Genomic DNA, 42,876 nt, shown 5'->3' with positions numbered 1-42,876 from the left:
CCAGCAGGCCCCACAGCGCGGTCAGGCTCGCCGTCACGACCTTGCTCGTGATCGACCAGGCCGCCAGTGTCCGGGCGACGCGCCGGGGATCGGTGCGGTCGAGCCGGTAGGTGGCGAACACGGGAGTGAACACGCCCATACACGTGACCAGACCGAACTGGACGGCGATGACGAGCACGATCCCGGCCGTGCCGGGGCAGACAAAGGCCAGCCCGAGTGACCAGCAGGCGCGCGCCGTGCCGGCGACGACCAGCACCCGGTGCGGTCCGTATCGCGCGGCCAGCGGTCGCGCCAGGCGAGAACCGACCAGGCCGCCGACGCAGGGCGCGCCGAACGCGAGGCCGTACTGCCAGGGCTCGAACCCGAGGTCACCGACCATGAGGACGGCGAGCAGCGGCGACGTCGCCATGATCAACCCGTTGACCATGATCGTGTTGACGAACAGCGGTCGCAGCGCGGGATGGGCCAGGATGTACCGCCACCCCTCGGCCAGGTCGTGGGCTCTCAACCGGCGCGCGTCGGATCGTGCTGGGCCTGGCTCACGACCTCCCATGGCACGGATACCCATCGCCGAAAGCAGGTAGCTGACGGCATCGGCCATCACGGTCGTCACCGGGCCGAACAGTCCGATCATGGCTCCACCGAGCGGCGGCCCGAGCACGGTGGCCGTCCAGGTCGTGGACTCCAGCCGGGCGTTCGCGACGAGCAGGTCCGGTCCCCGCACGAGATCCTTCAGGCAGGCGCCACTGGCCGCCACAAAGGCGATATCGGCGGCCGCGACGATCACCGACACGACCAGGAGCTGGGCGAAGCTGAGGGAGCCCACCGCGAACGCCACCGGGACGCTCAGCACCGCGGCGAACCGAGTCAGGTCCATCGCCACCATCACCGGCCGCTTGCGCCGGAACTCCACCCATGGACCCAGCGGCACGGCCACCGCCGCCCCCACCGCCAGCCCCGCCGCCGCGAGTTCCGCGACCCCGATCGGCCCCACGTGCAGCACCAGGATCGCGATCAACGGAAACGCGTCGAACGCGAGCCGCGTGCCCACCGTGCTGACCGTGAACGCCGCCCAGAGCCACCCGAACTGCCGACCCAGCGGCCGTCCAGCCCACACACCCACTCGCCCTCCGAGGCATTCGCACAACGTGACGTTGACCGYGGACATCAAAGCGGGTACCTGAAAGCCAGATCAAACAACCATCATGCCGGCGAGCCACAACCACACGTTGTACGAATAGTGTCGACAGGCATGGACCTCGAGGCCGTGCGCACATTCGTCGCCGCCGCGGACACGGGCCAGTTCCAGGAGGCCGCCGCCGACCTGTCGGTCACGCAGCAGGCCGTCTCCAAGCGCGTCGCCGCGCTGGAGCGGGACCTCGCCGTGCGGCTGTTCACCCGCACGGCGCGCGGGGTCCAGCTCACCATCGACGGGCAGGCGTTCCTGCCCCACGCCCGCGATCTCCTCCGCGCCGAGGAGCGGGCGGCCTCCTCCGTGCGACCCGGCCGCCGCGCGCTGCGCGTCGACGTGATCAGTCGGCGGGTCGCGCCGGCGGCACTGCTGCGCGACTTCCACCGCGCGCACCCCGACATGGAGCTCGACGTCGTGACCCTGTTCGACGCCGACGCCGCCATCGCCGCGGTCCATTCGGGAACGATCGACGTGTCGTTCCGCGCGGTCACGGTGCCAGCGCCGCGGCTCCCGGAGGGGATCAGGACGGCTCGGGTTCTCGACGAGCCCCACGAGCTGCTCACCGGGCCGCGCCACGAGCTGGCCGCCGCCCGCGCGGTCACGCCCGCCCAGCTGGTCGGGCACCGGATCTGGATACCCGGCATCGCCCCCGGAACCGAATGGGCCACCTACTACGACGACCTCGCCGCCGCCTTCGGCCTCACCATCGACGCGATCGGCCCCAACTTCGGCACCGAGCACCTCCTGGACGTGCTCGCGGACTCCTCGACACTGGCCAGCCTCATCGGCCAGCAGACCCGGTTCCTCTGGCCCGACTACTACGACCTGCGCCGCATCCCCCTGCACGATCCGACGCCGGTCTATCCGCATTCGCTGATCTGGCATCACGAGAACCCGCATCCCGCACTTACCACATTCCGCGGCTATTTCCGCTCCCGGTCCACCGGTCTCGAGCGCCACGACGCCGGAACCTGGTCGCCGACGTGGGCGGCACGGCGGGCGACGTCGTGACAGCGCCGTCACCTCGCCCGGCGTTTCCGGCGTCGTAGCGAGGCGCCCGGGGCGGTGATCGGTCTCCGCTAGCGGCCGCTCCACGGACGAAGCCATTCCACCGACGAAGCCGTTCCACGGGCCAAGCCGTTCCACGGGCCAAGCCGTTCCACGGAAATGCGTTTCTGAACGCCCGAAGCACCCGCCCCGCCACACTTCACGTACAGGGCACCACCATCCGGTGCCTGGACGCACGTACCCGAGAGGCGAGGTCATGGCGCTTGGCAACGCGAAACCGACGTTCACCTGCGACAGCTGCGGCCGACGCAGGAGCGGCGCCAGCACCACGTCCGTGACCGGCCGACGGCTGTGCGCCGAGTGCGATGACCAGCTGACCGGCGCCGCGGCCGGGGTGATGGCCAGCCAGGGCCGGGTCGGTGAGGCCATCGCCACCGCCGGCTGGTTCACCGCCCTCCGCGCCCACCGCCGTTCCCGTCCCTCCCCCGGCGACAGCGCCTAGCGCCGCCCGCGTGAACGATCGCCCCACCGCCCGCGCCAACAGGTCAAGCGACCAGAGCGAACGCCCGCGGCGGCCGGCGCCAGCGGGTCAACAACCAGTCGGACGCCACGCGTCACCGGCGGCGCGCTACATCTGACTGATCTCCAGAATTCGCGCCGCGACGGTCCAACGTCGCCCGGCGCTGGACCGCGCCGACGGCTGGCCCACGGCTACTGACCGAGGGCTACTGACCCGCGGCTACTGACCGGCGCCACGCAAAGGGCCAGCGCTCCAGCGGTCGACATCGGCGAGGCTGCGCAGGCGGACGATCGGGAGCTCGGGACGCCGCTCGCGCAGGGCCGCGATTCGTCGCGGGCTCTTGTGATGGGTCGACCAGGCCCAGCGCACGATGTGCTCGCGATCGGTGAAGATCGTGCGCAGCGGCGGCTCGATGTTGCCGTTCCAGAGGACCTCACGGCGCAGCCGGCGGCGCAGGGTGCGGCGGATGACCTGGCGCATGACCGTTCGGCGGGGCAGGTCGAGCCAGATCATCAGGTCGGCACGGTCGGCGAGCAGGTCGCGCGCGTCCCGGTACTGCCATTCCGTCACCCACGCGGGCCCACCGCTGAACGTCTCGACGTCCGCCAGGAACGACTCCCGCCGCGTCCAGCCGGGACCGTGGAACAACCCGTCGATGTCGACATGTGGGATCCCCAGCGTCTCTCCCACCCGCCGGGCCAGCGTCGTCTTCCCCGACCCCGACGTCCCCGCCACCACCACCCGCCGCGGCCGCCCTGGCAATGGATCCGTGTCCGCCAACATCACCACTTCGCCGAGGATAGCGATCGTCGCGACCGGGACGGCGAACCGGTGAGGACCCGTGAGTGGCCGCTCCGGGCCGGACCGGCCTGGCTAGGGCTTGCGGCCGACGCCGCAGTGGCCGTCGACCGGGGCTGGCAGGGCGCCGTCCGGGGTGGGGGCCGGCCGCCAGTGGGTGTGCGGCACGAGGCCMGGGTCCACGAGCTCCAGGCCCTCGAAGCGCTCGGCGAACCGTTCCGGCGTGCGCAGGATGTAGGGAAGCGCGCCCGACTCGTTGTAGTCGTCCTGCGCCTCGTYGAAACCGCTGTCGCCAGCCGGATGGGTGCCGTCATAACTGGCCAGGTAGCTGCCTGAGGGCAACGCGTCCAGGTACTGCTTCACGATGGACCGCAGCTCATTGTCGTCCGCGATGTGCCCGAGGACGCCCATCAGCATGAGAGCGACCGGCCTGGTGAAATCCAGGGTGCCGGACGCGGCGGCGAGGACGCGGGCCGGGTCACGCAGATCGGCGTCGATGTAGTCGGTGACGCCCTCGGGGGTGGTCGCCAGCAGCGCGCGGGCGTGCGCCAGCACCAACGGGTCGTTGTCGACATACACGATCCGGCATTCCCGGGCGACGCGCTGGGCGACCTCGTGTGTGTTGTCCGCGGTGGGCAGGCCCGTGCCGATGTCGAGGAACTGCCGGATCCCGGCCTCGCCGGCCAGATAACTCACCGAGCGGACCAGGRACCCACGGGAGGCGCGCGCGAGGTCCGCGATGYCGGGGAACACCTGGAGGTATTCCTCGCCCGCGACCCGGTCGACCGGATAACAGTCCTTGCCKCCGAGCCAGTAGTTCCAGATGCGCGCCGAGTGCGGCACGGACGCGTCGATCGAGTCGGACAGGGCGACGGTCTGGCCCGAACCCCGCGGGTTGGACACCGACTGTTCTTCGACCATGCGTGCGGTCTCCGCGTGGTATGGGGCGGACAGTTCGGTCACCCTATCGCGGACCGTGCCGGAGCTACCACCCCCCGCAGCCCGAACATCCCACCTGGCGGAGCGTCCCGATACTGTCCGCCAGCAAAGGGACGCTCCGCCGGGAAACGATCAGTCGGGGTCGTAGGCGAGGTTGGGGCGCAGCCAGCGCTCCACCTCGGCGACGTCCTTGCCCTGGCGGGCGGCGTAGTCCCTGACCTGCTCGCGGGAGATGCGGCCGACCGTGAAGTAGCGGGCCTCGGGGTTCGCGAAGATGAGGCCGCTGACGGCCGCCGCCGGGGTCATGGCGTAGGACGACGTCAGTTCCATGCCGAGGCTCTCGGCGCCGAGGATGTCGAACAGGGCGCGCTTCTCGGTGTGGTCGGGACAGGCGGGGTAGCCGAGGGCGGGGCGGATGCCGCGGAACCGCTCGGCGTGCAGGTCGGCCAGCTCAGGGGCCGCGTCGGGCTCGAACCAGGCGCGGCGCGCCTCGAGGTGGATGTACTCGGCGAACGCCTCGGCGAGGCGGTCGGCGAGCGACTTGGCCATGATCGACCGGTAGTCGTCCTGGGCCGCCTCGAAACCGGCGGACAGCTGCTCGGCGCCCTGGATCGAGACGGCGAAGGCGCCCATGTGGTCTCCCCCGCCGGCCGGAGCCACGTAGTCGGCCAGGCAGCGGTTCGCCCGGCCGGCCGGCTTCTCGGTCTGCTGGCGCAGCATCGGGAAGCGGACCTCGCCGCCGGCCGCGTCGAGGACGATGTCGTCGACGTCGGCGTGGGCCGGCCAGAAGCCATAGACGCCGTGGGCGGTGAAGGACCCGTCGGCGATGATCTGGTCGAGCAGGGCGTTCGCCTCGTCGAACAGCTCGCGCGCGACGGGTTCGTCCAGGATCGCCGGGTAGGTGCCCTTCAGCTCCCAGGCGAGGAAGAAGAACCGCCAGTCGATGAACTCGCGCAGCGCCGCGATGGTGGGCGTCACCGTCCGTGTCCCGGTGAACGCCGGTGTCGGGAGGCCCTCGAAGCTGACCGGCTCGCGGTTCGCCCTGGCCGCCGCGAGCGAGAGCAGCGGACGCTGCTGGCGGTTCTCGTGCTGCTCGCGCAGTGTCGCCTGCTCCTCGCGGTTGCGCTTGTCCAGCGCCGTGGCCCGGTCGGAGTCCAGCAGGTCCGAGACGACCCCGACGACCCGGGACGCGTCGAGCACGTGCACCGTCGTCCCCTCGTACGCGGGGGCGATGCGCACCGCGGTGTGCTGGCGTGACGTCGTCGCGCCGCCGATCAGCAGCGGCAGCTTCAGCCCACGCCGCTCCATCTCGGCCGCGACGCTGACCATCTCGTCCAGCGACGGGGTGATCAGCCCGGACAGGCCGATCGCGTCGGCGCCCTCCGCGACGGCCGTGTCGAGGATCTTCGCCGCGGGCACCATCACCCCGAGGTCGATGACCTCGTAGTTGTTGCAGCCGAGCACCACGCCGACGATGTTCTTGCCGATGTCGTGGACGTCGCCCTTGACGGTCGCCATCACGACCTTGCCGGCGCCGCGGCCCGGCTCGACGCGGCCCTCGGCGATCGCCTTCTCCTTCTCGGCCTCCATGTACGGCTCGAGGTAGGCGACGGACCGCTTCATCACCCGGGCGGACTTGACGACCTGCGGCAGGAACATCTTGCCCGCGCCGAACAGGTCGCCGACGACCTTCATGCCGTCCATCAGCGGGCCCTCGATGACCTCGAGCGGCCGCTCGACCTGCTGCCGGGCCTCCTCGGTGTCGGCCTCGATGAAGTCCACGATGCCGTGGACCAGGGCATGCGAGAGCCGCTCGCGCACCGGCGCCTCGCGCCAGGACAGGTCGGCGCCACGGCGCGGCCCGGTGACGCCGCCGCCGGACGCGCGCAGCTCCTCGGCGTACGTCACGAGCCKGTCGGTGGCGTCCTCGCGGCGGTCGAACAGCACGTCCTCGACGAGCTCGAGCAGGTCGGCCGGGATGTCCTGGTAGACGGTCAGCTGGCCGGCGTTGACGATGCCCATGTCCAGCCCGGCCCGCACGGCGTGCAGCAGGAACGCGGAGTGCATCGCCTCGCGGACGACGTCGTTGCCGCGGAACGAGAACGACAGGTTGGAGATGCCGCCGCTGGTCCTGACGCCCGGGCAGCGCTCCTTGATGATCGGCAGGGCGTCGATGAACGCCTTGGCGTAGCCGTTGTGCTCGGCGATGCCGGTCGCGACGGCGAGCACGGCCGGGTCGAAGATGATGTCCTCGGCCGGGAAGCCGACCTCGGGGGACGTCAGCAGCTTGTAGGCCCGCTCGCAGATCTCGACCTTGCGCTCGGTGCTGTCCGCCTGCCCCTGCTCGTCGAAGGCCATGACGACGACGCCCGCGCCGTAGGAGCGGATCAGCCGGGCGTGCTCCAGGAAGGGCTCCTCGCCCTCCTTGAGGCTGATCGAGTTGACCACGCCCTTGCCCTGCACGCAGCGCAGCCCGGCCTCGAGCACGGTCCACTTGGAGCTGTCGATCATGATCGGGATGCGGGCGACCTCGGGTTCGGTCGCGATCAGGTTGAGGAACGTCGTCATGGCCTGCTCGCCGTCGAGCAGGTCGGCGTCCATGTTGACGTCGAGGATGTTCGCCCCGCCGCGGACCTGCTCGAGGGCGACGTCGACGGCGCCCTGCTGGTTGTCGGCCTCGATGAGGCGGCGGAACCTGGCCGAGCCGGTGACGTTCGTCCGCTCGCCGATCATGACGAAGCCGGTGTCGGGGCCGATCTCGAACGTCTCCAGGCCGCTGAACCGGGTGCGCTCCGGCGGCGCGGCCACCGGCCGCGGCGCGACGCCGTGGACGGCCGCGGCCACCGCGGCGATGTGCCCCGGCGTCGTGCCGCAGCACCCGCCGACGATGTTGACGAGGCCCGAGGTCGCGAACTCGCCGAGCAGCCGCCCGGCCTCGTCGGGGGTCTGGTCGTAGCCGCCGAACGCGTTCGGCAGGCCGGCGTTCGGGTAGCTGGCGACGTGCGCGCCCGCGATACGGGCGAGCTCGGCGACGTAGGGGCGCATCTCGGCGGCGCCGAGCGAGCAGTTCAGCCCGACGACGAGCGGGTTCGCGTGCGCGATGGACGTCCAGAACGCGTCGACGGTCTGGCCGGACAGCGTCCGCCCGGACATGTCGACGATCGTGACGGAGATCCACAGCGGCAGCTCGGGCGCGGTCTCCTGCGCGGCGGCGATCGCGGCCTTCGCGTTGAGCGTGTCGAAGATCGTCTCGATGAGAAGCAGGTCGACGCCACCCTCGGCGAGCGCGGCGATCTGCTCGGCGTAGGAGGCCTTGACCTCGTCGAAGGTGACGGCCCGGTAGGCGGGCTCGTCGACGCGCGGCGACAGCGACAGCGTGACGTTGAGCGGGCCGATGGAGCCGGCGACGAACCGGGGACTGCCGGTCTCGGCGGCGACCTCGTCGGCGGCCTCGCGGGCGAGCCGCGCGCCGGCCAGGTTCATCTCCCGGACCAGCGACTGCAGGGCGTAGTCGCCCTGGCCGACGCTGGTGGCGGTGAACGTGTTGGTGGTGACGATGTCCGCGCCCGCGGCCAGGTACTGGCGGTGCACGTCCTTGATGACGTCCGGGCGGGTGAGGTTGAGCAGGTCCGGRTCACCGGTGACGTCGCGCGGGTGGTCGGCGGGGACGAAGCCGCCGAGCCGGTAGTCGGCCGGGGTGAGGCCCACCCCTTGCAGCATCGTGCCGTAGGCACCGTCCAGGATGACGACCCGCTGGGCGAGCCGGTCCTTCAGCGCCTGGATCCGTCGCGCCCGCTCGTGCTCGCGGACCTCGTTGACGACGGCGACCACCTGACCACCTCCCGCATAAGTTGTGGGAGGCGCCCTTTGGGGATGGTGGAACCAGCCGAGCGTGGCGGCCCACCCTGGTACCCGACAGGTAGCCCAGCATCGGTGGCCCGTTGCAGCGCCTCTCGACCTGTCTACGACCTTACTAAGCCGGTCCGGCGGATGGCACCGAGGTACGCCCCTCGTGACGCTCCGTCGCAGGTGCCGGTGGCCGCCGGCGCCGGCGCCGGCGCCGGCCGACGGGCCTCCACCAAGCGGACACCCACGTGAACAGGCGGAAAACGTCTCTCGATCTCCGATGAGTGGCTGGTCTCACATCAGTCTTTGCTGGGACTAAACCAGTTGACGAGCGGATTTGTCCTCGACAACGCTCTCTTAAGTCCGCCTTCAGGTGGGAGCTGACTGCGCCTGCCCGTCGTCGAGCTCCAAGGAGGTCCAGTGGCCGTCGCGACCAACGACGCCCAAGGTCCGGCCCAACCCAGGCCGCGGCGGGAACGAGACCAGGCGCCGGGCCATGAGCCGGAAGGGCCGCCAGACCCGGAGCCGCGGGTAGAACCGGCCCGTGCCGTCGCGGCGGGCAACGGCCTGCCGCACTGGTGGCAGGAGGTCCTCGGCATCGCGCTCCTCTACGGCGCGTACACGGGCGTGCGGGGCCTCAAGAGCGACGACCTGGCCAGCGCGGACCACCTCGGCCGGGAGCTGCTGCGCCTGGAGAACGTCTGGCACCTCAACCCCGAGCACACCCTGAACAACGTGCTGGCGCAGGTGCCGGCGCTGGCGGTGCCCGCCTGCTACTTCTACGCGACGCTGCACTACATCCTCACGCCCGCGGTGCTGAWCTGGATGTACCGGCGCAACCCGGGCCACTACCGGGTGGCACGCAGCACGATCCTGCTGGCGACGGTCATCGGCCTGGTCGGGTTCTGGCTGCTGCCGACCACGCCGCCACGGCTGCTGGCCGGCGCCGGCTACCACGACACGATGGCCGCCGTGTCGGGCTGGGGCTGGTGGGGCGGCGACGCGAGCGCCCCGCGCGGGCTGGGCGGCCTCACCAACCAGTACGCGGCGATGCCGTCGCTGCACTGCGGCTGGGCGCTGTGGTGCGGCTACCTCCTGGCCCGGTTCGCCCGGCACCGGGCCGTGCGGGTGATCGGGGCGTGTTACCCGGTCATGACGACTCTCGTCGTCATGTCTACCGGCAACCACTACCTCCTCGACGCCATCGGCGGCTTCGTCGACCTTCTGCTCTCCGTCGCGATCGTCCTGCTCGTCCGCCGGGCGCTGCCCCGCCGGCCCCGGCTCACCCCCACGGCGGCCGAGGTCGTCGGCAAGCAGCCGCCCGGCGGCCAGCCGGTGCCCACCAGCCGCAGGCCACCCGGCGGCGGCCGTCCGCCGGCCCACCCGGGCAGCCCGGCCCCCGGGCCGGATCCGGACCCGGGCCCGGCCGCCGTCGCGGGCCCGGAACCGGGCCCCGGGCGCCGGGGGGCATCTCGCGAGGACGCGCCTGCCGCCAGGCGCGGCGAGACCTCCCTGTCGCGGCGGCGGGACGTCCGTCAGCGGACGGCGGTGAGGAAGGGGCTGGGGGTGCCGCTCCAGGAGACGTAGAGCTGCTCGCGGGCGCGGGTGCAGGCGACGAACAGCGCGCAGCGTTCCTGCAGGAGATCGACGGCGTGCGCGTAGGGGTCCTCGTCGGCCGGTGTCACCGGGCTGCGGGCCGGCACGAGCCCGTCGGACACGCCGACCACGGCCAGGCAGCGGAACTCCAGCCCCTTCATCCCGTGCATCGACCCGACGGCGACGGGGCTTGCCGGTGCGACGCCGCCGCGGCCCCTCAGCTTCGGCCGGCTCAGCGCCCTGGCGATGATCCCCGCGTCGGTCAGCGCCGTGACCGCCTCGTCGACGAGGGTGTTCTTGCGGGCCGCGACGCCGATCTCGGCCGGCCCGACGCCGGCCTCCAGCCAGCCGCGGACCACCTCGACGAGGCCCTTGAGCTCGTCGGACGGCGTCAGCGCGCCGACGAGCACCGGCTGGCGGCCGCGCAGCTCGGAGCGGTAGCCCGCGATCCGGTCGAGCCCGCCGTCGAGGTCGTCGATCCGCTCGTCGCGCAGCATGCCGAGGCTCCAGGCGAGGATCTCGGCGGTGGTGCGGTAGTTGATGGTCAGGCGGCTGGCCCGGCCGGCGACGACGATGCCGTGCTCCCGCAGCGTCACCCGGTTGCCGTAGATCCGCTGGTGGGCGTCGCCGGCGAGGAACAGGTCGTTCTGGTCCGGGCCGGCGACAGCGCGCAGCAGCCGCCACTGGACGGGGCTGAGGTCCTGCGCCTCGTCGACGACGACGTGGCGGAAAGGCCGGCGCCCGCCGGGCGGGACCGGGACGCCCGGCGCGTGCGGGCCGAACAGGTCCGCGGGCACGGCGCCTGCCTCCAGCAGCCGGGTCGCCTCGGCGCAGACCATCGCGTAGGTGAGCACCTCCCGTTCCCGCAGCCGGGCCCGGAACGCCTCGACGGCTGCCCACACCCGGACGCGCTGCGCGGCGGTCAGCGCCCGGCCGCGCCCGGTGCGGGACGCGGYCTGATAGCCGGCCAGATCGGTGATCCCGTGCCCGAGGATGACCTGGCGCCATTCGTCGCCGACGAACCGTTCGCTGAACGGCAGCCCGTGCTCGGTGACGGTCTCCTGCCAGAGCAGGGCCTCGTCGGGGCCCGCGAGGAGCGGCGGGTTGCCGTGCGCCGTCCGGTAGATCCGGTTCGCGACCTGGTCGACGGTGAGAACCATGATCCGGTCGCGGATCTCGGCCTTCTCCTCCAACAGGGCCAGGTTGGCCTCGATCGTCGACGTCAGCGCCTTGGTGAACGTGGTCAGCAGGACGGGCCCCTCACCGCCGGCGGCGAGATGGCGAGCGCGGTGCAGCGCGACGACGGTCTTGCCGGTGCCCGGACCGCCGGTGACCCGCGCCGGCCCGCGGAAATGTCCGAGCGCGACCTTGTTCTGGACGGGGTGCAGGAAGATCCGCCACAGGTCGAACGGGTGGCTCAGCATCTCCAGCAGCGCGGCGGGGCCGGAGACGAGCACCACCCGGTCCTGGCTGCGTTCGACCGCCGCGGTGACGTCGTCCGGGTCGAAACGACTCCGGTCCGCCGCCGCGTCGTCAGCGGGGACAGGCGGCGGCGCACCGACGCGCAGGCCGGTGACGTCGGCCGCGATGTCCGCCCAGACCTCCTCGGGCGACATCCCGGCGGCCAGGCCGTAGAGCACCGACCACTGGCTGTCCGGCAGGAACGCTCTGGCGGTCTCGAGCTGGGCGACGTCGGTCAGCGCGCGGGCGAAGGCGAGCGTCTGGTCGTCGACGCCGAGCCGCCGCAGGGTCGCGTCGTCCACGTCGGCGAGCAGCCGCCGGTACTCGTCGACACGGCTCGCCCAACGGGTCATCTCCGGCAGGGTCGCGTCCATGGCGACGCTGTCGCGGATCTCGATCCGGCCGGTGGCGGCGTTCACCGAGACCCGGCGCCGCTGGGCCCAGGTGTAGGCCTCGTCATGCGGCAGGACCTTGAGCAGGGTGAAGAAGTCGCCGCTGTCCGGGGCGAGGACGACCCCGCGCCAGAACTGGTCGATCCGGATCGTGCGCAGCCGGCTGTCGCGCGCGTTGTTGATCTTCTCGAGATGCAGGCCCGAGTGGGTGGCGTGCTCGAACTTCGCGAACGTGTCGGTGACCTTCTCCTGGACGGGCTTGTCCAGGCGCGCGAAGTCCCGCAGGAACTCCTTGTCGATACCCAGCCGAGCCACCGGAGCGTCCCCTCCCGTCCCGCACCATGCGCACCCAGGCAGGTACACCCAGGCAGCGGCTCGGCCATGCCGAGACATCGCCCCGTGCGCCAGCCCGGACGCGCCCCCTGAGACCATACGAGCGGTTCCACCGCTATCCGTAGGCCTCTCTCCATTTCGACCTGATCGAGCGATACGCACACGGTCCGGCATCGGGGCATCGGTCGGTATTGCTCGCGCCGGCCAACCCGCACTCACGCTTTGTCAGAGCGTGAGCATAGGTCACCGCGAGCAACTATTCGAACACCAGTTCGACCGTGTCGCGACCCGCGACGACGGGCCTCGCGGGCGCGGGTTCCCACGCCGATCGCCGTTTTCCCTGGCGGGCCGTCACTCCTGRCCAACACGACAGGATCCAGATAGTCGGAGATGGGACGATCCCGTGTCCGGCAACGGATCGGATGGCGGCGCGGTGGTGACGGTCCGGAGCGGGTAGCTCCGAGGCGGATCCATTCCACGAGCGGTCACAGGCACAGGGGTATCGATGGCAGCAGCCAAGGAAAGCGGGCGTCTCCGGGCCGGGGTCCTCGACGTCGCACTCGAACGCAGTGGCAGACGTGGCGGGCCGCCGGTGATATTGCTGCATGGATTCCCCTACGACGCCCGGGCCTACGACGGGGTCGCGGAGCTGCTCGCGGCCGAGGGGGCTGATGTGGTCGTGCCGTACCTGCGCGGTTACGGCGGCACCAGGTTCGCGGAGGCCGCGACCGTGCGCTCGGGTCAGCAGGCAGCGTTGGCGCACGACCTGGCGGAGCTGATCGACGCGCTGGGGCTGGACTCGCCGCTGGTCGCCGGCTACGACTGGGGCGGACGGGCGGCCTGCGTCGTCGCCGCGCTGTGGCCGCGACGGGTGTGCGGGCTGGTCACTGCCAACGGCTACAACGTCCAGGACATCGCGGGCTCGTCGGCGCCCCGGCGGCCCGAGCTGGAGCGGCGCCTGTGGTACCAGTACTACCTGCACGGCGAACGCGGTGCGCACGGCCTGGCGACCTACCGGTCCGACTACGCGCGGCTGCTGTGGCGCGAATGGTCACCGACCTGGGACTTCTCCGACGCCACCTTCGCCGCGACCACGCCGTCCTTCGACAACCCCGACTTCGTCGACGTGGTGGTCCACTCCTACCGGCACCGCTTCGGACTCGTCGCCGGCGACCCGGCCTACCAGCCGACCGAGGACGCCCTGGCCCGACAGCCGCCGATCACCGTGCCCACCCTCGTCCTGGACGGCGCGTACGACACCGTCCAACCACAGCGGAAGCGCGACGAGCACGAGCCGCACTTTCCCGCCCTGGTCGACCATCGCGTGCTCGACACCGGTCACAACATGCCACAGGAAGCGCCGGCCGAGTTCGCCCGCGCCATCACCGACCTGTGGGCGGCGCTCTGACAAAGCGCGGCCAGACCGCGATCATGGCGGTCACGCGAAACAGAGTTGATCCACGGGCTGCCGGCGCGGCACGAGGGGCCACCCGCGGAGACAAGCCGCGACGGCGAGCCGGGCGCGCGCCGAGGGCGCCTGTGACTCCCAGCGATGGTTGGCGAACGATCTTCCAAGCACCTGCGCCTCCACGCGAGTTCCCAGCGGAGGTTGGCGGACTTCCCCGGAGTTGGCTGGCGGACCGGCTCGCGCCGCCATGGTTGCCGGTGTGCATCGCCTCGAAGACGTGCCCGGCGACATGGTCTCGGCACGCATCCGGCTGACCGCGCCCATGCGTGTGGCGGCCGCCTCCCAGCCGGCCTGTGACAACGCCGCTGCCACCGGCGACCGCGTCGTCCTCGTTCCCTGACAGGACCGGTCCGCGACGGTTCGGGCGCCAGCCCAGGACGCCAAACGGGACGAATCCCCTAACACTCCAGAAGTTCCCGAAAATTTGCCTTCTCCGTGCTAGCCTTCGTTCCGCCCGAGACCGGCAGATATCGTCTGGCGGCCGGAGTTTTTCACGTGGGGGGAAGATGAACCTGGCGACGGCGCTCGCGGAGGTTGGCCGCATCGAGGCGGACCCGACAGGAGGACTGGCCGGTAATCCAGCTATGGCGAACCGGGCCAGGGCACTACTCAACAATCCGGACGTTATTTTGCAGGGCCAGTTCGGGGTCTGCGCGATGACGACCGCCGTCCGCGAGCTTCTCAAGCATGACCGGGCCACGTTCATCGCGCTGATGGACACGTTGTACCTGAGGCTTCCGTTTCGGGGGATCGCGCCGCCGCCCACGATGATTGCCGATCTGACCGGTCAGGCCGCCACGAAAATTCCCCCGGGCAGGCCTGACACCGTTGACTTCATGCTGGCCCGCGTTCTCGGCATGCTGTTCAAGGTCGCGGACGAACCGACCTACAACGCACAGATCGCTTTCTCCCGGCGATGGAACCCGAACTTCGGAAAGGCGACGGGAAGCGCGCTCGACGTCTTTGACCTGGAAGCCCGGCTACTGCCGGACCTGAAGACCGCCGTGGTCAACTCCGCGCCCCGGCTGGCGACGCAGGCCGCCTGGTTGGCAGGGACCGCGCCGGCGTGGGCGGCCACGCCGTTCCCGCCGGCGCTCGAAGAGGAGCTGAAGCGTAAGCAGTACTGGCTGCAACAGGCGTGCGGCTTCGGCATCGACGTCGTGGACGTCGTGGTGGCGGAGACGGTGCCGAACAAGCAGTGGACGATCACTTTCAAATACGACGGCGCCCCGCGAACTCTTACCGTGACCGCCGGCGGCGGCCCGTACGATCCGCTGAAGGTGACCGCGGCCGTGGCCGGCGCCGTCTACGAACAGGGCCACCTCGCGGTCGACGTTGACGGGATGCTGGTCCTGCTGAAGAAAATCATCGGATTCGCCGAAGCCCAGGCCAGGGGATCCTGGAAGGTCGAAGGGGAGATCGGCGCCGTGAACACGACGCTGACCGCCGGCGGCAGTAGTCTCGTCTACGCCGGCACCACCGCCTCGACGGAGCTTCTGCAGGCCAAAAGGGCTGCCGCCGTCGCCCGGACCGGCGGCCACCCGTATACGGTGACGCGGTTCATGGGAGACCCGGCCCCGCGACCGGCCTACTACGGCATGGCCACGCCCGAACCGACGCACTGGGTCGCCCTCACCGGTCCGATCGTTGATGCCGGAACCCATTGGGGACTGCCGCTCTGGAGCTGGAGAGAGAATTTCACCGTCGAGATCGAGAAAGGCCACCTGGGCAACTGGGTATACCGCTGGATAACCGGCCGGGTGAACTGATCGGTTCGGCCGTCGAAAACCGCGGCGGGCGCCTGTCGGGGCGCCCGTCCGATCCGGCTCGCGACGAGACGCGGCCAGAGCTCGGCGGGTTCTTCCTCCGGCGCCCCCGACGGGCCTTCTGCCGCCGGCGTCACCGATGACCTCGCGGCGGGGCTCGTGGTCGGGTTCGCCTTTCCGGAACGGCTCGCCCGGGCTCGTGACCCGCGCGGGGCGGCCTACCCAATAGTCGGTGGAACGACCGCGGAGCTCGCCGGCGGCTCGGCTCTGACCGGGGCACAGTGGCTGGCCATCGCGGTCGCGGACCGCGGCGTCGGCCGGGCGTCCGCCCGCGTGCGCCTCACCGTCGGGCTCGACGCGGCGACCGCGCGCGAGGCGGGCGCGGCCTTCCTGCGCACGACGATGAGGTCGCCTGGGCCGGCGGCGACGTCGTCGCCCGCAGGGTGGAGCGCCTCGGCGCGATCGTCCTGACGGAACGCCCGCTGGCCCGGCCCAATCCGGCACTCTGGAAACCGAGACCGTCGGCTGACTCGCCCGATGAAACCCAACCTCCGGCGACCAGCACCACGGATCCCGCTGGTACTTCAACGGAAACTGCGGATCCTCGACCCGCGCCCCGACAAACAGCCGACACACGCTGCGATCAGACATACACCCAGTGTCGCCACCAGTCGGGCCGTTCATCAACGACACACCACGCCGAAGCCCTCCAGGGGTCGGGCGCTAGGCGTTCGATCCTGCGCCGTTCTTCCTCGACCCCCGACCCGCCACTTCTGCCGCGCATTCGAACATCCGTTTGGTACGTTGATCGCATGGTGGGAGCACCATTCCAGGCGTCACTGCTCGACACGGATCCGCTCGACACGGATCCGAGCGACGCCGGCTTCGCCGACGCGGGCGTGTCGGGCGCGGGAGCGGCGGCGCGGGTCGGGCCGCCGGGCGCCGGGCTGCGACGGGACCGGCTGGCCGGCGGGGCGTGGATCGACGTGCGGCGGCGCTGGATCGCCGGCGCGGACTCACTGTTCGAGCGGCTGCGCGCCGAGGTCCCCTGGCGGGCCGAGCGGCGGCCGATGTACGACCGGACGGTCGCCGTACCCCGGCTGCTCAGCTTCTACGACGAAGGCGACCCGCTTCCTGACCCAGTCCTGGACGCGGCCAGGCGGGCCCTCGACGAGCACTACGCGGCGGAGCTCGGCGAGCGGTTCGCGACCGTCGGGCTGGCCTTCTACCGTGACGGCCGCGACAGCGTCGCCTGGCACGGCGACCGGACCGGTCGCGGCTCCACCGAGGACACGATGGTCGCGATCCTGGTCCTCGGCGCCCCGCGGGCACTCCTGCTACGCCCGCGCGCGGGCGGCCCCGCCGACCCCCGCCGAGCCGCCCGCCCCGGCGGCACGGGGGTCGGAGCCCATGGTCGCGTCGGCGGCGGCGCGGTGCCCTGGGCCGATGACCGCCCCCTCGTCCCGGTGACCGGCGCGACGACGGCGATCCGGCACGAGCTCGGCCACGGCGACCTGCTCGTCATGGGCGGCAGCTGCCACCGCACCTGGGAGCACGCCGTCCCGAAGACCGCCCGCCCCGTCGGCCCCCGCATCAGCGTCCAGTTCCGCCCCCGCGACGTCCGCTAGTGCGTCGCCCGGGAACGCGGCTCAACCCTTCTGATCACACGGCGTCCTGGATGCGCCCCCACCCCCTCCCGCACGCTGCCCGACCGTTCTCCCGCGTCCTGTCAGACGCCAGGGGCACGACGCGCACCCTCGTTGGCCCCTGCCGTCTGACAGGACGCGCCACGACGTCGGACGCTCGAGGCCGGCGCCGGCCGGCGCGGCGCGCGGGATCGGATCGGTGGCCTGGTCGCTACCAGGGGACGGGGCCGGAACGGTCGAAGAAGAGGGCGGGGGCCGTGGCCGCGGTGCAGGCCTCGACGATGGCGTCGGTGCCCTCGGTGACGGTCTGGTGGCCGCTGAAGCCGTTGAGCGCGGTCGCGGTGTAGCCCGGGTCGACCACCCGGACGTCGATGTCGGGGAGCGACTTCGCGTACATCGTCGCGACCATGTTCAGCGCCGCCTTGGACGACGGGTAGACGAGGCCGYGCAGGGTCGACTCGAGCCGGTCCGGGTCCGTCGTGACCCCGAACGAGCCCATGCCGCTGGACACCATGACCAGCCGGGGCGCCCGCGATTCACGCAGCAGCGGTAGGAAGGCATGCGTCATCCGGACCGGGCCGAGCAGGTTGACGCCGAAGACGGCGAGGAAGTCGGCCGGCAGCGTCTCGGCCGGGGCCTTGCGGACGCCGCCGATGCCGGCGTTGTTGACCAGGACGTCCAGTCCGGTGCCCGCGTCGCGGACGGTCGCGAGGGCCGCCGCGACGGAGTCGTCGCTGGTGACGTCGAGCGCCACGGCCCGGACGTCGGCGCCGGGCTGGTCGGCGGCGATCGACGCCGCCGCCTTCTCGCCGAGGCCGGCGTCGCGGGAGCCGAGCCAGACGGTCCAGCCGAGGGCGGCGAGGCGGCGGGTGGTCTCCAGCCCGAGGCCATTGTTGGCCCCGGTGATCAGCGCGGTTGTCATGGGACCAGCATCCGGCGGCGCGGCGGTGGGCAGGAGGGCCGCGTGATCGTGGGACCGGCGGTACCACCTTCGTCCCGTCCACGGCCGGCCTCGACGCCCCGCGCGGGAGCATGCTGGGTGGGTGACCGTCGACCGTGCCGGGCTGGCCGCGGCGATCCGGCGCGCCAGGGAGCGGGTCGGGCCGCGGGACGTCGGCCTGCCCGCCGGGCCGAGGGCCACCCGCCGGGTCGCCGGGCTGCGCCGCGAGGAGCTCGCGCTGCTCGCCGGGATCAGCGTCGACTACCTCGTCCGGCTGGAACAGGGCCGCGGGCCGCGGCCCTCGACGCAGGTCCTGCAGGCGCTCGCGCGGGCGCTGCGCCTCGACACCGCCGGCCGCGACGAGCTGCTCCACCTCGCCGGGTGGGCACCGCCCGCGCCGGGAATGATCGAGATGCATGTCCGGCCGAGCGTGCTGCGCCTCATCGACCGGTTCGTCGACCTACCGACGGTCGTCGTGAGCGCCAAGGGCGACGTGCTGGCCTGGAACGCCATGGCCAGCGCCCTGCAGGGCGACTGGTCGGCCATCCCGCCGGAGTGGCGCAACATCAACCTGCTGCGGTTCCTGCCCGGCCCGGAGCTCGACAGCCGGCGCAGTCGAGTCGGGGAGACCGAGGAAGAGCGGGAGTCGACCGCGGCCCAGGCGGTCGCCGCGTTGCGCTCCACCGCCGCCAGGTACCCCCGGGACCCGGGCCTGGCGGAGCTGCTCGCCCGGCTGAACGCCGGATCGGCCGACTTCCGCCGTCTCTGGGTCAGCGGCCAGGCCGGCGGCTGGCGCAGCCACCGCAAGACCGTCGTCCACCCGTCGCTCGGCCCGCTGACGCTGGACTGCGACGCGCTGCACGTCCCCGACGTCGACCAGTCCGTCGTCGTCTACTCCGCGCGGCCCGGCACCCCCGAGGCCGAGGCCCTCGCCCTCCTGCGCGTCGTCGGCACCCAGTGGCTCGTCTGCGAGGAGGCGGCCATCCCGGCCGCCGGTGGCCCGCGCCCCAGGCCCGCGGGAACGTGAAAATGCGGCCAGCGGACGCCGCGACAATCTCGTGGACCGGCAAGCCCGCAGGCCGGCGTCCTCATCAGCAACAAGATCTCGCCGTGCCACTCCCGCCCGACACGCCAACCGCTCGTGACCGCTCGGTGATCGCCGTTTGCGCCTTGCCGTGGTTGGGCGACGGAGCCAGATCGTGACCACCGGAGGGCACAAACAGTGATCAGGTCGTAGGCGGGACCACCCTGCGAGGCGTGGGCTTTCGGTGGGCCGTGGCCGCGAGAACAAAGGCACCTAGCCGGCGGAAACGGGCGCCGCTGCTAGGTTGCGGACCATGGCTCCTCTGTCGCGGCGCTCCCCCGCCGCCGGACCGAACCTAGGACCCACCGTCGCCGGCCTGCGTGAGGCCGTCTCCGACGCGACATACGCCCGGGGCTCGTCGTACGCGCTGCGCGGCAACGTCGTCGACATCCGCTGGGACGAGGCCGCGGGTGAGCTGCTCGGCCGGGTGCGCGGCACCGGGCCGAAGCCCTACTCGACGATCGTCCGGTTCGAGGGCGACGGGGCGTCGCGCAGCTTCGGCACGGGCGTCTGTTCCTGCCCGGTGGGTCTCGACTGCAAGCACGTTGTCGCGCTGGTTCTGGCCGCCGCCGACGACCACCAGGCCAACGACCGACCCGGCGGTGGCCCGGCCGTGTCGGCATCGTCCACGGCGCGGGCGGCCACGCAGGCGCTGGAGACGCTGGCCGTGGCGGCGCGGCGGGCGGGAACGGTCTCCGCGGGCCTGAACGCCGCGCGGCCGGACACCGCGAGGAAACAGCCGGACGCCGCCGCGAAGCAGAGGCCCGCGCGACGGGCCGCGGCGGCGCCTTCCTGGGAGCGGTCCCTCGGCGAGCTCCTCGAGGTCAAGGCAGACGAGGACCCGAACGCCCGGCACCTCGCCGGGTGGGCACCGCCGCCGCTCGCCGGAGCGACGCCGCTCGCCGTGGAGCTGAGCCTCGTGGCGGACGCCGGCGCGGACCCTCGGGTGACCGCGCGGCTTGTCAGGCAGGGCAGGACTGGCTGGGTGAACGCCGTCAGCTGGGACCAGCTGACCGCCTGGCACCACGTCACCGAGTACGCCCCGGCCCACGTCCAGCTGCTGCGGGAGATGTTCGCGCTGGCCAGGGCGCGGCAGTCGTCGTCGTACCCCTACGGCTACCGCCAGGGCGACGGCAGGCGGCTCGACCTGTCGACGTTCGACAGCAGGGCGCTGTGGGCGCTGCTCGACGAGGCCGAGGGGGTCGGGCTGCGGCTCGTCCACGGCCGTAAGAAGCTGGGCGACGTCGCGCCCTACCGTTACGGCGAGCTGGTCCTCGACGTCACCCGCGAGCCGAACGGCGACGGCGACGGCGGCCGCGGTGGCGGTGGCGGCGGCAGCGGTGGCGGCGGCGGCGAGCCGGGGGCGCTGACGATCGTCCCCGCGCTGCGCCTCGACGGCGAGCTCGCCCCTCAGATGGTGCCGTTCTCCTTCATCGGCGAGAACGGCCACGGGCTCGTCTACGTCGACCGGGCGGAGACCGGCGCGACCGACGACCGGCGCGACTGGCACATCCGGCTCGCCCGCCTCGCCGAGCCGGTCCCCGCGCCACTGCGACGGATGACGCTCGGAGGTCGGCGGCTCGTCGTCCCGGCGGCCGGGCAGGAACGGTTCCGCGTCGAGTTCTACCCGCGGCTGCGCCGCATGGCGCCCGTCGTCTCCAGCGACGGCTCGTTCGACCTGCCCGAGGTCTCCCCGCCCACGCTGGTGCTGCGGGCGGCCTACGGCGACGACCACGACCTCGACCTGTCCTGGGAATGGGCGTACGAGATCGGCGGCGAGGAGGTCCGCGCCCCACTGCTGCCCCCCGGTCCACCCGGCGGCGCGGCGGCTGAGGGCGACCTGGCGGCGGGGGCGCTGGCCGGGCCGCGGGACGTCCGCGCCGAGCAGCGGGTGCTCGCCGCGCTCGACCTGCCGCCCGCCGCCGCCGAGCTGCTGGCCGCCGCCAGGGAGGCCGCCGAGGCGGAGCGGTTCCTGGCCGGGGCCGGCGGCGCGCCCGGGGTGACCGGGGTGGCCGGCCAGTCGCCGCTGCCGGCGCCGGGAGCCGCCCGGCTGCGCGGGGCCGACACGATGCGGGTGACCACGGAGGTGCTCCCGCTGCTGGCGGGACGGCCGGGGCTGCGGGTCGAGGTCGACGGCCAGGCGGCCGACTACCGGGAGGTCGGCGACAGCCTGCGCATCGCGCTGTCCGTCGACGACGTCGAGGGCGACAACGACTGGTTCGACCTGGGCGTCACCGTCACCGTCAAGGGTCACCAGGTCGGCTTCCGGGACCTGTTCGTCGCGCTGGACCGGGGTGACGAGTACCTGCTGCTGCCGGACGGCGCCTACTTCAGCCTGGAGAAGCCGGAGCTCGCGGCGCTGCGCCGGCTCATCGAGGAGGCCAGGACTCTCGGGGACTGGTCGGGCGAGAGCCCACGGATCAGCCGGTTCCAGGCCGGCCTGTGGGAGGAGCTGGCCACGCTCGGTGTCGTCGAGCGGCAGGCGGCGGCCTGGCGCGAGCAGGTCGGCGGGCTGCTCGCGGTCACGGCGCCGCGCGCGGACCTCGCGGCGCCGGCGGCGCTGGCCGCGACGTTGCGCCCCTACCAGCTCGACGGCTTCCGATGGCTGACGTTCCTCTGGGAGAACCGGCTGGGCGGGATCCTGGCCGACGACATGGGCCTCGGTAAGACCCTGCAGACCCTCGCCCTCATCTGCCACGCCCGTGAGACCGCCACCGCGGGCGCCGCCGCCGGATCCCTCCCCGAGCAGGACGCGACCCACCCGGAGAGCGGGCCGGCGGGGGCGTTCGCGCCGTTCCTCGTCGTCGCGCCGACGAGCGTCGTGGCCAACTGGGCGGCGGAGGCGCGCCGGTTCGCGCCGGGCCTGCGGGTCGTCACCATCGTCGACACGGCGAAGCGCCGCGGCGCCACGCTGCGCGACGTCGCCGCCGGCGCGGACGTCGTCGTCACGTCGTACACGCTGTTCCGCCTCGAGATCGACGACTACGCGGCGCTCGACTGGTCGGCCCTGGTCCTCGACGAGGCGCAGATGGTCAAGAACCACCAGTCCAAGGCCTACCAGTGCGCCCGGCTGCTGCCCGCGCCGTTCAAGATCGCGATCACCGGCACACCCATGGAGAACAACCTCATGGAGCTGTGGTCGCTGCTGTCGATCACAGCTCCGGGGCTTTTCCCGAACCCGGCCCGGTTCCGCGACTACTACGCCCAGCCGATCGAGCGCCGGCACGACCCGGAGCTGCTCGCCCGGCTGCGTGGGCGGATCCGGCCGCTCATGCTGCGCCGTACCAAGGAACAGGCCGCGCCCGAGCTTCCCCCGAAGCAGGAGCAGGTGCTCGAGGTCGACCTGCATCCCCGCCACCGCCGGCTCTACCAGACCCACCTCCAGCGGGAACGGCAGAAGGTCCTCGGCCTCGTCGGCGACCTGGGCCGCAACCGGTTCACGATCCTGCGCTCGATCACCCTGCTGCGTCAGCTGAGCCTGCACGCCGGCCTCATCGACGACGACCACGCCGACCTGCCGTCCGCCAAGATCGAGGCGCTGCTGGAGCAGCTCGCCGACGTCGTCGGGGGCGGCCACCGCGCGCTCGTGTTCAGCCAGTTCACCGGCTTCCTCGGCAGGGTCCGCGACCGGCTCGCCGCCGCGGGCGTCGAGTACTGCTATCTCGACGGCAGGACCCGCGACCGGGCCGCGGTGGTGGAACGGTTCAAGTCCGGCGGCGCGAGCGTGTTCCTCGTCAGCCTCAAGGCCGGCGGCTTCGGCCTGAACCTCACCGAGGCCGACTACTGCTTCCTGCTCGACCCCTGGTGGAACCCGGCCACCGAGGCGCAGGCCGTCGACCGCACGCATCGCATCGGCCAGACCCGCAACGTCATGGTCTACCGGCTGGTCGCCCGCGACACGATCGAGGACAAGGTGATGGCGCTGGCCGCCCGCAAGGCGCACCTGTTCACCAGCGTCATCGACGACGGCGCCGCCTTCGGCGCCACCCTCACCGAAGACGACGTCCGCCACCTCTTCGACTGAGCGACGCCGCCAGAAGGCGTCTCTCAGACCGTCGCCATGGGTGTCCGGGATACCGGCATGCCGGCCGGGGACGCGGCGTCGAGCGGCCAGCCGATGAGGTCGGCGTACTCGAGGAGGCGCGCGCCGGCGTTGGCGCTGACGGCGCCGACGACCACGCCCTGGCGGGTGTAGACGGCGACGAACTCGAGGGCCTTGGTCGAGCCTTCCGCCAGGCAGCAGGCGTCGGCCAGGCCGGGGCGGCCGACGCCCTGCAGGCGGACGCCGAACTGCTCGGTCCAGAACCGGGGCGTCGGGGTGAACGCGGACGCCTGGTCGGGGCCGAGCAGCAGCGCGTCGGCGGCCGCCTGGCCGTGCTCGGACGCCGTGATCCAGTGCTCGACCCGCCGGGGCGTCCAGTCGAACAGCAGGTTCGGCCAGCGGGCGACGTCGCCGGCGGCGACCACCGACGGCGCGAGCGCGGGGGTGGTGCCGTCCATGTAGACCGCGTGGGTGGTCGGCCCGGTGAGCACGCCGTCGGTGATGTCCAGCCCGGAGCCCTGCAGCCAGCGCGTCGCCGGCAGCGCGCCGACCGCGACCACGGCGACGTCCGCGTCGACGCGGCCGCCGTCGTCCAGCCAGATGCTGACGCCGGCGCCGGACCGCGGTCGTTCCGTGAGCGAGTCCGCGGTCGCCCAGCGCACCGGGTTGCGGCCGAGCAGCAGGGTCACCTGGTTGTTCCGGTGCAGGCGCGTCATCAGGCCGCCGACCTGCTTGCCGATGGCGGACGACATCAGCGCGTTGCCTCGGCCGATGACGGTGACGTCCAGGCCCCGGCCGCGGAGGCTGGACGCGATCTCGCAGCCGATGAAGCCGGTGCCGATCACGGCGATGTGCCGGGCACCGTCGGCCAGCCGCCGGCTCAGGCCGCGCGCGTCGGCCATGTCGCGAAGCGTCCAGACGTGGTCGGACCAGACCGGTGTGCCGGGCAGGTGCCGAGCCTCGACCCCGGTGGCGATCACCAGGCCGTCGTACTCGACCTCCTCGCCGCGGGCGAGCAGCAGCCGGTTGCGGGCGACGTCCAGGCCGAGTGCCCTGGTACCGAGCCGCCAGACCGCGTCCAGGTCGCTGAAGACGGGCAGCTTCAGGTCACCGAGGCGGCCCGTCCTGGCCAGCAGCTGCTTGGAGAGCGGGGTGCGGTTGTAGGGCTTGTGCGGCTCCTCGCCGATGAACACGATCTGCCCGTCGAAGCCGCGCTCGCGCAGGCGTTCCGCGGCGCGCAGCCCGGCGATGCCCGCGCCCGCGATGACCACGGAGTGCGGCCGCGGCTGGTGCTCGATCCTGGCCCAGCCGACGCGGGCCAGTGCGTGCGCTATGTCGGGCCTCGGCCGAGGTCTGGTCATCTCCCGCCGTTCTCGAGAGTGATCGCCTGCATGGGGCACAGGCGGGCTGCCTGCCGGACGCTCGCCATCTGGTGCGACGGCGGCGCCGCGTCGTAGTAGAGCCGGTGGTCCTCCGCGAGCAGGAAGCTCGACGGCGCCTCCTGCTGGCAGATGGCGTAGAGGTGGCAGCGGTTGTTGTCGACGCTCACCACCGCCGGCTCGGACCGGCGCCGCGGCCCGCCGGGTCTGCGGCGCTGGTTGGGCTGGAACGCGGACCGGCCGGACTGCCGACCCACGGCCGAGCCGCCGAGGCGGGCCAGCGGCGCGACGTCCAGCGGGCCGGTGCCCATCGCGGGACGGGGGCCGGTCCCGGATCCGACCACGAGCGGGCCCGTGCGCTCGGCGGGCACCGGGAGGGAGGCGCTCGGCACGACGACACCAGAACCGGTGTCCGACCCGGCCGGCCCGAGGCTCGGCGCCAGGCTGGCGGTCGGTACCGGCCCGGTCATCGGCCCCGGGTCGAGGTGCGTGGCCTGGCTCGCCAAGGGGTACCGCGGCCCGGTAGTCGGTATGGGCGTGGTCGGTATGGGCATCGAGCCGGTGACAGTGCCGGAGACGGGGACCGGGCCGGTGAACGACACCGTTCTGATCGCGTCACGCGGCCAGGACGGATGCGAATCATCGAAACGCGGCGACGGCGCAGGCGGCGGCGACGGCACCATGTGCCAGTCGCCAGGCGATCCCGCGGAACCGTGCCCCTCTCCCGGCGGCGGCACCGACGGCACGGGGACCGGGCCGGTGAACGACACCGCTGTGATCGCGTCACGCGGCCAGGACGGATGCGAATCATCGAAACGCGGCGACGGCGCAGGCGGCGGCGACGGCACCATGTGCCAATCGCCAGGCGATCCCGCGGAACCGTGCCCCTCTCCCGGCGGCGGCACCGACGGCGGCGACGGCGCCCAGGACCAGGGCGACCCGGTCGGTCCCGACGGACTGGTGCGCGGTGGCGGGGACTGCCCTGGCACCGGCGGCGGCGTTGCCGACGCTGACCGCCACTCCCCCGGTGAAGGCTCCGGAGGCGGCGACCAGGCCGGGCCCGTCACCGTGAAACCCGGGTCGGGCGCGGCGTGTGGCCCGGGCTGGCCAAGGTCCTCCCCGGGCGACGGGGGCCGCATCCACCGCGAGTCCCAGGCGGCCTGCCGGAAATCGTGAGGCGGGTTGTCGTTACCGGCGGTAGATGCCATCTTCGAATGCCTCCACGACGTCGAACCAGGGGTCGGCCTCATCCCTGCGCCCGGCTGGCGAGAGCACGCGCAGCACGAACAGCGCCAGGGGAACGAACATCGCGGCCGCCATGGCCGCCCAGATGACGCCGAAGTGCTGCTCCCGCGACGCCCAGGCGCTGTGCACCGCGATCAGGACGAATCCCGGGTAGGCGAACCAGTGAAACCGGTGCCATCGCCGATAGCCGACGCGGCGCTGGAACCAGATCGAGAACGCCACCAACAGGAGAACCTCAAGGCCGAGGATGCCAGGCAGGACGTCCGCCTTGGCGCCGCCCCAGACCAACCAGATCTTGCTCTCGGCGTAGTATGCGTCGTGGCGGAAGTAATGCACCTGGGCGTGTACCACCGACGCGGCGAGCGCCAGAATCGCCAGCATCATGTGGCCGCCGTACAGCGTCTGCCTGCGGATATGTCGCTCCGGCAGCCGGGTGATGAGGAACAGGCCCCAGATGACGGTGGCCGCCATGAAGAAAAACGCGGTGTAACCAAATATACCGGCGATGTGACCCAGGGTCGCATCCGTGGTGACGCCTGGCCGGACCGCCGGACCCGCGAATTGGTGCGTTATGAAACTGTGTACACTGCGTGGCGAAGCCACATCAGGTATAAACGTCGCACGCGGCAAGGTAGCCTCCGGGCTTTTTCTCCCCCCCGGTAGTACCTCGTCTTCTCCGTCGCCTTGCCGCGAAGTGTAGCAGAGCGGCGCAAGCCGCCCGTATCCGACACCCCGACGTAACATGACCGTTCGGTCTCATCCGTCGAGTTCGTCCGTGAAAGCGCTGGCGACGATGGCGGCGGCGGCGCGCGGCGTCCAGGCGATGCGTAACTCCGGTGGCGGAGAACGGTTTCGCCGTCACGGCACGTATGTGGACGTTCAATCCGGTGATCTGGCGACGGCGAGAACCACAAGTGGTCCTGATCGGTCCGGCGGGTCCCGGCCGTGGACCTTCGCGAGCCCGCCTAGTTGTTGGCGATTGAACGGCCGAATCGACGCGAGGCGGCGTGCGCCGGGTTGGGGCCCGGCGCGGATCGGCGCGGGGCAGGCCGATGGCAGGGGGTCGTGGAGCTACGCCTCGTCGGTCGGCGCGGCCGGAGAGACGGCGGCGGTCGGCGCGACAGCGGCGGCTGAGGACGCGGCGGGCGCCGGGGAGGCCGCGGTGGCACCGGCGGGTGGGGTGGCCTCGTCGGCGGGCTTCGACCAGGCGGGCCGCTCCTCGGCGGGTGGCTCCTCGGCGGGTGGCCGCGCCTGGGCCGGGGCCTTCGGCACGGGCGTGGTGTCGCGCAGCTTGCCCTTGGCGATGTGCAGCCGCCGCTGCGCCCGGGCCGCGACCTGGGAGTCGTGGGTGACGATCACCAGGGTGAGGCCCTGGTCCCGCCACAGGCCCTCGAGCAGCGCGATGATCTCGTCGCGCGTCTCCTCGTCGAGGTTCCCGGTCGGCTCGTCGGCGAGCAGCACCTTCGGGTCCTTCACTAGGGCGCGGGCGATCGCCACCCGCTGCTGCTGGCCGCCGGACAGCTCGGCGGGCCGGTGACCGGTCCGGTCCGCGAGCCCCACCGAGGCGAGCGCCGCGGTGGCGCGCTCCCGGCGCTGTGCCTTGGGCACGCCCAGCGGGACCAGCGCGGCCTCGACGTTCTCCAGCGCCGTCAGCGTCGCGATGAGGTTGAAGCTCTGGAACACGATGCCGACGTTGCCGGCCCGCAGCTTCGTCAGCCGCGAGTCGGACGCCTTGGCCAGGTCCTCGTCGCCGAGCAGGACCGAACCGGAGCTGGGCCGGTCCAGCGCCCCGAGCATCTGCAGCAGCGTCGACTTGCCACCACCCGTCGGGCCCTGGACCGCGACCATCTGCCCGTCGGGAATGGTCAGGTCGATGCCCTGCAGGGCGTTGACCGCCTTCTTGCCATTCGAGTACGTCTTCGTGACGCCGGTAAGTGTGTACATGATCGTCTGGTCGTCTCTTCCGTCGCGCCGAGAGAACTGGTCGAGGAGGTGGCTGGCGGGGACCCGGGCGCCTCGCCGCGTTGGTACGCCGTCACCAGCGCGGCGAGGCCGCCGTCGGTCGACGCCGTGTCAGTCGAGGCCGCGTCAGTCGAGGCTGCGTCAGTCGAGGCTGCGCAGCGCGGCCGCGGGACGCAGGCGGGAGGCGCGCCAGCCGCCGAACACCCCGGCGAGCAGGCCGCCGACGAGCGCCAGGCCGATGCCGAGGCCGATGACCGACCAGTGCACGGGCGCGTGCAGCAGGACGTCGACGGTGCTGCTCGCGGTCCGCCGAGCGCCACCACCACCGCCGCCACCGGTGCCAGCGCCGCCGGCGCCATACCCACCACCACCACCACCACCGAAGGCACCGGCGCCGCCGCCCTCCGCGCCGCCGCCGGGCGCGCCGCCCTGGAAGGCCGCCCGAGCCGCGTTCGCGGCGCCGGAGCTGGTCGTGCCGGCGAGCCTGATATGCGACGAGTTGATCGCCCAGATCCCGATCAGGCCCGTGCCAAGGCCGACGAGGCCGCCGATCGCGCCCTGCACGAGCGACTCGACGCCGACCTGGCGGACGATCCGGCCGTTGCTCCAGCCGATCGCCTTCAGGGTGCCGAAGTCCCGGGTGCGCCGGGTCACGCCGGAGATCGTGAACAGGATGGCGAGCACGAACGCGGCCACGAGAACCGCGATCGACAGCCACTTGCCGAGCTTGCCGACCAGCGACGACGCGCTCGAGAGCGAGCCGGAGATGCCGTTGGCCAGGTCGGACTGCGTCTGCACGGTGGCGTCCGGCAGCACCTTCCTGATCGCGGCGGCGGCGGTGTCGACGGAGCCGGAGGAACTCGCCTGGACRTAGAGGTTGGTCACCTGGCCGGACAGGTCGGCGAGGCTCTGCGCGACGCCGAGCGGCAGGTAGACATCCGACAGCGACGTGCCGGACGTGCCGGCGTCGAGCAGGCCGACGATCTTCATCGCGGTGCCCTTGACGGTCACGGTGCCGCCGACGGCGAGCTTGTTCGTGTCCGCGTAGCTCTTGGACAGCAACGCGACGTTCGCCTTCGCGTCCGCGGCGGTGAAGGCGCGGCCCCCGCTGACGACCTCGGCGCCGGACAGCGGCCCGAGGGAGGTGGCGCCGGGCTGGACACCCTCGACGGTCAGGCTGTTGACGTTGAAGTTGCCGCCGCCGAAGCCGGTGAAGCCCTGCGGGCCGCTGACGCGGCCGCCGCGCTGGGCACGGAACTGCTGGCGCAGGTCGTCGAGGTTCTGCCCCGAGACCTGGCCGCTGAAGTTGGTCTGGCGCAGCATCAGCGTCGCGGTCACGTCAGCGACGCCCTGCGTCGAGCGCACGGCGCTGACCGAGGCGTCCTTGATCGCGGACGAGCCGGGGGCGAGGCGCAGGTTGTCCGAGGAGACGTTCGTGTTGGCGTCGGAGGAGGTGCTGCCAGGTGCCTGCCCGCCGAACGTGAACTGCTCACCGCCGCCCTGGCCCGGCTGCGCGGACTGGGTGACCGTGATGTCGGTGCCTACGCCGTAGATCGAGTCGAGCACGCTCGACTGCGCGTCGCGCACCCCCGAGGAGGCGGCGGTGACGGCGAGGATCAGGGCGACAGCGAGCGCGAGGCCGACCGCCACGACCGCGGTCTGCCGGAGTCGCCCCCTGAGCTCGCGGCGGACGTACGTCAACAGCATGGGTCTCCCTGCGGTCCTGATGGGTCCGGACAGTGCCCTGGCCGGACCGCGGGGATCGCGGACGGGTCGGGCATGTGAGCCGACCGGGACACTAGGAAGCCCTGCTGTGTGACTGCTTAAGTACGGCTCATCCCCCCTTAAGGGGGGTCAGCGTTGCCGGTCGGTTGTGCCCCCGGCGCGCTGACGGACATCGGCGCACCCGGCCGCGCCGCTACGGGGCCAGCGCGATACGCCGAGTTATGGCTCGACGATGAGCGACAGGATGCGGGCGCCGCTGGCCGGCGGCCCGTCGTAGCCGCCCTCGGCGCCGGGAGCGATGAGGTCGTCGAGGACCTCGAACCCGTCGACGACCCGCCCGACGGGGGTGTAGCGGTCGGCCATCTCCTCCCGGCCCTCCTGGCTCGGGTTGGCGTAGCTGATGACGAACTGGGCGCCGTTCGCCCCGGACGAGTCGTGGACGAGCGCGATCACGCCCCGGCGGAAGTCGCTGGGTGGGTGCTCCGCGTCGTAGGCGAAGCCCGGCGCGCCCGACCCGGTTCCGGTCGGGTCGCCGCACTGGAGGATGTAGTAGGCCTCGTTCGGCCCGTCCGTCTGGCGGGGGCAGAGGCTGTTGTCGTAGTAGCCCTCGCCGGCGAGGTGCCGCAGCGCGTAGACGGCGCACGGGGCGAGCGCCGCGTCGACCTCCGCGGTGATCATGCCGCCGCTGGTCTGGATGGTCATCGTCGCGGTGCCGGTCGGCAGGTGCGCGACCGACGGCGGGATGGGCACGGCGGGGCCGCGCGCGGCGGTGGCGACGTACCGGCACGGCCCCGCGGAGCTCGCGGCGCCGGGCCCGGCCGCGGTCTTGGGCCCGACCTGCGGCGTCGCGCCGTCCCCCGGGGCGACCGAGCTCGTACCCACCGGTGCCGTCGGCGCCTGCTGCGTGTGCGTCGAGTCGGGCGCCGCGCCGCCGTCGTCACGGTTGAAGAGCCGCAGGGCCACCACCGAGACGGCCACCAGCACCAGCGCCACCGCGACCGCCACGACCGCCACGAAGCCCGCGCCGACCAGGCCGCGGCGAGGGCGGCGCCAGCCGGCGCCCGAGGTTCGCGGACCGCCCGACGCGGGCACGCCCGTCGGCAGGCGGTGCGGCCCGGAGGGAGGACCGCTCGGCCCGTGCCCGCCCGGCACGTGCTGCCCGCCCGGGCCATGCTGCCCGCCCGGGCCTCGCTGCGCCGGGGCCAACGGAGGGCCGGACGGTGGTGGCGGGCCCAGTGGACCCCGCGCGCCCGTCGGCATCCCCGTCTGCACGGGCGGTGCGGGCAGCGGTGGAGCCCCCGTCCGCGGTGGGGCACCGGCCGGCAGCGGAGCCGCCGGCCGGCCGAGCACGGGCAGCGGACCCACCGGCGGGCCAACCGGGGGCGGCCACTGCCGGGCGGGCCAGGGCGCGAGACCAGGTGCCAGGCCGGGGAGCGCCTGGCCGGGGCCGGGCGCGGGCCGAGGGGCGGGCGCCATCGGAACGGCCGGCGGGGCGCCGGCCGCCGGGCGCGCCGGGCCGGCGACCGGGGGCGCTGTCACCGGCGGCGGCAGGTAGGCGCGGATCGGCCAGTGCCGATCGAGCACGAGCAGCACGCCGCGGGCCAGGTCCGCGTCCGTCTCGGGCGTCCAGCCCCGCTCCCCGTCGCCCGCGCTACCCGCGGCACCCGCGTCCGCGGGAACCTCGCCGGCGGCGGGGCCGCTCCTACGCGTGGCGCTGGCATTGGCCCAGTCGGGGCCGAGGACGAGCGCGAGCAGCCGGCGCAGCAGCTCGGCCGCGTCCGGACGGTCCGCCGGATCCTTGCGCAGCGTCTCCTCCACCAGCCCGGCGAGATCCTCCGGGATCCCGACCAGGTTCGGCGGGTCGTGGCGCACCCGGAACAGCACCGCGTCGGTCGGGCCGGCGCCGAAGGGGGTGCGCCCGGTCGCCGCGTAGGCCACGGTGCAGCCCCAGGCGAACACGTCGGCCGGCGGCCCGACGACGTCGACGCCGTTGAGCTGCTCGGGGCTCATGTAGCCGGGGGTGCCGACCGGGGTGCCCACCCGGGTCAGGACGGTGACGTCGGTGGCGAGCGCGATCCCGAAGTCGACGACCTTCGGGCCGGCCTGGGTGAGCAGCACGTTGCCGGGCTTCAGGTCGCGGTGCACGACGCCGGCGCGGTGCACGGCCAGCAGCGCCTCGGCGAGCCCGACGGCCAGCGTCCGCAGGGACGGCCCGGTGACCGGGCCGTTGCGCAGGATCCAGTCGGCGAGCGTGGGCCCGGCGAGGAACTCGGTGGCGAGGTAGGGCGGGTACCAGTCGGGGTCGGCGGCGTGGACCCGGGCGGTGCACACCCCGCCCACCCGGCGCATCAGCTCGATCTCACGGCGGAACCGGGCGCGGAACTCCGGCGCGTCGGCCAGCTCCGCGCGGATCACCTTCACCGCCACTGGCGTCTGCCCGAGAAGGCCGTAGTAGACGATGCCCATGCCGCCGGCGCCGATCCGCGCCATCAGCGTCGTCGGCCCCAGCCGCACCGGCAACGCGATGTCCTGCACGCCGACCGCTCTCCGATGCTGTCTAGACCCGCCGTTGTCCCGACCGTCGCCTCGCGCCGGCGCGATCCACCGCGCCGCGCGACGTCCTGCCCGCGGGCGCCGTGCCTTCCACCGTCGTGCCCGGCCCCGTTCCGCGCTGTTCGTGGTCACATTACCGCCGGGGCACCGACGCGAACCGCCCCGGAGCGCACCCGGTCCGGCACCACTGATGTTCCCCCGTCGACGGCTGTCCGGCGTTCCGGGCCGCGAGCCCGCCGGGGGCGCCCAGCGGGAACGGGACCGGACCGAGACCGGATCGAGGCGCCGCGCCGGCGGCGCCCGTCGGGGCGGCCGAACTCCGCCACGCCCCGTGGGATGTCAACAGGTGGATATCGGATCGCCGGCAGTCCGAAACAGTCGCCGACTATCGTCCCGCCGCACGTGCGCGTACCGAAGGTCGGGGCGGTCTGGGCGGATGGTCCGGCCGGACGGCGCCGGCGCCGGGCACGCGCCCGCCGGGCCGCCGGCGAGCGGAGGGACGGGCGAGATGCGGATGCCACGGCCGAGCGCGGCGTGGGTCGGGACACTGAGCACCGACTCGCGGGGGTGCGGCTCCGTCCGTGAGGTGATCCTGCGCGAGGTCAAGAGGGTCATCCTGGACGGCGCGGCGCCGCCGGGCTCCCCCATTCCCGTCGACGAGGTCGCCGCGCATTACCAGGTGAGCCGGATCCCCGTCCGCGAGGCGCTGATGAGCCTCGTCGGCGAGGGGCTGGTCGTGCACCGCGCCCGCGGCGGCTACACGGTCGCGGCGCTCACCCCGGCGGAGATGCGCGAGTTCTACGTCGTGCGAGAGGTACTGGAGGCGGCCGCGCTGACGGCGGCGGTGCGGCGAGCGACCGCCGAGGACGACGCCCGGGCGCTCGCCGCGCACGAGGCGATGGCGCGGGCGGTCGAGACGGGCGACTCGCGCGGCCACCACCGGGAAAGCCGCCGCTTCCACCTCGCGCTGGTCTGTCCCGCCGGGATGGCCAGGCTGGAGCACATGTATGTCTCGGCCTGGAACGTCACCGAGCCCGTGCGGCCGATGGACTACGCGTCCAGGGACGCCGTCGAGGCGCTGGTCACCGACCACGAGCGAATGCTGCGCGCCTTCGTCGCCCGCGACGTCGCGGCCCTGCTGGCCGCCTCCCGCGCGCATCATTCCCGCCTGCAGACCGTGGTCGCCGCGCTCCCCGACGAAGCGGCCCGTTTCCCCGCCTGAGGCTCGCGCGCGGCCGCCGTCCCGGCGCCGGCCGGCCGCCGTCGCCAACGCAGATATATCTCGCCAGTGACGGTGGCGAAACAGCAAGATCCTAGCCTGATTCCAGGCACGCCGGCCGCCCCGCCCGACCGCACCCATATGTCCGAGCACCGGTCCCCCCAATCGGGTTTCTGCCTTCCTTTCCTCGTTCCGTCCGCCGCGCTGGAATTCCGTGCGCGGGCGGCTTCTCCGCGCGCCCGCGCACGGGGAATCCGCTCGCGCGCGACCGGGCCGCCGCCGGAGATGAAACGGAGACCCACGCGCGGGAACGCCATCAGACGCCAAGCAAGAGGAAGTGAGCGAGAATGAGCGAGCTCGCCGCGGTTCCCGGCCCGCCGGGCACGACCGCCGTACACGACGACCTGGTAGAGGCCGCGGGAATGCCCATCGGCGCGGGCCTTCTCAAGCCCGAGTACGACCCACGGCTGGCGAACGAGGACCTGGCCCCGCTGCGCAAGCAGTCCTGGACCTCCTACAACATCTTCGCGTTCTGGATGTCCGACGTGCACAGCGTCGGCGGGTACGTGACGGCCGGCAGCCTGTTCGCCCTCGGCCTCGCCGGCTGGCAGGTGCTCGTCGCGCTGGTCGTCGGCATCACGATCGTGAACTTCTTCTGCAATCTCGTCGCCCGGCCGAGCCAGCAGGCGGCCGTCCCCTACCCGGTGATCTGCCGGGCGCCGTTCGGGGTGCTGGGCGCGAACGTCCCGGCGATCATCCGCGGCCTGATCGCTGTCGCCTGGTACGGCATCCAGACCTACCTGGCCTCGGCCGCGCTCAACGTCGTGCTGATCAAGCTGTGGTCGGGCCTCACCCCGTACGCCGACGTCGACCAGCACGGCTTCCTCGGCCTCTCGACGCTCGGCTGGATCACCTACGCGGTGCTGTGGGTGCTGCAGGCGGCGGTGTTCTGGACCGGCATGGAGACGATCCGCCGGTTCATCGACTTCTGCGGCCCGGCGGTCTACGTCGTCATGTTCGCGCTCACCGGCTACCTCATCTACAAGGCCGGCTGGGGCGAGCTGTCGCTGAACCTCGGCGTGGCCAGGACGGGCGGCGCCTCGACGGTCTCGCTGATGCTCGGCGCGATCGCGCTGGTCGTCTCCTACTTCTCCGGCCCGATGCTCAACTTCGGCGACTTCTCCCGCTACGGGAAGAGCTTCGGCGCGGTGCGCACCGGTAACTTCCTCGGCCTGCCGGTGAACTTCCTGCTCTTCTCGCTCCTGGTCGTCTTCACCGCCTCGCTGACTGTCCCGGTGTACGGCGAGCTCATCACCGACCCGGTGGAGACCGTCGCCCGCATCGACTCGACGACGGCGATCGTCCTCGGGGCGCTGACCTTCACCATCGCCACCATCGGTATCAACATCGTGGCGAACTTCATCTCCCCCGCGTTCGACTTCTCGAATGTCAGCCCGCAGCGGATCAGCTGGCGTGCCGGCGRCATGATCGCCGCGGTCGGCTCGTTCCTCATCACGCCGTGGAACCTGTACAACAACCCCGACGTCATCCACTACACGCTGGAGACGCTGGGCGCCTTCATCGGCCCGCTGTTCGGCGTGCTGATCTGCGACTTCTACCTGATCCGCAAGAAGGTGGTCGTCGTCGACGACCTGTTCACCCTCAGCCCGCGCGGAACCTACTTCTACCGCAAGGGCGTGAACCCGCCCGCGGTCATCGCGACCGCCGTCGGCGCCGTCATCGCCGTCATCCCCGTGGTGGTCCCCGACTCGGCGGTCGGCTGGATGAACACCGCGGCCCAGTACAGCTGGTTCATCGGGATGGGGCTGGGCCTCGTCGTCTACTACCTGCTCGGCAGCCGCTCGTCGATCACCGCGAGCTCGCTGCGGCCGGCCGGCGAGCCGGCCCTCGACGCCGCCGCGGCCGCGGCCACCGCCAGCATCCCGGCCCAGCCGACGCCGAGCGCGGCGCCGGTCGCGCCCGAGGGCTAGCCGCCCTTCCATGCCCACGACGCAGGTACGGCGGCCCGCCCTGACCCCGGGGGCCGCTCCCGCTCCCGAGGCCGGGGCGCGCTCCGCGGCCACGACCGACCCGGCGGCCCCCTCGGCCACGCCGACCGGGCCGCTCATCCGGGTCATCAACCCGAACACCTCACGGGCGATGACCGAGCTGATCGGCGCCTGCGCCCGGCAGGTGGCCGGCCCAGGCACCCGGGTCGAGGCGGTCAGCCCCTCGATGGGGCCCGCGTCGATCGAGAGCCACTACGACGAGGCGCTCGCGGTGCCCGGCGTGCTGGCCGAGGTCGCGCGTGGCGAGGCGGCGGGGGCGGCCGGCTATGTCATCGCCTGTTTCGGCGACCCGGGCCTCGACGCGGCCCGGGAGCTGGCCCGCGGCCCGGTGGTCGGGATCGCCGAGGCCGCGATGCACGCGGCGAGCCTCCTCGGCCGGTCGTTCAGCGTGGTGACCACACTTGCCCGGTCCCGCGGCCGGACGTGGGACCTGGCCGACCGTTATGGCCTGCGAGCCCTGTGCCGCGGTGTCCGGGCCTGCGAGGTGCCCGTGCTGGAGCTGGAGACCGACCCACTCGCGAACGCGAAGATCCTCACGGAGTGCCGCGCCGCCGTGGCCGACGACGAGGCGGAGGTCGTCCTCCTCGGCTGCGCCGGCATGGCCGACCTGTGCCAGGCGCTCACGGCCGAGCTCGGTGTCCCGGTCATCGACGGCGTCGCCGCCGCGACCGTCCTGGTCGAGGGCCTGATCCGGCTCGGCCTGATCACCAGCCCGCGCGGCGAGTACGCCCCGCCACCGCCCAAGCCCTACGCCGGCCTGCTGGCGCGGTTCGGCGCCCCCACACAGCCATCCCCCTGACGCCCTGGTCCCTCGGCGCCTGCCCGGTCACCGGGCGGGCGCCGAGGGCTGTCCGGCCATGCCCCTCCCGGGACCGCGCCCGGGCGTCACGCGCCGGCCCGGCCGACCAGATCGACGCGGGTATCAGCGGGGACGGCCGGCTCGGCGAGGGCGACCGGCTCAGCGGCGGCGGCCGTTTCAGCAGGGTCCGACGGCTCGGAGGAATCCGGCCGTTCGGCGGAAGCCGACGGCTCGGCAGAAGCCGACGGCTCGGCAGAAGCCGACGGCTCGGCGGCCATCGGCTCGGCGGGGGCGGCCGGCTCAGCCGACTCGCCCGGCCCGCCCGGCCTGTCCGCGACGTCCGCGACGTCCGCGACGTCCGCGACGTCCGCGACGTCCGCGACGTCCGCGACGTCCGCGATGAGGACGGGCGCGTCGACGATCCAGGCGCGCAGGTGGGCGACCTCGTCGGCGGACAGCTCCATCCGCGCGTTCTGGCACAGGACGATGGCGTTGTCGGCGAACGCGCAGGCCAGCGTGCCCGCGTCGTCGCCGGGGCGCGGCGGGCGGCCGGCGTAGAGCAGACCGTTGAGCACGAAGTTCACCGCGCCGCGGCCGACGTGCTCACCACGCTCGGCGCAGCGGTCGCGGACGGCGCGCGAGGTGCCTGTGCGGCTGAAGCCGTGCTCGGCGACCTCGGCGGCGAGCTCCTCGAACAGCGTGCGGAACTCGCGCGCGGACAGCCGAGGAATGTCGGTGACCTGGGAGATCCGGTTGGCGAGGTCCGAGCGCGGGCCGTCCTGGTCGGGCTGGCCGGCGCCGGGGGTCTGGCCGCTGGGCGGGGGGCTGTGCCTGCGCGGGTCGTAGATGTACTCCGGCGCGGCGGAGATCGCGAGCCCCGGCAGGTCGGCCTGGGCGAGCAGCTTCTTGAACGAGCCGGTGCCCGCCCAGCCGTCGGTGACGTCCTGGCCGAGGTCGGCGCGCACCAGCTGGGCGGCCGACGCCAGCGTGATCGGCCGGTCGGACGCGGCGACGAGTTCGCCCACCTTCGCGGCGATGACGCGGCGCAGCTGCCCGTCGTACTGGCCGTTCGGCGGTGCCGGAATCGGTACGAACCCGGGGAGTGCCGGATGCGTCGGCACCGGCGAGTGCGTCAGCGCCGGCGGCGACGCCGGGGAGTGCGGGGGCGAGGCGGCCGACGGCCGCGGGGATGCGAGGTAGCGCGGGGGCACCGATAAGTGCCCCGGGGTGATGGCGGTGGAGGCGGATAACGACCGCGCGGGGCCGTCAGCGTGGGTTCCCCACCGTCCGTCGGGCGCCGCGCCGGTGCCGGCGCCGGCGCCGGCCGGGGTCCTGGCCGCGGAATCGCCCGCCAGCCGGTCCGCGGCGGATGGGGCGCGGTCCGCGACCCCGGTCGTCACCTGGCCGGCGTGGACGAGAGCGCCCGCCTCGCCCGGATGCGCCGCCGTGACCGGCGGACCGGCGACCTGGCCGGCCGCGTGGCCGACGCCGTTCAGCGCGGGAGTGGCGTCATGGCCGTAGCCGTGCGTACCGCTGTAGCTCGGCGTACCGCTGTAGCCATGCGTGCCGCCGTTGCTGTTGAGCGGCCGGGAGTCGGCCGACAGCGCCTCGTCGATAAACGCGTCCTCGCCGACCACGTGGTCGCAGGCCGCGCGGAACGCTCTGGCCGACGGCCCGCTTGTGATGATCACCGTTCGACGGTCGTGGGCGCGCAGCCGAAGCATGACCGGGGTGTAGTCCGCGTCGGCCGACAGCAGGATTACTTCGTCGAACCGGGTCGGATGAACGAGGATGTCCAGAACGTCGATGACGATGTGAATATCGGCCGAGTTCTTCCCCGCTGCGGTGAGCGGCGGGCAGTCGACGACATGGAAGCCCGCCCGTGTGAAATAGGCCCGGTAACGGGCCGAGCTCACGGGGTTTAGATAACAATACCGAATAAGGAGATCGCGGCGGAAGTCGTCCGTCGCCAGGGCGGGATAGCCGAGCCTCTCCAGCCAGCCGAGCCACCCCTGCGGATTGACCGCGAACCRGTTGGCGGCGGCGGGATCCAGCCGCTGAAGCCCCATGTGGATGTTCTCGAAGTCGACGAACAGGGCGCTGCGGACCCGTAACGGRCCCTGCTGACCCTCACCCACCGCGTTCATGTCGGCCATCGTGCCGGATCGGAGCGCGCCAACCAAGTATCGCGCGCCGATCGAGGGAACCACCCGTACGACGATTACACAAGGTCATAGATCAATAACTCTGCGTTTCATTCAAACGTATCGACCGTCCGCTCATGCCCTTGGTCCTGCCGACGGTGACGAAGACAACACACCTGACCAGCCCCGCCGTGGCACGACCGACCAGCGGTGTCCTCCCCGACTCACCGTCCCCGCCGACGGACGCGGGCGCCGCCATGGCCGGGCCCCGCAGAGTGGACACCTACCCGATCGGGCACCCGGCGGGTCGCGCGGCCTGCCGCCCGACGCCGACCGCGTCGCGGCACGACGTACCGTCACCGAACCCTCGATCCGGTGGCTCTACCCATCCATCCGGCGTGGTCAGCGCGGTTTCCCACGGGCAAACACCGCCTTCGCGCGGCCATTTGCCGGTTTCCCCGGCCCCGGCTATCGTCGCCTCCACACCGCGCTCAGGGCGGGCACGTGACGACCGGCGGCCTGGTGGGGCGCGATGTTTGTCCAGCGAGATATTCGTCCAGCGCGACGGCCGTCGGACGCGACGGCTGTCAGGCGCACCATTCCCAGTACCTGGCGTTCCGCCGTTCACACGGCGCACCGTGGCCCCGCACCGCCGAGGCCGTTCCCATCGCCCAGATACCGCGTCACGGCCCGATTCCGGCTTCATTCAACGGCTTTCCCTGCCCGCTCCGACCCGTCATCGCGCTGACGGCGATCCGTGTCTCCGTCGCCACCTGACACACCCGGCGTCCGCACCCGTACCCACCCAGCGTCGAGGGGGCCGCCCACGGCCCGCTCGGCGGCCCCCACCCGCCACGTCCCAACCAGTCTCCGAGGAGCCGCGATGACCAGTGACCGTGCCCGTGAGCCAGGCGGCACGCAGCTGCTCTGGCTGGTCGCCGTCGCCGCCGGCTGTCTCCTGACCTGGGCGGCCTGCGCCGGCGTCGGCGCTCCGTCCTACCGCACCTGTGCCGCGCCGGTTCCCGCGGCCCCCGCTGCCCAGCCGGCGGCCGCGCGGGCGGTGGCGCCCGGGCCGGCCGCGGAAGTCCCCGCACGCGCGTGCGGTCCCACCAGTTGACCCAGTTGGCGCCGTCTCTGCCCCTGGCACATGCCCGCCCCTGGCACGGACGCCCGCGGGGCTCCTGCGGGGAGGTCCCTCAGAGGTCCGCGGGGCGGGAGCGGCGGTCCGTGAGAGAGCGGCCGGGCTGGGCACGGGCGACGAAGCGGCCGTCGAGGCGCGCGACCCGGATCGGGTGGTCGAAGCAGGCGCTCACCCGGTCGGTGGTCAGCACCTCCTCGATGTCACCGGCGGCGACCACCTCCCCTTCCCGCAGCAGCAGGGCGTGCGTGGAGCTCGCCGGGATCTCCTCGAGGTGGTGGGTGACGAGAACGCTCGCGAGGTCGGGATGCTCGGCGCGCAGCTCGTCGAGCCCCGTGAGCAGCTGCTCACGGGCGGCCACGTCCAGGCCGGTCGTCGGCTCGTCGAGAAGCAGCAGCCGGGGCCGGGGCATCAGCGCGCGGGCGATCAGCGCCCGGCCGCGTTCGCCCTGGGAGAGCTCCGGCCAGCGCGCCGCGCGGATGCCGTCGATGCCGAGCAGGTCGATCAGCTCGTCCGCGTCGCGCTCCTGCTCGGCGGACGGCGTCCAGCGGGGAACGAGGTCGATCGTGCTGGTCGCGCCGGTGAGGACGACCTGGCGCACGGTCAGCGGCGACAGCAGGGGGTGGCGCGGATTGACATGCCCGATGTCGGCACGCAGCGTCCGGACGTCGACCTTGCCGAGCTGGCGACCCAGCACCCGCACGGTGCCCCGCGTCGGGTGGGTCACGGCGCCGAGCAGGCCGAGCAGGGTGCTCTTGCCCGCTCCGTTCGGCCCGAGCAGCGTCCAGTGCTCCCCGGCCCGTACGGTCAGGTCGACCTCGCGCAGCAGGTACCGCCCGCCCCGCACCAGGTCGACGCTCTCGGCCCGCAGCACCTCCACCGGCGCCGCGCCCGTCTCGGCCAGCATCGCCGCCGCCCTCCGCCTCGCCGCCTCCCCGACCGCCGACCCTACCCAGCGCCACGCCGCGCGGAGGTGTTCGTCGTGCGATGTCCGGCACGTCGGTGATCGACGCCGCCGGCCACACCCGCCACGGTCACAGCCGGACCGCGTGGCGCTCCAGCTGGGCCAGCACGGTCTGGTTGGCGGCCCAGCCGTCGGGGAAGCGGACCGGCTCGTGCAGGTGCACGGGCCCGCCGGACGGGTGGGTGTCGAGCAGGTCCCGGATGCCGGCGCGGGCGACGACGACGCACGCCTGCCGATGCCGCGACGCCAGCACACACAGCCTGCCGGCCTCCAGATGGAACGCCGTCGCGTCCCGGCGGCCCGACAGGGGGTGCAGCACGATCGTCACGTCGTACTCCCGGCCCTGCAGCCGGTTGGCGGTGTCGACGACGACGCCCGGGAGGTCGTCGCCGAGCGCGCCACGGACCGCCATCGCCTGGTCACGGTGGGCCGTGCCGATCGCGATCCGACCGGCCGTCACCGGGTGCTCCTCGCCGCCCCGGTCGAGCGAGCGGGCCACGGCGCCGCGGGCGACCAGCCGGCGGGCGACGTCGGCGACGGCGCGCACCGCTTCGGCGTCGGTCCGTGGGGTGTGCCGGGCGGGCAGTTCCAGCAGCCCCCATCCGGTCGCCGCCGCCACGTCCAGCACGTCGTCGACGGCTCCGGCCGGGGTGCCGCCCCGCGCCACGTTCGAGCCGACAAGGCGGGCAGGGCCCGCACCAGCCGCGATGCTCGGATCGGACGCGCCGGTGAAGGTGAGGAGACGGTCGCCGGGGCCGTTGCCGGTCCGGAAGCCGGTGAACGGGTAGAACGCGTCGGCGACGACCCTTTCGGCGCTGCGCGGCAGCCGCCACGACACCGGCAGCCGGTGCACCGGCAGCTCAGGGTTGCTGCGCAGCAGGACGGCGACGGCGCTGCGCATCGGGTCCCAGGTCAGGCCGCGCCAGCGGTCGTTGTCGACAGTCGAGAACGGGTCGAGCTGGCCGGGGTCGCCGACGAACAGCGCCTGTTCGAACAGCCTCGCGATCGCCAGCAGCGCGTCCGAGCGCATCTGGTAGGCCTCGTCGACGATCGCCCACCGCCAGGCCCGGTCCTTCACATAGGCCCACTTGGCCGCGGTCGCGACGACGACGTGCGGATCCCCCATCGTCCGCAGATCACTGCCGACGGTGACGTTCGGCCGTCCGTCGATCCGCGGCGGCGGGATGTAGCCGGCGCGGCCGAGCCGGCCGACCCGTGCGTCGGGCGCCCTGTCGGCGAGCTCGGCGGCGAGCCGCTCGACCAGGTCGTCGACCTGCTCGTTCGTCTGCGCGACGATCATCAGCGACTCGTCGGCGAGTGCGAACTCGACCGCCGCCCGCACCACCAGCGTCGACTTGCCCGCGCCCGGTGGCGAGTCGACGACGACTCCCCGGTGCCGCTCCGACCGCAGATCCGCCAGGATCGCGTCGGTGACCCGCGCGGCAAGGACCCCGGGTGCCTCGGTGGCCTCCAGCCCAGGGATCCCTGACGAGTCGTGGGGAGCCCGGCTCATGTCCAGGCCTCCCTGACGTCGTCGTCGGTGGGCTCGTAGGAGGCCGGCGGGCCGCCGTGGGTCCACGGAGTGTCCTCGGGAGCGGGCAGCGCGGCGGAGAACGCGCCGTCCGGCAGCACACTGGTGTAACTGATCGCCTCGCCCACCTCGGGGACGCTGCCCGGCGGCGGCACCTTGGCGCGGCCCATCCCGCCGCTGAGCTCCAGCGACACCGACAGCCCGCCCGCCACCGGCTCCAGCGACGTGACCACCCCGACCTGGCTGGCCCGCGCGGGTGAGCAGACCTTCGTGCCGATCGCGAGCCGGACCGGGTCCCCCGTGAGGACCTCGACGACGGGCCTGGTGACGAGCGTTCCGCGCTCGTTCGCGATCCGGCGGTCCCGTTCGGCCGCGATCACGGTGCCCACGAACGCCTCGCCGGTCACCCGGTGGTTCGCGAACACCAGCGGGTCGTCGAAGGCCCGGTCAGCCTCGTAGGTGGCGAGCTCGCGCTCCAGGACGGCGAGCCGGCGGGCCGCGGCCACCGCGCCGTCGCGGCGCGCCTGCGGCAGTCCGCCGTCCTCGTCCCGCAGGTAGGCGTAGTACGAGCTGAACCGTGCCCGGTCCCGTTCCCAGCGCCGCGGCACGGAGGCCGCCTCCGGCAGCTCGCGCAGCCGCCGGACGGCCCGCCACATGAGCCGCCACGTCGGCTCGACCTGCCCGCGCACCACTCGCGCGATCTCGTCCCGGGCGCGCAGCCACGGCTCCACGGCCGCGCCGGGCGCCCACGGCCACGCCGGCGCGGTCTCGAGGCGGCTACGGCCGCGGCTGTCGATGACGTCGGGACCCGCGGCGAACGGGTCGGGGGCTCCGGCCGCCTCCGCGAGCGCGCGCAGCTGCGCGACCGCCTCGCCGTACGCCGCGATGGCAGGGGCGAGCACCCGGTTGTCGAACTGGGGGTCGGTCGTCGGGCCGGCCGGTGGCCAGGCCAGCGGGTCCTCGGCCAGCCGGGCGGCCTCGGGGCCGGACAGGTCGGCCGGCGGCTCGATCCAGGCCATCAGCGCGGCCAGGTTCGCGTCCTCCAGCGCGCTCTGCCCGGTCGCCCAGTGCAACGTGAGCGCCTCCGTCATCGCCACCAGGGCCGACGAGCCAGGAT

General features: G+C 73.0%; 30 protein-coding genes and 1 pseudogene (1 of these 31 cut by a window edge). 14 read left to right on the top strand and 17 right to left on the bottom strand.

The features are described from left to right. Window positions 1-1,123: MFS transporter (locus tag BL253_RS17220; protein WP_241834878.1), on the bottom strand; the 1,123-nt coding region annotated here is incomplete at its 3' end. A 129-nt stretch (window positions 1,124-1,252) separates the two neighbouring features. Here BL253_RS17220 and BL253_RS17215 point away from each other — a divergent pair. Both BL253_RS17215 and BL253_RS17210 read left to right on the top strand, forming a co-directional pair. After that, the gene (locus BL253_RS17215) at window positions 1,253-2,203 is read left to right on the top strand and encodes a LysR family transcriptional regulator (protein ID WP_076818095.1); all 951 of its coding nucleotides are present in this window, start codon (window positions 1,253-1,255) and stop codon (window positions 2,201-2,203) included. Between the two features lie 253 nt (window positions 2,204-2,456). Further along, window positions 2,457-2,702 (top strand): hypothetical protein, encoded by a 246-nt coding sequence (locus BL253_RS17210; RefSeq protein WP_076818093.1) that lies wholly within the window; start codon window positions 2,457-2,459, stop codon window positions 2,700-2,702. Between the two features lie 237 nt (window positions 2,703-2,939). Here BL253_RS17210 and BL253_RS17205 read toward each other — a convergent pair whose 3' ends face one another. The 3 genes from BL253_RS17205 to metH form a co-directional block, all read right to left on the bottom strand. After that, entirely contained in the window at window positions 2,940-3,503 is a 564-nt protein-coding gene (locus BL253_RS17205; protein ID WP_076818141.1) for a P-loop NTPase family protein, read from the bottom strand. A gap of 90 nt (window positions 3,504-3,593) precedes the next feature. Continuing rightward, complete coding sequence (locus BL253_RS17200) at window positions 3,594-4,439, bottom strand: SAM-dependent methyltransferase (protein WP_081438399.1); 846 nt, start codon at window positions 4,437-4,439, stop codon at window positions 3,594-3,596. 150 nt (window positions 4,440-4,589) lie between these two features. After that, window positions 4,590-8,288: a methionine synthase gene (metH, locus tag BL253_RS17195; protein ID WP_076818092.1), complete on the bottom strand. Its 3,699-nt coding sequence runs from the start codon at window positions 8,286-8,288 to the stop codon at window positions 4,590-4,592. Window positions 8,289-8,723: 435 nt separating this feature from the next. On the opposite strand from metH, the gene BL253_RS17190 reads away from it, so the two are divergent. Beyond that, window positions 8,724-9,890, top strand: a complete 1,167-nt coding sequence (locus BL253_RS17190; RefSeq protein ID WP_241834877.1) for a phosphatase PAP2 family protein — start codon at window positions 8,724-8,726, stop codon at window positions 9,888-9,890. Here the strand turns inward: BL253_RS17190 and BL253_RS17185 are convergent. Continuing rightward, window positions 9,839-12,067, bottom strand: a complete 2,229-nt coding sequence (locus tag BL253_RS17185) for a UvrD-helicase domain-containing protein (RefSeq protein ID WP_076818090.1) — start codon at window positions 12,065-12,067, stop codon at window positions 9,839-9,841. The genes BL253_RS17190 and BL253_RS17185 overlap by 52 nt on opposite strands. A gap of 610 nt (window positions 12,068-12,677) precedes the next feature. Between BL253_RS17185 and BL253_RS17180 the strand changes: the two genes are divergently transcribed. The 5 genes and pseudogenes from BL253_RS17180 (at window position 12,678) to BL253_RS17165 (ending at window position 16,947) form a co-directional block, all read left to right on the top strand. Next, window positions 12,678-13,493 (top strand): alpha/beta fold hydrolase, encoded by an 816-nt coding sequence (locus BL253_RS17180; protein WP_241834876.1) that lies wholly within the window; start codon window positions 12,678-12,680, stop codon window positions 13,491-13,493. A gap of 259 nt (window positions 13,494-13,752) precedes the next feature. Continuing rightward, window positions 13,753-13,893, top strand: a complete 141-nt coding sequence (locus BL253_RS42315) for a hypothetical protein (RefSeq protein ID WP_158230368.1) — start codon at window positions 13,753-13,755, stop codon at window positions 13,891-13,893. 166 nt (window positions 13,894-14,059) lie between these two features. Continuing rightward, the gene (locus BL253_RS17175; RefSeq protein WP_131831508.1) at window positions 14,060-15,322 is read left to right on the top strand and encodes a hypothetical protein; all 1,263 of its coding nucleotides are present in this window, start codon (window positions 14,060-14,062) and stop codon (window positions 15,320-15,322) included. 120 nt (window positions 15,323-15,442) lie between these two features. Next, window positions 15,443-15,825: pseudogene (locus BL253_RS17170) on the top strand (ATP-dependent helicase HrpB); the annotation flags it as partial. A gap of 306 nt (window positions 15,826-16,131) precedes the next feature. Next, window positions 16,132-16,947: an alpha-ketoglutarate-dependent dioxygenase AlkB gene (locus BL253_RS17165; protein ID WP_076818137.1), complete on the top strand. Its 816-nt coding sequence runs from the start codon at window positions 16,132-16,134 to the stop codon at window positions 16,945-16,947. A 229-nt stretch (window positions 16,948-17,176) separates the two neighbouring features. On the opposite strand, the gene BL253_RS17160 is transcribed toward BL253_RS17165, so the two are convergent. Next, window positions 17,177-17,887: an SDR family NAD(P)-dependent oxidoreductase gene (locus BL253_RS17160; protein ID WP_076818085.1), complete on the bottom strand. Its 711-nt coding sequence runs from the start codon at window positions 17,885-17,887 to the stop codon at window positions 17,177-17,179. Between the two features lie 121 nt (window positions 17,888-18,008). Here BL253_RS17160 and BL253_RS17155 point away from each other — a divergent pair, with 121 nt between their 5' ends. Both BL253_RS17155 and BL253_RS17150 read left to right on the top strand, forming a co-directional pair. Then, complete coding sequence (locus tag BL253_RS17155) at window positions 18,009-18,932, top strand: helix-turn-helix domain-containing protein (RefSeq protein ID WP_076818083.1); 924 nt, start codon at window positions 18,009-18,011, stop codon at window positions 18,930-18,932. Between the two features lie 310 nt (window positions 18,933-19,242). Further along, a complete protein-coding gene (locus BL253_RS17150) occupies window positions 19,243-23,013 on the top strand; it encodes a DEAD/DEAH box helicase (RefSeq protein WP_076818081.1) in 3,771 nt (1,256 codons plus the stop codon). A 23-nt stretch (window positions 23,014-23,036) separates the two neighbouring features. Here BL253_RS17150 and BL253_RS17145 read toward each other — a convergent pair whose 3' ends face one another. The 7 genes from BL253_RS17145 to BL253_RS17115 all read right to left on the bottom strand — a co-directional run bounded on the left by BL253_RS17145 (window position 23,037) and on the right by BL253_RS17115 (window position 31,877). Next, window positions 23,037-24,392: an NAD(P)/FAD-dependent oxidoreductase gene (locus tag BL253_RS17145; RefSeq protein WP_076818080.1), complete on the bottom strand. Its 1,356-nt coding sequence runs from the start codon at window positions 24,390-24,392 to the stop codon at window positions 23,037-23,039. Beyond that, window positions 24,389-25,012, bottom strand: a complete 624-nt coding sequence (locus BL253_RS40350) for a ferredoxin (RefSeq protein WP_158230367.1) — start codon at window positions 25,010-25,012, stop codon at window positions 24,389-24,391. Before BL253_RS40350 ends, BL253_RS17145 begins: the two co-directional genes overlap by 4 nt. A 205-nt stretch (window positions 25,013-25,217) precedes the next feature. Further along, window positions 25,218-25,430, bottom strand: a complete 213-nt coding sequence (locus BL253_RS42310) for a hypothetical protein (protein WP_096336025.1) — start codon at window positions 25,428-25,430, stop codon at window positions 25,218-25,220. Window positions 25,431-25,598: 168 nt separating this feature from the next. Further along, window positions 25,599-26,126 carry a ferric reductase-like transmembrane domain-containing protein gene (locus BL253_RS17130; RefSeq protein ID WP_241834875.1) on the bottom strand — a complete coding sequence of 176 codons (528 nt, stop codon included), beginning with the start codon at window positions 26,124-26,126 and terminating at the stop codon, window positions 25,599-25,601. 600 nt (window positions 26,127-26,726) lie between these two features. Further along, entirely contained in the window at window positions 26,727-27,599 is an 873-nt protein-coding gene (locus BL253_RS17125) for an ABC transporter ATP-binding protein (RefSeq protein ID WP_076818073.1), read from the bottom strand. Between the two features lie 159 nt (window positions 27,600-27,758). Then, window positions 27,759-29,324, bottom strand: coding sequence for an ABC transporter permease (locus BL253_RS17120; RefSeq protein ID WP_076818071.1), 1,566 nt, complete (start codon window positions 29,322-29,324; stop codon window positions 27,759-27,761). Window positions 29,325-29,561: 237 nt separating this feature from the next. Further along, complete coding sequence (locus BL253_RS17115; RefSeq protein WP_076818069.1) at window positions 29,562-31,877, bottom strand: protein kinase domain-containing protein; 2,316 nt, start codon at window positions 31,875-31,877, stop codon at window positions 29,562-29,564. 454 nt (window positions 31,878-32,331) lie between these two features. Between BL253_RS17115 and BL253_RS17110 the strand changes: the two genes are divergently transcribed. The 3 genes from BL253_RS17110 to BL253_RS17100 all read left to right on the top strand — a co-directional run bounded on the left by BL253_RS17110 (window position 32,332) and on the right by BL253_RS17100 (window position 35,982). Beyond that, a complete protein-coding gene (locus BL253_RS17110) occupies window positions 32,332-33,117 on the top strand; it encodes a GntR family transcriptional regulator (RefSeq protein ID WP_241834874.1) in 786 nt (261 codons plus the stop codon). A 344-nt stretch (window positions 33,118-33,461) separates the two neighbouring features. Beyond that, the gene (locus BL253_RS17105; RefSeq protein WP_076818068.1) at window positions 33,462-35,105 is read left to right on the top strand and encodes an NCS1 family nucleobase:cation symporter-1; all 1,644 of its coding nucleotides are present in this window, start codon (window positions 33,462-33,464) and stop codon (window positions 35,103-35,105) included. Between the two features lie 10 nt (window positions 35,106-35,115). Continuing rightward, complete coding sequence (locus BL253_RS17100) at window positions 35,116-35,982, top strand: aspartate/glutamate racemase family protein (protein ID WP_076818066.1); 867 nt, start codon at window positions 35,116-35,118, stop codon at window positions 35,980-35,982. An 86-nt stretch (window positions 35,983-36,068) separates the two neighbouring features. Here the strand turns inward: BL253_RS17100 and BL253_RS17095 are convergent, their stop codons facing one another. Beyond that, a complete protein-coding gene (locus tag BL253_RS17095) occupies window positions 36,069-38,129 on the bottom strand; it encodes an NYN domain-containing protein (protein WP_241834873.1) in 2,061 nt (686 codons plus the stop codon). Between the two features lie 880 nt (window positions 38,130-39,009). On the opposite strand from BL253_RS17095, the gene BL253_RS17090 reads away from it, so the two are divergent. Continuing rightward, complete coding sequence (locus tag BL253_RS17090; RefSeq protein WP_076818062.1) at window positions 39,010-39,243, top strand: hypothetical protein; 234 nt, start codon at window positions 39,010-39,012, stop codon at window positions 39,241-39,243. Window positions 39,244-39,322: 79 nt separating this feature from the next. Here BL253_RS17090 and BL253_RS17085 read toward each other — a convergent pair whose 3' ends face one another. The 3 genes from BL253_RS17085 to BL253_RS17075 form a co-directional block, all read right to left on the bottom strand. Further along, the gene (locus BL253_RS17085; RefSeq protein WP_076818061.1) at window positions 39,323-40,171 is read right to left on the bottom strand and encodes an ABC transporter ATP-binding protein; all 849 of its coding nucleotides are present in this window, start codon (window positions 40,169-40,171) and stop codon (window positions 39,323-39,325) included. 127 nt (window positions 40,172-40,298) lie between these two features. After that, window positions 40,299-41,741: a DEAD/DEAH box helicase family protein gene (locus BL253_RS17080; RefSeq protein ID WP_096336023.1), complete on the bottom strand. Its 1,443-nt coding sequence runs from the start codon at window positions 41,739-41,741 to the stop codon at window positions 40,299-40,301. After that, window positions 41,738-42,876 carry the 3' portion of a hypothetical protein gene (locus tag BL253_RS17075; protein WP_076818059.1) on the bottom strand. The gene runs 658 nt beyond the window's last position, so only the last 1,139 of its 1,797 coding nucleotides appear in the window; its start codon lies off the right edge, out of view; the stop codon is at window positions 41,738-41,740. Before BL253_RS17075 ends, BL253_RS17080 begins: the two co-directional genes overlap by 4 nt.

It is taken from the genome of Pseudofrankia asymbiotica, assembly GCF_001983105.1.
Classification (GTDB): domain Bacteria; phylum Actinomycetota; class Actinomycetes; order Frankiales; family Frankiaceae; genus Pseudofrankia; species Pseudofrankia asymbiotica.
This window is presented reverse-complemented; position numbering and strand designations above follow the sequence as displayed.

What these genes read in the sequence shown, in the direction of transcription:
- BL253_RS17080 (WP_096336023.1), bottom strand. Translation starts at nt 41,741, where the DNA reads ATGAGCCGGGCTCCCCACGACTCGTCAGGGATCCCTGGGCTGGAGGCC.
- BL253_RS17165 (WP_076818137.1), top strand. Translation starts at nt 16,132, where the DNA reads ATGGTGGGAGCACCATTCCAGGCGTCACTGCTCGACACGGATCCGCTC.
- BL253_RS17085 (WP_076818061.1), bottom strand. Translation starts at nt 40,171, where the DNA reads ATGCTGGCCGAGACGGGCGCGGCGCCGGTGGAGGTGCTGCGGGCCGAG.
- BL253_RS17110 (WP_241834874.1), top strand. Translation starts at nt 32,332, where the DNA reads ATGGTCCGGCCGGACGGCGCCGGCGCCGGGCACGCGCCCGCCGGGCCG.
- BL253_RS17090 (WP_076818062.1), top strand. Translation starts at nt 39,010, where the DNA reads ATGACCAGTGACCGTGCCCGTGAGCCAGGCGGCACGCAGCTGCTCTGG.
- BL253_RS17205 (WP_076818141.1), bottom strand. Translation starts at nt 3,503, where the DNA reads ATGTTGGCGGACACGGATCCATTGCCAGGGCGGCCGCGGCGGGTGGTG.
- BL253_RS17130 (WP_241834875.1), bottom strand. Translation starts at nt 26,126, where the DNA reads ATGGCGGCCACCGTCATCTGGGGCCTGTTCCTCATCACCCGGCTGCCG.
- BL253_RS17100 (WP_076818066.1), top strand. Translation starts at nt 35,116, where the DNA reads ATGCCCACGACGCAGGTACGGCGGCCCGCCCTGACCCCGGGGGCCGCT.
- BL253_RS17175 (WP_131831508.1), top strand. Translation starts at nt 14,060, where the DNA reads ATGAACCTGGCGACGGCGCTCGCGGAGGTTGGCCGCATCGAGGCGGAC.
- BL253_RS17210 (WP_076818093.1), top strand. Translation starts at nt 2,457, where the DNA reads ATGGCGCTTGGCAACGCGAAACCGACGTTCACCTGCGACAGCTGCGGC.
- BL253_RS17125 (WP_076818073.1), bottom strand. Translation starts at nt 27,599, where the DNA reads ATGTACACACTTACCGGCGTCACGAAGACGTACTCGAATGGCAAGAAG.
- BL253_RS17150 (WP_076818081.1), top strand. Translation starts at nt 19,243, where the DNA reads ATGGCTCCTCTGTCGCGGCGCTCCCCCGCCGCCGGACCGAACCTAGGA.
- BL253_RS17215 (WP_076818095.1), top strand. Translation starts at nt 1,253, where the DNA reads ATGGACCTCGAGGCCGTGCGCACATTCGTCGCCGCCGCGGACACGGGC.
- BL253_RS17145 (WP_076818080.1), bottom strand. Translation starts at nt 24,392, where the DNA reads ATGACCAGACCTCGGCCGAGGCCCGACATAGCGCACGCACTGGCCCGC.